Raw genomic sequence first — 57,671 nt, 5'->3', positions numbered from 1 at the left:
TCGCAACTCATTTAGACGCTTGTCGCAAGCAGTTAAAGGAATATTGGGATTTTCACGATGCCTTGCTTAACAATCAGTTCAACGTTTACATCACGGACATAAATAAAATTTGGCTAAAAAGGAACAACGTAAACAAGGAGAGAATCCCCGGTGATCTTGCGATAAACTTTAAACGAACCTTACAAGCTGAAATAGAACTGATCAACCCCGATATCATTATAGTCTATGGCAAGAAGTCGGCTATGGCATACGATGACTTAAACATTCCGTTTAATGGCGTACTGAAAGCTTTCCCACACCCATCAAAAAGCGCCAATGGCACATGGAAGAAGTTGTTTCAAATAACTTACCCAGGCATTGAAAAAAGCTGTACGGCACAGAATAAGGTAGCTTATATGATAGAACAAACTCTAATATCAGCTTAACGATTTCTTATGAAGCATTCTTTGTAGCCGCACTTCGTGCTATCTCTACAAAGATCCTCTCCTCTATTCGCAGGCGGTTCGCAGACTCGTATTTTTTTATATATTAGTAATATGTTAGAAGAGTTATTTACAGCTTATGGCTGCACTATTACACGGGTTGGCACAGGTAATGAAACTATCGCATGTTATAGAATAAGATGCAAATCCATAAATCTTGATACATCGTTTAATTGGTATACGAATGATAATCCAATTGGAAAGACATTGAAAGGAACCTTACACGGCTTACTCGCCGTGCTTTTTAATGGAAGTACCTTTGATCAGTATGAGGTTTATGATGAAACAAAACTACAAGCTTTCATAAGAAGTCACTATGTTGTGCTTACACCTGATGAAAAATTGAACAGTGTGTTAGAATATATTCAAAGTCTTACCACTTTCGACGGACAGACAGTAGTATTAAAGAGGCCAACAGAGATTATAATTGCTAAAATGTATTTCTATAACGTTAATGAATGGAGTTTTTATTTAAGTAGTACTATAGAGCAAGGTTATGTATCAGAGCGTACGATTTCAAGCCCTAGTCCAGATCCGACAACAATAAAAAGTCACAGGTTGACAGTAAAAGGCTTAAGTCAACTTATTAAAATTAATGCAAGTAAGAAGTCGAAAGTCTGCTTTATCGCGATGGCGTTTGTAAGTGATATGTTTGAGGTATTGGAAGATGCTATTAAACCAGCTTTGACAAATACCGGCTTTAATCACTATGTAGTCAGTGAAGAGCATGTTGATTCAGATAAGACTTTAAATGATGCGATAATAGCTGGAATAAAGAAGGCACGGTTCACGATCGCTGACTTTACTTACCATCGTGGCGGTGTTTATTTCGAAGCGGGATACGCTCTGGGTAGAGGTCAAAAAGTGATTTACACATGCAGGGAAGACGAAATGAGTAAGGCGCACTTCGATATAAGGAACTATCAGCATATAGTTTGGTCTAATGCAAGCGACTTCAAACAGAAACTCATTAACAAAATAGAAGCTTTCATTAAAGAATAACATAATAGGGTATTATTGTTATATTAGGGCATTAAACCGCATCACATTAAACCATAATTTAATGCCAGAATTAAAACGATACAGACTGTTTGCTAGCCATGCATGGCACCGATCTGAAGAGTACCTTAGAGTGTTTGAGTTTCTTGACAACGCCAATAACTTTATCTATGCAAATTATAGCGTTCCAGTAGATAGGGCTTTTGATAATATGACGAATTCCCAACTGGAGGAACAGATTAGAAACCAAATTCGCCCTGTTCAATGTGTAATTATACTTGGTGGATTATATGTATCTTATAGTTCATGGATACAATTTGAAATTGATTTTGCAAAAAGCCTATCAAAGCCTATTATAGGTATAATACCAAGAGGAGCGCAAAGAATGCCAACAGCAGTACAGAATGCTGCAAATATCGTTGTCGGATGGAATACAAGCTCAATCGTAAATGCAATCAGAGACTATTCGTTATAAGGTTATTTCAGAGGATTTACCTGAGTTGTATGATGCAGCTAATACTGCATCATTAAGAGCCCAAAAAGGTCATTTAACAATTATCAAAGGATATATTGTTTTATTGGTCATTGGTTCAATCCTTACGATGTATTCGGAGAAAATCGATAATGCGCCAAGCTATGCTATCTTTCTTTTTTTAGGTAGCTTGTGTTTGACAATCCTTCAAGCGTATAAAAGATTTGATAAGATATGGTACAATGGAAGAGCCGTTGCTGAGTCTATAAAGACAAGATCTTGGCGGTATATGATGAAAGCTGAACCTTATAAAGACCAAGGGAATAATGAATTAGTAAACTCATCATTTAGGTCGGAACTAAAGGAAATTCTTCGAGAAAATTCAAGTCTCGGGTCACACTTAGATACAGGAGGCGAACTTAGAGAATCGGTTACTCCAAAGATGATTCTTATTAGGTCCCTCGATTTGGAAAGTAGAAAAGAAATTTATAGAAACGAAAGAATTGATGACCAGCGGAAATGGTATGCTATTAAGGCAGTCAAAAACAAACGTGCTGGGAACTCGTGGTTTGTTACATTGGTTGTTGTTCATGTGATGATAATTTGCTTCTTAGTTGTTAAGATTTCTCACCCTCATATACTTTTACCCGCTGATACTTTTATTGTTATAGCCGCCTCAATCGTAACATGGACACAAGTAAAAAGATATCACGACCTGTCAACATCTTACACCCTTACCGCGCGAGAAATAGGTATTATTAAGGGGGATAGCGAATCTGTTAGAACTGAAGACGGCTTTTCAGATTTTGTTAAAGATGCAGAGAATGCCTTTTCAAGGGAGCATACACAGTGGTATGCGAGAAAAGATACTTGAATCAAGCATAATATCAAGTTAAAACTTAAATTACATGGCTAAAAGACCTACAACCAGTTCAACAACCAATAAAAGTGAATCCAAAGAACTAATAATAAATTCTAAAGCTCCTTTAGTTTTCATTAGCCACGACACAAGAGATGGTGATTTAGCAGAAGAGTTTAGTAACCTCCTAAGAAATGCCAGTGCAGGGGCATTAAAATCCTTTCGCTCCTCGGATAGAAAAGGCACACAAGGTATAGAATATGGGGAAGAATGGTATCCTGCAATTATGGATAAAATCGATGAGGCATCTGATGTAGTTTGTTTACTTACCAAACATAGTGTTGATCGGCCATGGATACTTTATGAGGCTGGTGTAGCAAAAGGGAAATTAGATAAAAAGGTACTTGGAATTGCTCTCGGCATTCCATTAAGAGTAGCCGTTTCGGGGCCATTTGCCCAATTTCAGAATAATGATGGAGATGTTGAGTCTGTAACAAACTTAGTCATGACATTAGTAAAGAAAGTGCCTGGGCTAGATCCGGACCAAACGCAGGTAAAAACGCTTGTTCAAGGATTTGTAGTTCGATGCATTGAAATTATTGATAATCAGAATAGTGGTGTTGCCGCTGAATCTGTTGAAGAAAACGCTGTTGCAAAACTCTTTGAGGAAGTAAAAATTATGTTTGATGCATTACCCTCTCGAATCGAAAATAGAGTTGACCCAAACTTTAACAGAAGAAGACGGAGGGTTCATCCTATGATGGTGGAAGAGATGTTACATATGGGAAAAGAATCAAAAGATCCACTTTTGGGTTTCCTTATGATGGTGAGTTTATTTAGAGAAGATTTTCCTTGGCTATATGAAGTAGGATTGGATACTTACAGGACTTTAAAATCGTTTAAAACATCAATCCAAACGAAAAGAGCCATTTCTACTTTTGAAAGTGCGTTAGAGATGGCAGGGCATCCACTAATGCGCGAATTTCTGGATAGATCGGAAGATAGTTTATTTTTATTCAAAGAAATGAGGCATGTAACTCGACATTATTTGGAGCGTTTCATAAATCATAATGATCATACTGACGATAAGGATAGAAATGATTAAAATTTTATTTAAGATTTATATTTAATATTATATATGAAGCCTAGACTATTTATCGGCTCTTCAACAGAAAATCTTGAAATTGCTAATGCATTACAAGTAAATCTGGAATACGATGCAATTGTAACGGTATGGAATCAAGGAGTTTTTAATATATCATCTAATGCCTTAAATGATCTTATGGAAGCTTTAGATAGCTTTGATTTTGCCATATTTATATTTCAGCCCGATGACATTACTACAATTAGAAACAATAAATATCAGACGGTCAGGGATAATATAATTTTTGAGTTAGGTTTGTTTCTTGGTCGGCTTGGCAAAGAGAAAGTCTTTTATCTAACAGATAGGGAAACGACAAATCTACATTTACCGACTGATTTAATAGGGCTCTCTCCAGGAACATATGATAGCAAAAGGGAGGATAATAATTTACAGGCTGCTTTAGGGCCATTTTGTTTTGAGGTTAGAAAGAAACTAAAAGCTTTTCTCGTCGAAAGCTTAATTGACTTTAAAGATGAGACTATGAAGGCAAAGAAGTTAGCGGCTGAGCGACCAGATCTATGGGAATTTGATTTAGCTATAGAATTACTTGATTCTAAGCTTAAACCGATCAAAGAAAGTTATTCTGAATTGGAAAAAGGTCTCCTGGTTAGACGTTTAAAAAGTATTAGTAATTCTGCCCTTTCGAAGTTTTACGAAGATTCCTTAACATCTTTTATTGCATTAAACGACCAGTTTATGCGAACTATAAATGAGCTGAAAAACTCTTTCGGTCCTCTTGGGGTAGCCGGCAATGCGCTTGAGATCAAGAATACTGTTCAGCGATTAGTGCTTTTGTGTAAAGAGCTTTTATCGTGGGAATATGAGGTTTATTCAATTAGTCCGTCAGATGAGCTTATGGAGGTAAAAACTTATATGCAAGGATGGAGCAGTTTCCTTGTTGATCATATTTACAATATTGGGCCAATGTTAAAATCATCAATTGATTCGGTCCGGTTAGGTGAAAGCGACAATATAGAAATCAATTTAACAATAGACGCACCAAGCACATTATCAAAACCATTAGAGATATTCCAAAGATATCTTGCTATATATGGTTCTCTAGATTAAATATTCTCATCACAAGTTTAGGCTAAGAGGAAGAATGGCACAAACTAATAACCGAACTAATAAGCTTAATCCAAGAAAATAACATACCCCTATAAAAGGGAAATTCTCTGTTTTGTTGGATTGCTGTGACGACCCGATAGCTCAGTCGGTAGAGCTTGCGTCATAACGAAACCCCATTAATAATTGTTGTTGCCTGCCTTTTAGGCTGATCTCTTAAAGGCTTAGATAGGTGAAGAATGAATTACTATGCAAAGTTACACTTATAGCTTCTGTAGCGTGCAAGAGCTTCCGGCATAAACCCACAGGGCTTCTGCACCACCCATTTATTCCTTTTCCATCTTGCACTTGGTTGCTACAAGTGTGGAGTGGTATCGTAATTCATTCACTCACTAAATCAAACACATTATGGGACAGAAACAGAATAAGAGCTATCTTTATGGAGCTCAAAATGCGCCAAGAATGCGCCAAATGCTTACCAAAACACCTATTATACGAACCGGAAAGTAATTAAACAGATTAATAGCCTACGGGCTGTGATACAAGCAAACAACAGTTAACAATATCAGAAAACTGCGTTTGGAGCTTACAGAGGCGCTTTAGCCATAAAAAAAGTCTCTTAGTATGACTAAGAGACTTTGAGGTTGTGGTATCAGCTGGGATCGAACCAGCGACACAAGGATTTTCAGTCCTTTGCTCTACCGACTGAGCTATGATACCTTCGTTTGGGGAGTGCAAATGTAGCTTTTTTTTTATGTTTGAAAAGTTTTTTTTGAAAAAAGTTTAAAAATATTCTCTGGAGAATACTTGCCGGTTTTTGAAATTAAACAATTCGGCAGTTAATCAGTTACTTAGCTTTAAAGATATTTTTCAATCCTAAAACATTTTTCTCTTTCAACAATTCAATTAACTTTGAATAAAATACTATGCACGCATAATGATTGCACAAGTTATATTTATTATCATTTTAGGGGTTGCCGTTTACCTGTTTGCCAAAAACGTAGCTAAAATAAGGCGTAATATTTTGCTGGGAAAAGATACTGACCGATCTGACCAGTCCTCCGAGCGCTGGAAAGTGATGGCAAAGGTAGCTCTTGGACAAACCAAGATGGTAAAACGTCCGCTGGCTGCCGTCCTGCACTTTTTTGTTTATGTAGGTTTTGTGATCATTAATCTTGAGGTGCTCGAAATCATGATTGATGGTGTTTTCGGCTCTCATCGTATATTTTCTCATCCCCTGGGTGGTTTATATGATTTACTAATAGGCGCTTTTGAAGTGCTGGCGTTGTTGGTGCTTACCGCATGTATCGTTTTCCTGTGCCGACGTAACATTGTTCATTTAAAACGCTTTACAGGTGTGGAGATGACCAAATGGCCAAAGTCTGATGCCAATTATATACTCATCACGGAAATTTTGTTGATGAGTGCTTTTTTAACTATGAACGCGGCCGATTATAAACTGCAGTTATTACATTTTAGTCATTATGTTAAAGCCGGCAGTTTTCCGGTAAGTTCGCTGATAGCTCCCATATTGCCCGATAACGCTGCCACTTTGGAAATTGTTGAACGGGTATGCTGGTGGTTTCACATTATAGGGATATTGGCATTTTTAAATTATTTGCCTTATTCCAAGCATTTTCATATCCTGTTGGCTTTCCCCAATACTTACTATTCTAACTTAAATAATAAGGGGAAATTTACCAATATGGCATCAGTTACCAATGAGGTAAAAGCTATGCTCGATCCCTCTTTTGTGCCTGAGAGTACAGGTGAACCTGCACGTTTCGGCGCTAAAGACGTTACAGATTTGAGCTGGAAAAACCTGATGGAAGCTTATACCTGTACAGAGTGCGGCAGATGTACTTCGGTATGTCCCGCTAATATTACGGGCAAGCTGCTGTCGCCCCGGAAAATTATGATGGATACGCGCGACAGGCTTACCGAAGTAGGTAATAACCTGGATAAGCACGGAAAAGACCATGATGATGGTAAAGCTTTATTGGATAGCTACATTACCCGTGAAGAGCTTTGGGCTTGTACCACCTGTAATGCCTGCGCTGATGCCTGTCCGGTAAATATTAATCCCTTGGAAATCATTACCGAAATGCGCCGTTATATTGTAATGGAAGAGTCGCAAGCGCCGGCCAGCCTCAACAATATGTTTGGCAATGTAGAAAATAATGGAGCTCCATGGAAATATAGCCAGGCTGATAGGTTTAATTGGGCTGATAATGAGTAAGCAGACTGCTTATAATGACTAATGATATGTTACAGGATATAGCAACTACCGAATCAAAATATAAACTATTTATAGAAAAAGTGGCAGCATCAAAACTGGTATGGGCGTTAAAAAGCAAAAATGGCTGGGCCAACTCTCATTCTAATGACAGCGAAGATGTTGATGTAATTCCATTTTGGTCGGACAGAGCTTATGCTAAGCTTTGTGCCAGGGATGATTGGAAGGGTTATTTGCCCGTTGAAATTCCATTGGCAGAGTTTTTAGAAAGTTGGTGTATAGAGATGGCTGATAATGAAGTTTTAGCCGGTATTAATTGGGATGTCAATATGTTTGGAAAGGAAAGTACTGCTTTAAACGTAGCGCTTGATATTCTTGAACAGCTAAATGCCATTAACTCAGCAATTAGCTTTAAAAATTATAATAGTATAAACGAATTTATAACAGAGATCAGTGAATCGCTTGATTAGCTGAGGAAAATCATAAATAATGGATCAAAAAATACCTACCATGGCCGATATGGCTGCGCAAGGACAAGAACCCGAGATATTGTTCTGGGTTGGTTGTGCCGGTAGTTTTGACGAAAGAGCACAAAAGATAACCCGTGACATTTGTAAAATACTGCAACACGTGGGTATTAATTATGCGGTTTTAGGAACAGAGGAAAGCTGTACCGGTGATCCGGCCAAACGTGCTGGTAACGAGTTTTTATTTCAGATGCTGGCCATGACCAATATACAGGTACTTGATGGCTACAACATCAAAAAAATAGTAACCGGCTGCCCGCATTGTTTCAATACCATCAAAAATGAATATCCGGGTTTAGGCGGCAATTACGAGGTGATCCATCATTCACAATTAATACAACAATTGATTGATGAAGGTAAACTTCGTGCTGAAGGTGGAGAAAGTTTCAAAGGTAAAAGGATTAGTTTTCATGATCCGTGCTATCTGGGCCGGGGTAATAATGTTTATGAAGCGCCACGTGCAGCCCTTGAGATTTTAGATACCGAATTGGTGGAACTCAAACGCTGCAAGTCAAATGGCTTATGTTGCGGTGCTGGTGGCGGCCAAATGTTTAAAGAACCGGAGCCCGGCAAAAAAGAGATTAACATGGAGCGTATGGTAGACATCCTGGAGGCAAAATCCCAGATCGTAGCTGCCGCCTGTCCGTTTTGTATGACCATGCTTACCGATGGTGTAAAACATCATGATAAGGAACAAGAGATACAAGTGTTGGACATAGCAGAGATTACTGTTCGGGCAAATGGTTTATAATATGTCTGGCATAAAAATATATTGCCTGTGTTTTCTGCTTTTTATGGTATCTGCCAATATTAACGCCAGGGATAAAGTAGCTTGTAATAGCTGTCAGCAAAGCAAAAGTATTGAGGATATACTTATAGGTAAAGTATTCAATCTAATTGAAATTAAACGGCTAAACGTCGAATTAAAAAAATATAAGGCCTCAGCTTCTGTCATGATAACTGCCAAGCCAACTTCTGATAGTCCTTATTATGAAGTAACAGTTGGGTATGATGGCCCTGTAAGATTTGAAAGCCGGTACTTTTTCAGGATAAAAAAAGATAGAATAAATCAAAGTAATATTGAGCCTTACATAGAGGTTATGGATATTGCCGAGGCTGATTATGTACCTTTACTTCAATACAGGAAAAAAAGCAACAAATAATTATAAGGCTTTTGCCTTAAAGTAGTTCAGCGCGTTTTTCAAACTATCCAAACGAGCCGAACTCATGTTCCTGACAGGCAGTTCTAACACTGTCGACATAGAGTCGATATCCCCCTTCGGGTCTTCATAAGTTTGAACGATAATATCATCAGCATTGGTGCTTAATTCCAGGGTGCCTGCTTTATCGTCTCCTTGGTATTGTACCTGATTTAAACGGTGTAAATTAAAGGAAAAATACTCCTGCCTACCATGTTGATAAGTTTTTCTGAGGCGCAGAAAATAGTCGTTAGTAAGGGTCAGTTCCCATTTTTTTAATTTAACATCAGGCGGCGGATTGTATGATTCCGTGAGGCACTTATTGCTCCAGCTAAGCCATTCCTGATCGTCTGTTTGTGGCCTGAAGCTATAATTTACCCATCCTGTCAATAAAATGAGGGTAAATACTAAAATCTTTTTTGTTTGCGGCTGAAGTGATTTTTTCATGACAACAAAATGTAACCCGAAGTTAATAAATTGATATTTTTGTAAATGGAATTTTCTCAACACTCAAGAGTTTGGATATATCAGTCAGACAAAAAATTAACTGATTCTGAAGTGGAACAAATACAGCAGGAATTGGATGATTTTACCATCGGATGGACGGCCCACAACAACCAGTTAAAAGCGCGTGCAGAGATCAGGTATAACCGCTTTCTGATTCTAATAGTTGATGAAAGCCAGGCGGGCGCCAGCGGATGCTCCATCGATAAATCGGTTCATTTTATGAAGCACCTGGAGCAGCATTTCCATATCAATCTGTTCGACAGATTTAACCTCGCTTACCGGGAAGGGGAGGAAGTGCTATCGTTACCACGCCATGCTTTTGAAGACCTTTTGAAACAGGGGAAGATAAATACCGAAACCATTGTTTATAATAACATGGTACAAAATATAAGTGAACTGGAAAGCAAATGGGAGGTGCCTTTTAAAAATAGCTGGCATATACAATTATTCAGGGACCTTGTTATTCAATAGCCTATTGTTAAAGTTGGGTTGTTTACATAAATTTAGTGATGGAACAATATGATAACCGTGTAGACATTTATATTAACCAATCCGCTGAATTTGCAAAACCAATACTGGAATATATCCGGGAAGTAGTTCATGAGGCATCACCTCTAATCACCGAGACTATAAAATGGAGTATGCCTTTTTTTGATTATAAGGGGCCCGTGTGTCAAATGGCTGCCTTTAAACAGCACTGTGCCTTTGGTTTCTGGAGATGGTCGCTTATAAGCGGTGATTTAAAGGATAGCAATGATACTTCCGCGGGTAGCTTTGGTCGCATTACAGATATCGCTGATCTGTCGTCAAAGGAAATACTAATCGCTTATGTATTACAGGGGATCGAACTAAACGAAAAAGGCATAAAAAATGCTAGCCCGAAAAAAGCTCCTGCCGAAAAAACTGAATTAGTGATCCCTGATTATTTTATTGATTTTTTAGCTGCTCATCCTAAAGCGGTACAGGTATTTTATGATTTTAGTTATTCCCAAAAAAAGGAATATGTAGAATGGATAACCGAAGCCAAAACAGAAGCTACCCGGCAAAAGAGACTGGAAACAGCCGCAGAGTGGATGAACGAAGGTAAATCAAGAAATTGGAAATATAAGTAGGATTAAAAGTGGGTTTACATGGTTTACACTTTTTATGGTTTATATTGACTTATTTTATTGAATATCAGGAAATTAGATTGATTGTCTTGCAAAATAATGTAAACCCACTTTTTGTCATTTCAGGTCTCTTTCAGGTTTAAGTTAACCCATAAAATTGATCAACTTGAAATTTCAACGGGAGGCACCTACGGAGCCAAAGAACGTGCTTTTTTAGAGCTATAAACAGGTGGCCCCGCTGGGGCCGGCAATGCTTATACTATAATTAGTATACCCGGCCTGCCATTCGGCCTCAGAGAGGCCTCCTGTTTATAGATAAAATTTAAAGAAATGGTGGACTCCAGCGGAGTCTCCTAATCGTGAACTTGCTTTCCGAGTGCTGTTTAGTTCACATTTAGATTTTGTGGGTTAACTTAAACTTTCAGGAGACTCTGAGGTTGCTTCTGAGATCTAACTTTATACCTAAGGGGCCTCTGTGAGAGACCCTTAGGGGACTGAATATAAAAATATGTCATTACAGCAATGACATATGATGGTTTAAGCATTCCAAACCTTTACCAACACAAGCGTCATAAAGCGCAAAGTATTCCTTATATTTAAAAGGAGGGGCTTAAAAATCCAGCGGACCCAGCCTGCGCATGTTTTTCATGATCAGGTACTGCCTGTGCCTCAAATAACGGGTAGGGTTGGTGGCCGACCATCTGAGCGGGCTCGGGAATATAACCGCTATGGCCGCGGCTTCATGTTTGGTAAGGTCAAATGCCGATTTGTGAAAATAAGCCTGCGAGGCGGCTTCTATGCCATAAATACCGTCACCCATTTCAATCTCATTGAGGTAAACCTCCATGATGCGTTTTTTGCTCCAGAAAGTTTCTATCAATACGGTAAAATAAGCTTCAATACCTTTACGCAGTAAGGAACGACCATCCCATAAAAAAACATTCTTGGCTACCTGTTGGGATATAGTACTGCCGCCGATGAGCTTTTTACTGTGCGCATTTTTTTCAATCGCTTTTTCAATGGCCTGGAAATCGAAACCATGATGTTCCAGGAAGGTTTGATCTTCGGCGGCTACAGCTGCCCGTTTCATATTGTCGGAGATATCATCAAAATCTTTCCATTGTTTGTCTATCTTCCAGTCTTTACCGGCAGCTTTGCGCTGAAAGCCACGTTCTATCATGAGCCAGGTAAAGGGAGGGTTTACAAAACGGTATAAAAGCACACCAAACAAGCTTAGCCCTACAAAAAGTAAAAAGGCAAGTTTTATAACTCTAAATAAAAGCCGGGCAATTCCATTGTTTTTAAGTTTTGAAAACCAGGACTTTGATTTTGACCTTTTTTTTGACGATGAGGCAGGGGTGCGTTTCACAATTGATAATAAATGCTATAAAACAAAGAGGGCGTTTTGCATTGGCAAAACACCCTCTAAAATTCTACAATTAAGTTCAAAATCCGAAATCAAAACTCGGAATTCCGAAATATAAATTACTCAGCTACTACTGAGAAAGGAACCTGTACTTTTACTTCTTTGTGCAGGTTTACGTTTGCGATGTAATCACCAACAAACTTAGGCTCCTGATCAAAAGTAATACGACGACGGTCAACTTCAAAGCCTTCTTTTTTCAATGCATCAGCAATTTGAATAGTGTTGATGGCACCGAAAATTTTACCGCTTTCACCGGCTTTAGCGCCAATGTTAAGTTTAACGCCTTCTAAACGGGCAGCTATCGCATCAGCATCCTTGCGGATTTTTTCTTGTTTAAACTGAGCTTGTTTCAAGTTTTCAGCTAAAACTTTGCGAGCGCTTACAGTAGCTAATATGGCGTAGCCTTTTGGTAAAAGGTAGTTACGGCCATAACCTGGTTTAACGTTTACAACATCGTCTTTATCACCTAGGTTTTTTACATCTTGTTTTAAAATAACTTCCATTTTCTGAATCTCCTATTATTTTAATGAATCTGTAACGTAAGGTAATAAACCAATATGGCGTGCGCGTTTAACGGCTTGAGCCACTTTACGCTGGAATTTTAATGAAGTACCAGTTAAACGACGTGGTAATACTTTACCCTGATCATTAATGAACTTTAATAAAAAGTTAGCGTCTTTGTAATCAATATACTTAATACCATTCTTTTTGAAACGGCAGTATTTTTTACGGTTATCCTCCACTTTTGGAGCGGTAACGTATTTAATTTGTTCGTTAGCCATTAGTTTGTTTCCTCCACTTTAGCTGCTGGTTTCTTGTTAAAAGCACCGCTGCGTTTTTTGTCATTGTAAGCAATGGCATGTTTGTCCAAAGCAATGGTCAGGAAACGCAAAACACGCTCATCGCGCCTTAACTCTACCTCCAATTTGTTAATTAATTCACCTGGAGCCTTAAATTCAGTTAAGTGATAGTACCCTGTAGTCTTTTTCTGAATAGGGTACGCTAATTTTCTCAAACCCCAATTATCCTCCTGGACAATTTCGGCTCCGCCATCAGTTAAGATTTTGCTAAATTTGGCAATGCCTTCTTTAGCAGTTTCTTCTGATAACAACGGGGTTAGAACGATCACGATTTCGTACTGTTGCATTATTATACTTTGATTTTTAATTAATTACCCGCTATTACGGGGCTGCAAATGTAAAGAGAATTATTGATTTTTCAAATAGTTTTCTCTGTATATTTACCGCACTAAAACACATTTTTTAAACCTTATCTATTTGTTGATGAAAACATTGTTATTAACACTTATATGTGCCTGCTTTATCCAGGTATCACTTGCGCAATCGCCAGGGCCAGTTGAAAGAAAACTTACCGACTCTTTATGTAAGGCTATTTCCAAACTTGATTTATCAAAAATCCAAGATGGAAAGGCTGCCAAAGCGGCCTTTATGGAGTGTTTTATGCAACAATCAGCTATGTTTATTGACCTGGCCGAAGAGCGCCATGTGTCTATGGAGGATGATAATGCCATGCACCAAATTGGAACTGATATTGGTAAAAACCTATTTAAACAAAAGTGTGATGGTTTTTTAAAGCTGGCTGTTAAAATGGCTGACAAGGAAAACAACACTGAAAGTGAAAGCGTAAATTATACGGAAGGTAGCTTTAAACGAATAGATAATAAAGGTTTTAATTATATGGTTATAACAGATAACTCAAAAAGTGAAAAATCATTTATCTGGTTAAGGCAATTTCCCGGATCTGAAAGCTTTATGAATAGCGTTACACCATATGTGGGCAAAAAAGTAAATATAAAATGGCAGGAGATGGAGGTGTATTTGCCACAGGCGAAAGGATATTATAAAGTAAAAGAAATTTTGGCTGTTGATATTTTATAGATAACAGTTACCAAACTTAATTTACGAAGCTTATCTTTATCGCAGTAGTTAAAACGTAAATTATTTCTTATGGAATTTGTAGACCTTAAATATCAAGATGCAGTATTGCCGGCCTATAATAACATCACGATGTTAGCTCCCGGCGAAGACGATGAGTTTGAAAGTGATTGGAACGATGAGGATGATGATCTGGATAATCAGTTGGATGATCTGCATGAAATTCAGGTAGATGATGATCTGAACGAACCAGACCCCGAAGATGATTACCCACAACCCGATGATGACGATGAATAAGGCAAAATAGTTTAATTACATAATCGTTTCATCGATACTTTAACTTCAGGCATTTTCTTGCTAACTTCGTAGCTGTGGATAATTTTATTGTGTCGGCTCGTAAATACCGCCCGGCTACTTTTGAAACTGTTGTTGGTCAGCAACATATAACCAACACACTTAAAAACGCTATTAGAAATAATCAGCTGGCTCAGGCATTTTTATTCTGCGGGCCGCGTGGTGTGGGTAAAACTACCTGCGCGCGTATCCTGGCCAAAACTATCAACTGTACCAATTTACAACCCAACGGCGAAGCCTGCGGTGAGTGTGCCTCCTGCAAAGCGTTTGAGAATGGTAACTCTTTTAACGTACATGAGCTGGATGCTGCGTCAAACAATTCGGTTGATGATATCAGGAGCCTGATAGACCAGGTACGTATACCACCACAGGCAGCACGGTATAAAGTTTATATTATTGATGAGGTGCACATGCTATCGCAGGCGGCATTCAATGCTTTCCTGAAAACGCTGGAAGAGCCACCGCATTACGCCATATTTATATTGGCCACTACCGAGAAGCATAAAATATTGCCTACCATACTTTCGCGCTGTCAGATATTTGATTTTAACCGTATCCGGGTTGATGATATGGCTGCACACCTGGCATCGATAGCTGGCAAAGAAAATATCAGCTATGAGCCCGATGGTTTACATATCATAGCGCAAAAAGCTGATGGTGGTTTGCGTGACGCCCTTTCCATGTTTGATCAGATTGTTAGCTTTTCGGGTGGTAAGGTTACTTACCGCTCGGTAATTGATAACCTGAATATACTTGATTACGATTACTATTTTAACATCACTGACAGTCTGCTACAGGAAGATACAGGTAAAGTGCTGTTGTTTTTTGACGAGATATTATCACGGGGATTTGATGGGGCTCACTTTATAGCCGGTTTGTGCGAGCATTTTCGCAACCTGCTGGTAAGTAAAGACCAATCAACCTTGAAACTGCTTGAAGTAAGCGAAGGGATTAAAAATAAGTACCTGCAGCAATCGCAAAGCAGCCCGGTATCGTTTTTACTTTCGGCTATGAATATTGCCAACCAATGCGATATCAATTATAAGCTGAGTAAAAACCAGCGACTCCAGGTTGAGCTCGCATTGCTCAAAATGTGCCACTTGCCCTCGGCATTTAATATGGTGGCTTCGCCGCTTACTGCAACATCCGCCGCCGACGGGTCATTAAAAAAAAAACCTGATACCTCAGCAGTAGCAGCGCCGATACCGACTAATAAGATTAATAATGAGGCTTCGGTATTGAGCGATGCTCCCTTGTCTTATAATACAACCAAACCGCAAAGTGTTGAAAATAAGCAGGCAGCGGAAGTAAAAGAGCAAGCACCTGCCGAGAAGCCTAAAATATTTATACCCTCGCCAAGTCTGGGTTCGTTATCCATAAAAATACCCTCGCTTACAGATACCGGTAAGACTGTTGAAGAGGAGGCAGAGGAGGAAGATCCTTATTTAAAAGGAAACGATCGTGTTGATTTTACTATGGATAACTTTTTACAGTGCTGGAGCGACTTTGCCGCTAAAATTAAGGCCGATGGTAAAAAGAACCTGGTAACTATTTTTATAGCTAATGCTCCAAGGATGCTTAAACCCTACGAGTTTGAGATAGTGGTAGGCACCAAACTGCAGGAAAACTTATTTAAAGAAGAAAGACCTGCTTTGCACAACTATCTGCGGGGGCGGTTAAAAAACTTTACTATTGAGGTGAATGCCCGTGTTGATGAACAAGAGGTGGTGAGAAAACCATATACGGCTATAGAAAAATTCCAGTACCTGGCTGCCCGTAATCCCCAATTGGTTGACCTGCGTAACCGCTTTAATCTTGATTTTGATTAGGAGGTTAGTTCTCAGTTTTGAGTGATGAGTTAGCTATGAAAAGCTCAAAGCTCATCACTCAAAACTGAAAAACTTATTTTAAGAATTCAGTGTCATTTTTGGGATAGCCCTCTTCATCCAGATCGTCACGATCATCTTCAGGAGTGTGTGCTAATGCAGAATCTGCAGGGTCAACCTCTACAATATCGCCCTCATCAATGTGCATGCCAAGATCGTCAACATCCGTTTCAAGCGATCTTTTACCGGCATATTCCTCATCTGTATTATCATATGGATTGGCTTCGTCATAAGTTGAGTTCATGTCGTTGCCATTTTTAACAGAGGTATTATACGGATCGGGATGGTCATAATCCGGATCGTCGCTTTTTACATCATATTCAAAGCTGTTGTCCTTAGGGTTGTATTTAAGATCCTCTTTGTCAATAGTTTCGCCTAATTCGTCTTTTAATGTTCTGTCCCGATCGGCGCTGTTATCATTTAAAGCGTCATCGTCTTCATAATCATCATCAAATCCGGGGTTTATATTTTGATTGCTCATCGGTTTTTGCTTTGATTAAATATACCAAAAAACCTTGCCAAAATTCAAAAAGAGTAATTAATAATATATCTGTTTGCGGTAAGATGTTACACCTCCAATACCTACTTTTATTCCCAGGATAAATTGTGTAAATATATCGTTATGACGCCCGGCCTTGTATCCGTCAAGATTATCATCCATTACCCTGTTGTATTGATAACCCAGATCTATCTTAATGCCGGGATCATTGTATTGGTTAAATAACTTTATTTCATAACCTATTCTCAGCGGTATATAAGGTATCTGACTGTTAGTATCACCCGGAGGCTGTACACCTGCCGGCAGCGTATTATCGCCACCTCTTTTTACATGGTTCACCAGGTATCCAATACCGGTTGAAACGTAAAAGCCTTTAAACGCATTAGCTACAGGGCTTTGGGAGTAATCTATCACTTCGCCGGCCTGCAACTGTACCCGTAAAGCAAATGCCCAGAAATGGTTTTCAAATGTACGGCCATATCCCAAATTCGGATCACCGGCTTTAAGGCTGCCAAATTGCCCTTCAAAAACATAGTTTACAAACGGGCCATGGTTATACGTGAAATTAAATTGGGCCGAAGGCGTGTATTTTAAAGCCTTGGTTACATCTGTGCTGATAGGATAATTGATACCAACGGCGGTGCCTACATCATACTGTGCGTAGTCATAACCTAATTGTGCTTTCGCTAAAAATGCGCTGGTACATAAAATAACCGTGAATGCTGTTCTTAATATCAGTTTTGTCATAAATAGACATTAGGGGGCTATTAATTGGCAATCTGTTTATCTACCAACGTTTAATTTTATGAAAATAGTATCTGCCTCTGCAAACACAAGAAACCTGCCATAACAAACATTCGGGCCCAAATAAATCAAATTTCATTTATTATTAATGAAAATGGTAAAGTCTATTTAATATATTTGAAGCCATTAAAATAAAAAACAACAACATCAGGTATGTCAAAAATTAAAGTAGAAAATCCGGTAGTTGAACTGGATGGCGATGAAATGACCCGAATTATCTGGAAATTTATCAAAGACAGATTGATAATTCCTTATCTGGATCTTGATATCAAATATTATGATCTGGGTATCGAGTATCGTGATGAAACTAATGATCAGGTGACCGTTGATGCCGCTAATGCTATCTTAAAATATGGTGTAGGTATTAAATGTGCCACTATTACACCTGATGAGGCCCGTGTAGAAGAGTTTGGCTTGAAACAAATGTGGAAATCGCCAAACGGAACTATCCGTAACATTTTAGATGGTACTGTTTTCCGCGAGCCTATTGTAATGGCCAACGTACCACGCTTGGTTCCTAACTGGACTGCTCCTATATGTATTGGCCGTCATGCCTTTGGCGATCAATACCGCGCTACTGATTTCCTTACTAAAGGAAAAGGAAAGCTTACTGTAACTTTTACTCCCGAAGATGGTGGTGCCGAGCAATCATACGAAGTGTATAATTTTAAGGGCGATGGTGTTGCTTTAACCATGTACAACACGGATGAATCCATAAAAGGATTTGCACACGCTTGTTTTAACCAGGCGCTTATGAAAGGCTGGCCTTTATACTTATCAACTAAAAACACCATCCTGAAAAAATATGATGGTCGTTTTAAAGATATTTTTGAAGAGATATATCAACAGGATTACAAACAAAAATTTGCAGAAGCCGGTATTACCTACGAACACCGCCTGATTGATGACATGGTTGCATCTGCGTTAAAGTGGAATGGTAACTTTGTTTGGGCTTGTAAAAATTATGATGGCGACGTACAGTCAGATACCGTAGCGCAAGGTTTTGGTTCATTAGGTTTAATGACTTCTACTTTAGTTACACCAGATGGTTCAGTTATGGAAGCCGAAGCAGCACATGGTACGGTAACACGTCACTATCGTGAGCACCAGGCTGGCCGTCCAACATCTACAAATCCAATCGCGTCTATCTTTGCATGGACACGTGGTTTAGAGTTCCGTGGCATATTGGATAAAAACGATGAGCTGGTAAACTTCTGCAAAACTTTAGAGCAGGTTTGTATAGAAACTGTTGAAAGCGGAAAAATGACTAAAGATTTAGCCATCACAATAAAACCAAAAGTAGAGCATGGTACAGATTACCTGTACACCGAAGAGTTTTTAGAAGCTATAAACGAAAATTTAAAAGCCAAATTAGGTAAATAAGTTATAGCGCAAACTATACAAAAGCCCGCCCTTAAAAAGCGGGTTTTTTTGTGCCCCCAAGTTTTTGGTAAAAAAAGCTGAATCGGTTTATCTGTTTCTTTTTTAACTCCTAACTTAGCGCTATAAAAACAAAACCGATGTCAACATTATATCCATTAAAATTTAAAACTATCTATAAAGACAAGATCTGGGGCGGTCAAAAGATCAAAACCTATCTGCATAAAGATTTTGGTACTTTGCCTAACTGCGGCGAAACCTGGGAAATATCAGGCGTAAAATCTGATGTGTCTGTAGTTGCCAATGGAGAACTGGCAGGCGAATCACTGGCTGATTTGTTGGAGAAATATCAAAGCGAGCTGGTAGGCCAAAAGGTTTACGCGCATTTTGGTAATATATTCCCTTTACTGGTAAAGTTTATTGATGCCAACGAAGATTTGTCTATCCAGGTGCACCCGAATGATGAACTGGCCAAAAAATGCCATAATTCATTTGGAAAAACCGAGATGTGGTACGTAATTGAAGCCGATCCGGGTTCAACTCTGATAGCAGGTTTTAATCAGGAACTTAACGAGCAGCTTTACCTGGATAAATTTAACAGTGGGCACCTTACCGATATTTTGAATAAGGAAGATGTAACGGCAGGCGATGTGTTCTTTTTACCGGCTGGCCGGGTACACACCATTGGCAAAGGTTTGTTGATAGCCGAAATTCAACAAACATCGGATATTACCTACCGTATATACGATTTTGACCGGGTTGATGATAAGGGTAACAAACGGGAGCTACATACCGAAGAGGCACTCGCCGCTATCGATTATAAGCACTATCCGGAATATAAAACCAGTTATCAGCCTAAAAAAGATGAAACCGTAAAACTGGTTACTTGTCCTTATTTTACAACTAACCTGCTCGATTTTACGCATAGCACTTCTAAAGATTACTCAACCCTTGATTCATTTGTGATTCATGTGTGTGTAGAGGGAGCCTACTCCATCAAATTCAAGGGGGAAGTATATGAAGTGAAAATGGGTGAATGTATCCTGCTACCTAAAAGCATTGATCAGGTTGAGTTGGAAACAACTGGTAGCTTTAAAATATTGGAAAGTTATATTGAATAATATACTTAAATTAGTACAGGTAGTGTAAAACAGTACCTGTACTAACTTTTCTACTGCCTCGCTATTCCTTGCAGGTTTTTGAAGATCTCCTGAAGGCGCTGAACGTCTACCGGCTTAAAAATGTAACCCGAAACAGAAGGAATATTTTTCGCACGGTCAATGTCGTGTGAGTCAATGGAAGAACTGAGTATATAAACGGAGATTTTTTTCCCCAGTTGTGATTTTATTTCCTCAAATTCTTTCATGAATTCCCAGCCATCCATTACGGGCATACTGAGGTCAAGAAATATAATATCAGGTAAATTAAGAGCATTACCCGGATTTTTTAAATGGGCAATTGCGTCGCTACCATTTTCAAAATGGGTAACCTGATTGCTCAGGTCTTTGATACTGAGTAGTTTTTTAAATCCGTAAGCGTAAATTTTGTTATTATCAATAATACAGGCATTAACCAGAGGAGCGGGTACAATCATTTATCAGTTTAAATTAGACCAGTTTAATGGTAAATTTAGTGCCAATATTTACTGTACTTTCCACTTTAATGGTACCACCAAGTGCTTCTATCTGGTTACGGGTAATAAATAAGCCTATGCCTTTAGCGTCGGGGTTTTGATGAAATGTCTTGTACATGCCAAATACCTTATCGCCATACCGGTCAAGATCTATTCCTATCCCATTATCTTCAAATATGAGATAAATATGATTCCGCTCTTTCAAAGTATGGCATTTGATAAGAGGTTGTCTATCCGGATGACTGTATTTTAAAGCATTAGTAAGCAAATTTTGCAAAATGCTCTCCATGTAAGCCGGTATATAGCTTATTTGAGGAGATTGGCTAAAGTCATATTCAATACGGGCGTTAACTGCTTCTATATTGCTTTTTATAGCAGACTGAATATTGTTGAAAATGGCCTCAAAGTTAATGATACTCCGTTCATTGGTGATTTCAGTTTGTATCTTAACAATCTCGTTCAGGTGTTCAATTGTAGCATTTAAGCTGCTGCTGATCGATTTGATATGCGCGAAGATCTCGGTACGGTCTTCTTCCAATTCTGTTTCTTCGTACAGGTTCACCATGAACTGTAAATTACCGGTATGTGATCGCAGATTATGTGATACAATGTACGCGAAATTTTGCAGGCGCCTGTTTTGATCGGTTAGTAAATTGAGTGATGATTCCAGGCTGAGGCCTTTGCGTTTGTTGCTGTCAATATCTTGTAAAATGCCCCTTATCGTAACACAGCGGCCATATTCGTTGATGATGGGAACGCCTTTAGCCCTTACCCAGATCACATGGTTTTTGGCAGTTCTGAACAATAATTCCAGATCATAAGGCTGGCAAAATTCCAATGCGTTATTAATGGCGTTTTGTATAACAGGACGATAGGGCGGTTCAAAAAAACTTACTGCTTCTTCAATGCTGAGCTTTATTTCAGATTGTAATTCAAAAATATCGTATATCTGTTTGGATAACGTTAAATTGAGAGAAGCGGCATCAATTTCCCAGCTGCCCAATTTAGCAATCCTGATAGTATCACCATAATGCTGGTCATTGCGTGCAGCCCTCAGTTCAGCCTGCTTATACTGGTTGATATTGATAATAGACCCGTAGATGATCTGCCCGTTTCTATCATGCTGCCTTTTGATGGTACTTTCAAACCAGTGATATCCAGATGATTTGGTGAGTAACCTTATTTGGATTGGCTTAGCAGGGGTTGTGCCTTGATCACTTAGGGCATTCAGAAAAACGGCTTTGTCCTGATGATATAAAAGATGGTCAAAAAATATGTGATTGGAGCATTCAATTTCGTTGGTTTCATACCCCAAAATACTGTAAAAACCTGCCGACCATTTAATGGCCCTGGTATTAATGTTATATTCCCAAATGCCTGCATTAATATTATCAATTATTTGAGCAAGATGCAGCCTGCTGTCATCAGAAAACTTATCCTCAGAAAAACTCATATAAATTAATACCTACTCATTTTTTTGGTAACGACACGCTCTGTATAAGAAAATTATGTGCCATAATTTAAAATCAAGAAAATTACAACCATAGGTTGTGGGTGTTTTTTCTGATCTGTAATCATTAAAGTTTAAATCACCGGACTTCAAATATAATATTTGAAATTATATAAACAACTCTAATACTGATGATTAACAAATAAAATTTATTGTATTAAAATATAACTGTTTAGGTAGATTCATAACTCAAAATAATTGATTTGGCTATGGTTTTCATCTGTTTTGCCTCCATTTAATTGTAAAAGATGCAACAACCATAATTTGAGCTATGATTTTTTTAAAAAGAGACAATAATTGTATTGTGAAAGAAAAAAAGAGGGTTAAAACCTAATGTTTTTAAAACGAATGTCCTGTTTTTAATTCGTTTTTTACGTTAACCGGAGATTAAGAATGTGTAATGATTAATTCGGCAAGGGCATTGGAGGCTATCCATTTAGCGGCTTTGTGATCTTGTTTGGAAATATTTTGGGCTGTTTGTATAGCGACTGCTTTTAAAATTTCGTTTCTTTTCCCGATCTGTCTGAGGGCCCAGTTCACCGCTTTTTTTACAAAGTTCCGGTTATCCCACGCTTCACGTTCAATAATGGGCATTATTGCTATAAACGACTCATTGGTAGCTGTTTTGCTATGTACCGCATATTCGGCCATGAGCACAAAACCTGCCCGTTTAATAAATTCCGCTTTATTGGAGCTGAATTCAAGAGCCTTGCTCATGGCAAAAGGGGTACGATCAAACAGATTACCGCATACCTGGTCGCATAGATCCCAGGAATTGAAATCTTTAGTCCAATTATCCATCTGTTCCTCCGTAACCAGTGCCGGGTCGTCAATTAAGGATGCCAGCATACGGGCTTCATGCAAACCTGTATCCCAAAGATCAAGTGCCAGCTGATGGTTTTTTTTGATGGTTTTGGCCAGTTTTCGCAATTCCGGCAGGCGAACACCAATGGCATGAGTAGCGTCAATACTATAGCGTTGCATGCCAGCCAGATAACCGGCATCAGCTTTCTGTTTTAAAAACTCAACGATCTCATTAACTTTCATTGATCAATGGTTGGGTTGCATATAAATCAATATACTATCAAATATAAAAAATCACCAAGCAAAAAAGCCGGGCAATTTGCCCGGCTCAAATTAAAACAGCGCTAATAGTTAATAGAACATTTTGAATATCGTATTACCTTTAATTAAAGGTTTCCTCTTATTTCCTGTTCGCGTTCGATGGCCTCAAACAAGGCCTTAAAATTGCCCGCACCGAATGATTTGGCCCCTTTACGCTGTATGATCTCAAAGAAGAGGGTTGGTCTGTCTTCAACAGGTTTGGTGAAAATTTGCAGCAGGTAACCTTCATCGTCACGATCAACCAGGATACCCAGTTTTTTCAAGGGCTCCAGATCCTCGTCAATATGGCCCACACGATCTGTTAATTCATCGTAATAAGTAGTAGGCACAGTCAGAAACTCAACACCACGGCTCTGCAAATCGGTTACGGTTGCCACAATATTGTCGGTAGCCAGGGCAAGGTGTTGTACGCCTTCATCCTCATAAAATTCGAGATATTCCTCAATCTGCGATTTCTTTTTACCTTCGGCCGGTTCATTGATGGGGAATTTTACATAGCCATTTCCATTGCTCATCACCTTGCTCATGAGGGCAGAGTATTCGGTACTGATCATTTTATCGTCAAAGGTGAGGATGTTTTTGAAGCCCATCACATCTTCATAAAAATTCACCCATTTGTCCATCTTATGCCAGCCCACATTGCCCACGCAATGGTCAATGTGCAGAAGGCCCGCGGTAGGTGGATTATAGTTGTTCTCCAGCTTTTGATAGCCTGGTAAAAACAAGCCATTGTAGTTTTTACGCTCGATAAACATATGAACGGTTTCGCCATAAAGCATGATACCGCTGGTGCGAACCTCGCCGTGTTCATCGGTAAAGGTTTGCGGCTGTTGGTAGGGTTCAGCGCCGCGTTTGGTAGTTTGTTCAAAGGCGTCATAGGCATCATCCACCCAAAGGGCTAGCACTTTTACACCATCGCCATGTTTTTTAATATGCTCGGCAATGGGATGTTCAGAGTGCAGGGGAGTGGTTAATACTATCCTGATTTTACCTTGTTGTAATACGTATGATGCCTTGTCGCGTACCCCTGTTTCGGGGCCGGAATAGCCCAGGTTTTGAAAGCCGAAGGCCGTTTTATAATAATGGGCGGCCTGTTTGGCATTACCCACATAAAACTCCACATGATCGGTACCATTAAGCGGTAAAAAATCTGTAGTGCTTGGTTTTTTATCTAAAGTTTGTGTTTGCATGGTGTTTAATTATTGAGTTAGTGAATTATTGAGTGCTTTAGGCTTTCAGTTTTTTGCTTTAGGCTTCAATCTCACATTTGCCAGCTCTTGTAATAATTTTCGTCTTCAATTTTTATAGCGTCTTCGGTCAGCATCAGCGGGCGGAAGGGGTCTATCATTACCGCCAGTTCATCGGTTGATTCCTTGCCGATTGATTTTTCTACCGAACCTGGGTGTGGCCCATGAGGAATACCACCAGGATGCAGCGTGATTTGCCCTTTTACTACACTTTTACGGCTCATAAAGTCGCCATCTACATAGTATAAAACCTCATCGCTATCTACATTGCTGTGATTGTATGGCGCTGGGATCGACAGTGGATGGTAATCAAACTTACGGGGCACAAAGGAGCATATTACAAAATTGTTGCCCTCAAAAGTCTGGTGTACTGGTGGTGGTTGGTGCAGGCGACCGGTTATTGGTTCAAAATCATGTATGGATAAGGCCCAGGGATAATGAAAACCGTCCCATCCAATAAAATCAAAAGGATGGGTGCCATATATATACGGATATATTAAGCCCTGTTTTTTAATCAGGATCTTAAAGTCACCTTTTTCATCATACGTTTTCAGATCGGTAGGACGCTTTATATCACGCTCGCAATAAGGCGAATGCTCCATCAATTGCCCGTACTGGTTACGGTAACGCTTAGGTGGCCTGATCGGGCTAAAGCTTTCTACAATGAACAGCCGGTTATCGGGAGTGTCAAATTCCAGCTGATAGATAGTGCCGCGAGGGATCACCAGGTAATCGCCATATACAAATTTGATATTACCGAAGCCCGTTTTTAGTGTACCTGAGCCTTCATGTATAAAAACGACCTCATCGGCCTGACTATTTTTGTAAAAATAGTCCGTCATGGATTTTCGCGGAGCCGCCAGTGAAATATGCAGATCGCTGTTTACCAGCACCGGTTTACGGCTTTGCAGGTAATCGTCCTCGGGTTTTACATTAAAGCCGATCAGACTGGTATGTTTCAGGTGTTTTTCACGGGCTATTTTGGGCTCCACACTGTATGGCTCACCCAGGGTTTTTACAATAGTAGGCGGGTAGGCATGATATACCAGCGAGTAAAGGCTCGAAAAGCCTTCTGTTGATACCAACTCTTCGGCATATAACGAACCATCGGGTTTGCGGAATTGTGTATGCCGCTTATGCGGGATAGCTCCTAAGGTATGATATAAAGGCATGATGTTTTAATTGGTTAACAATAAAACGTTTAAAATATCAGGATAGTTTTTTGGAGAACAAGGAATAAGGGTTTTGGGATTATTGGACTGTGGGATTCCTGGATTAAAAGCAGGAACGGGTATTAGTCCTCTAGTCTTTATTCCAAAAGTCTTTTAGTATTGGGCCAGCACAATTTTGGCCAACATAGCGTCCCTGAACGATGATGCATCGCTCATGCTGGTGAGGCCCAGTGAAAACAGAAAATGTTTTTGTACGCTTAACATGGTCACCACGAAATTAGAAGTAATATTTTTAATATGCAAGCATAATATTTTAACCAGGCATGAGGTAAAATGTTTAGTTTTGGCCCAACCAATTACCGGTTATGATAAAAACGAAAGCTATATGGTTAGGAATAGCCATCTGGATCATAATTACCGTAGTGTTTTCAAAATTTGATGCGCCTGCAGACGGATTCTCTTCTATTGGGTTTCCCTTGCATTTTTATACCTATTTTGAAGGTAAATCAGCCTCTGGTAGTTCTATAGATCATGGAATCATTTTAACTTACCTTTTAGTAGATTTTATTGCATTAATAGTTTTTATTGTATTGCTCCATGTTATTTTATCAGGCAGACGAAAGCCAATTAAAATTCACTTATAAACACATCGCCCTATGAAATTAGTATCCTATAAAACCGAAGACCGTGAGCATTTAGGTATTTTTATAAACAAGCATATCTACAACCTGAATTCCTGCGACAAACTGATCCCCGACAATATGAACGAGTTTTTGTGGGGGGGCGATGAGCTGATGGATCATGCCAGGCGCGTTCATGAGGCCATTAGTTCGGGAAAAATGGAGGCTAAGGAGGAATTGTTTTTTGAGCTGCTAGCCCCCGTAACCCACCCAACCTCATGCCGCGATGGTTATGCCTTCAGGCAGCATGTTGCCGCCGCACGCCGCAACCGTAAGGTGGATATGATACCCGAATTTGACCAATATCCAATATTTTATTTTACCAATCATAATGCCATACAGGGCCCCGGCGAAATTGAGTGCATGCCCGACCATTTTAATAAGCTCGATTTTGAGCTGGAGGTAGCCGTGGTGCTCAACAAAAAGGGCCGTAATATTAAAGCCGCCGATGCAGATAGCTTTATTGCCGGCTATATGATCATGAACGATATGAGTGCCCGTACCCTGCAAATGGAAGAGATGCTGCTGAATCTGGGCCCGGCAAAGGGCAAGGACTTTTCGACTGTTATTGGTCCCTGGCTGGTAACTCCTGATGAATTGGTGTCATATAAAACAGCGCCTAAACCAGGTCACACCGGTAATAACTACAACCTGCAAATGACTTGCGCCGTGAACGGTAAACAAGTGTCGGCGGGTAATATGGCCGATATGGACTGGACCTTTGCCGAGATCATTGAACGCTGTGCCTATGGCTGCGATGTGTTGCCTGGCGATGTGATAGGCTCTGGCACGGTTGGTACAGGTTGTTTCCTGGAACTTAACGGCACCGGCCTGCTTAATGATGCCAATTATAAACCTCAATGGCTGCAAGCCGGCGACCTGGTTGAAATGGAAATCACCGGTTTAGGTATGCTAGGCAATATCATCAAAAAGGTCGACAGCGATTTTTCGATATTGGGGTTGAAGAAATAAGTTAAATACCGATGCTATCACTCAAAGTAAGCGAGCTTTCTATTTTTCAACTACAAAATTATTTGAACCATGCCGTTGCACCGCGCCCAATTTGCCTGGCCAGCACGGTTGATAAGGATGGGAATGTAAACCTGAGTCCATTCAGTTTTTTTAATGTATTCAGTACCAATCCGCCAGTTTGTGTGTTTTCTCCATCTCGAAGTGTGCGGGATAATATCACTAAACATACCCTGCAGAATATTTTAGAAGTTCCTGAATGTGTGATCAATATTGTTGACTATGATATAGTACAGCAGGTTTCCCTTTCGAGCGTGATGTATCCAAAAGGGGTGAATGAGTTTATAAAATCGGGATTAACCCCTGTAGCATCCGAACTGGTTAAACCGCCCCGTGTAGCCGAAGCCCCTGTACAACTGGAATGTGTGGTGAACCAGGTAATTTCCCTTGGCGATACCCCCGGTGCCGGTAATCTGGTCCTGGCCGAGATCAAACTCATCCATATCAAAGACCATGTTTTAGATGCCGAGGGTAAAATCGACCAGGCTAAAATGGACCTGGTTGCTCGTCTCGGCGGTGATTGGTATTGCCGCATAACCCAGGATAACTTGTTTAAGGTAGCTAAGCCTAATGCCAAAATAGGCATAGGCGTTGATAGCCTGCCACATGCCATACGTAACTCCCTGGTGCTTACCGGCAACAACCTGGGGCAATTGGGTAACCTGGAAGCCCTGCCGGCCGATGATGCCATCGAAGTATATAAGCAAGATCCCGCTATCAAAGAATTATTAGACGCCACCATAGGCGATAACCAAACCCGCGAGCTGCAACTACACTTGAAAGCCAAACAACTGCTAGATGAGGACAGGGTAGAAGAAGCGTTGATGGTGTTGCTCATGGATTAAAAAAGAATCAAGATATTAGAGTCAAGAATCAAGACAAGAATAAAACTTTGAAGTTTCTCTTTATTCTTGACTCTTACCGCTTGATTCTATGCTCAAAACGCGTAATCATTACCTTTAATGTGATAATCGGCAGGGATGTGATTTTTCTCGAAGAGATCGTATCCTGGTTGCAGGGTTTTCCAGAACGGCATATAGGGTTGTTGAGCAAAAATGCCCATGTAGTTTTTAGTCATCCGGAAGGGATATATATCCAGGTTGATCTTTTGCTGACCGCTTTCAAAAGCCTTGTAAATCAATGTGTAAATTTCCTCTATCCGCGGATCCGTCATGGCATAACAGCCGATAGACGCGCAGTGCCCATGAATCATCACTGCGTCGCCGGTATAGCCTTTGAGCTGCTCTACCTTGTTGGGATAGCCTATATTGATGGCCAGGTGATAGTTACTCGCCGGATTAAGTTGTTTAGGTTCAACGGTATAAAAACCTTCGGGGCTTTTGCCATCTCCCGAACGGGTTTTGGTTCCCAAACCGCCGGAGTAGTAGCAAATATCATAGGTTTTAAACAGGATATATTTCGGCCCCGCTTTTAGCCACACTTCCAACGCATCCTGGTATTTGAATATGCGAATGTAAACGGCTGATCCTGCTTTCAGACCTTTATTTTTCAATTCTTTTTGCAACCTGGGCCATACAATGGTGCGTACATCGCTGGCGCGTTTGCTATCGGGTAATTCGGTTTTGGGGCTGGTTACTGTTAATAATGACAACAACAGCAATTGCAATAATTTAGGCATCTGGTTTAATCGGTTTTAATAAGAGTAAATATAACTATATTTATAGTTACGTAGGGCTACCGAAAAAATTGTCCCACCTGTATTTTAACATTTTGATGCCCTGAAAACTTTTTAAACCTTAAATTTTAACACTTTTCGGTCCGAAATGGAGTGAAAATCGATCGAAAACTGTTCGAAAAACCTCATTTTAACACTTTTTAACAAATTTTAACACAGTTTTAATAGGTTTTAAAAACTTTAAAAAGTATTAATTTTTTGATTATCAAATAACTATATACAAAATGGCTGGTTTTTGACCTTATTTTGTCTTGAACAAAACAGCCCGCTTTCCTGATAAAAAGGAAAGCGGGCTGGTAGTTGATATAAATATACGGAAAGTTATTGGAAGTTTTGGTGGCGAAGATTGGCATATAGTCCGCAGCAGAAGAAGTCGCTTACTGCAGTGATGGGCGGGTGAGTCGAACGTTTTGTCATCCCAATAACATGGTGTTTTCTCTTGGCTCCTGATTCCCGATTCTTGCTTTTTTAGCCCTTCTCCATTCACCGGATAAACCCACACTTTTACCGATTTCCTACACGCTGTTCACCTATATCACCTTGCCCCGCGTGGTATACCACTGTACCTTTAGGGTATAATATTAATACTTAAAGCGATGAACAACAATATAGAAACTACCATTACCCCCAATAATAGCAAAGCTGCTGCCGGGGTAATTTTATTGATCATTGGTGGTATACTATTGATCAGAGAATTTGATCTTTTCCTTTTCCCCGACTGGCTGTTTAGCTGGCCCATGTGGATAGTGGCCTGGGGTGTATATATGGGTGCCAAGTACAATTTCCGCAAAGCATCCTGGATACTGATCACCCTAGTGGGCTTGGCCTTTTTGCTCAGTGAGAATATAGCCGATGCCGACCGTATTATTTGGCCGGTAGCTATTATGGGTTTTGGTGCCTGGATAGCCTTTAAACCACGCAAGCACAAAGAAGAGTTTTATTTTGAAAAGCCAAAGGATACTTTTCATTTCGATAAAACAACCGAACCTGAAGTCTGATTTTTCATTTTAATAGTTTGTAGTCAATTCATGAGGGAGTACCGGTTTGCGGGCTCCCTTTTGTTGTGGATGTTTTTAGTATCAAGTGGTTAGTATCAAGTATCACGACACTTTTACTTGTACCTGTTTGTAATCACCAGTGTAGGAAAGATTGTTTTTGGGGCTAAAGCCAGTAAATACTGCTATTATCCGCCCCATAAATGGGACGGCAATGAATAAAAAAAATTGGCTTTATCTTTCATTGCCGTTGGTTTTAACCAACGGGCTACAAAGTATCAATTATTGGCTTTAGCCTAACCCTGCATCCAGCCTTTATTTTATTTCTTCCCAACACTGGTGATTACAAACGAGCCCAAATTCCCCCTTAAAATTCTTGATACTTGATACTAACCACTTGATACTATTCCCCTCGCCAACTTTTTCACCGACAAAACTTACCTTTCTACCGATTTCTTTAAATATATCGCCAGTTTTTGTTTGGCACATGTATAATGTTACCTTAGTTTTGGATATGATTTAATTTGCACACAAATGAACAACGATATAGAACATACAACCAACCCCAATAAAGGAAAAGCGATGGCTGGGGTTATACTACTTGCTGTAGGAGGAGTGCTGCTCCTAAAGCAATTTGCCGATTTTTTCATTCCCGATTGGATATTCAGCTGGCCCATGGGGCTTATAGTGGCAGGTCTTTATTTTGGAGCTAAACATAATTTCAGAAAAGCAACCTGGAGTATCACGATCGTTTTAGGCATCATTTTTTTATTAAACGATAATATTGACGACGCTAGTCGTGTAGTATGGCCAATAGGTATCATTGGTTTTGGTATATGGCTTATTTTAAGACGCGGCAGACATAATGAGTGGGAAAGAAACATCAAAGATGGTAAATGGAGCAAACAAGACGGTAAATGGAGTAAACAACCCGCCAATTTTGATTTTGGTAAAAACGACCCCGAAACTGATTATGCTATAAAAGATGGCGACGATGTACCACCCAAAGATCCCAACAGCCCACCGTTTGGCTACCATAATGGTGACGATTACCTGGATGCGGTTTCAATTTTTGGCGGGGTTAACAAAACCATACTATCCAAAAACTTTAAAGGCGGCGAAATAGTGAACATTTTTGGCGGTGCCGAACTTGACTTTACACAGGCCGATATCAGCGGTAGGGTTTATATAGATATTACCCAGGTATTCGGCGGTACCAAGATCATTGTACCATCCAACTGGCAAGTGGTATCGGATCTGGCAGCTGTTTTTGCCGGAGTTGATGATAAACGCATCCGCAGCACCGCATCACCCAATAACGATAAGATACTGGTACTTAAAGGAACCTCCATTTTTGCCGGGGTTGATATACGCAGCTATTAATTACGAGAGTCAAGATATTAGAATCAAGAGCCAAGAAAGTAAACAGAAGAACATGGCTAAAGAAATCAAGGAAAGCCTTTTATCTTGATTCCTGGCTCTTGATTCTTGACTCTAATTAATTATAAAACAAAGATAATGAACTGGTACGTAGCAAAATTAGTTTTCAGGGTGATCAGTGGTGCAGGCGATCACCAGGCGCAGTTTGATGAGCAGTTACGCCTTATCAGTGCCGATAATGAACTGAGCGCCTTTGAAAAAGCAAACAAAATTGGTCATGCCAATCAGGATAGTTTTAAAAACATCGAAAAACAAACCGTTAAATGGCAGTTTATTGATGTGGCCGAGCTAAACCAGATAGGTGAGCTGGCCGATGGCGCCGAACTTTACTATAATATACATGAAACACCAGATGCCGACCTGTACATTGCCTGGGCGCACCACAAATCGGCATTATTGGGGGTGAGAAACTAAGTAAAAGAATCAAGAGACAAGAGTCAGGAATCAAGAAAAACACAATAAAAAACATGGTTAAAAGAATTAAATCAGGAATACAGGACGAGCACTTTACGTGTGACTTGTCTGCATTTCCCCGTCTTGATTCTTGTCTCTTGATTCCTGTCTCTCACTTTAAAAAAATATAAGTTTTGGCACTACCCTCTATATCAGCTTCAAAATTATACGGCGCATTTATTGTTTGCGGCCTGGTTTGGGCCGGCCTGCAAACTTATATTGTGCATAGTTTTGGCTTTTACTGGTTCACAGCCTCAACGGATGGCTTGCTGAGTGCTATACTGCTTTCGGGTGCCTGCTGGCTTATCAACAATAACCTGCGTTACTACCAGCCCGGTAAGGGCAGTTATATCAACCTGTTTATATGGTGCGTGGCACTTACCGGTATTTGTACCCTGGGCTGCCGCTATCTGCTGCCGCTCATTAATACTGATAAGGTGTTTGTTACCTTTGTACAGCAATCCTTAACTATCCGCTTTTTTACCGACTTTCTGGCTATCGGCTGGATGGCCATGATCAGCTTGCTCTGGTATTCGCAGCTCGATCAGAAAGAAACACAGAAACGTAAAACCGAAGCTGAGCAACTGGCTCGTGATGCCGAACTGTATAATCTGCGCCAGCAATTACAACCGCACTTTTTGTTTAACAGCCTCAACTCCATCAATGCGCTTATCGGTTTTAAACCCGATGAAGCCCGTACGATGATCCATCAGCTGTCTGACTTTTTACGGGGCACACTGAAAAAGGACGATCAGCAACAGGTTCCGCTTAGTGAAGAACTGGCGCACCTGAATCTGTACCTGGAGATTGAAAAAGTACGTTTTGGGCACCGCCTGCAAACCGAAATAAGCTGCGACGATAAATGCGGCAGCGCGGTGATGCCTTCAATGTTGCTACAGCCTCTGGTGGAGAACGCCATAAAATTTGGCTTGTATGATACCATAGGCGAAGTAACCGTAAGTATCCGCAGCGAAATGGAAGATAATTATTTAGTGCTGATGGTTCAAAATCCCTATGATCCGCAAACCTCGCGCCCGCAAAAAGGCACCGGTTTTGGCTTGCGCGGGGTACAACGCCGTTTATATTTGCTTTTTGCCCGTAACGATTTGATGGAAACTCATGGAAATGATAATATATTTACAACCATTATAAAAATACCACAGTTATGAGGCGAGCCTTAATTATTGATGATGAACCTTTAGCACGAATGGTTGTTAAGGAATATCTGCAAAATTTTAGTGAAATTGAATTGATACAGGAGTGCAATGATGGGTTTGAAGGTTTAAAAGCCATACAACAGCACCAACCCGATCTGATTTTTCTGGATGTGCAGATGCCTAAAATAAACGGTTTTGAAATGCTGGAACTGGTGGAGCAACCGCCTGCCGTTATATTCACTACCGCTTTTGATGAGTACGCTATTAAAGCTTTTGAGGCCCACGCTGTTGATTACCTGTTAAAACCCTTTAGTAAAGATCGTTTTACAAAGGCTATCGAAAAATTCCTGGCTACCGCGCCTGAAAAACATGCGCCAAAACAAACCGAAGAGCTGCTGGAAACCGCCGCCACACAATCGCCAGCACAAAATGAGCGTATTGTGGTAAAAACGGGTACCAAAGTTAAAATTATCCCTGTGGCCGATGTAGAGTACCTGCAGGCCGATGATGATTATGTAAGCGTGTTTACCAAAGAAGGATCATATCTGAAAAACAAGACGATGAACTTTTTTGAAAAAACGCTGGATGCACGCCAGTTCGTGCGTGTACACCGCTCCTACATTATAGCCATACAGCAAATTACCCGTATAGATCCGTATGAAAAAGATGCACACCTGGCCATACTGAAGTCGGGCGCCAAAATACCGGTAAGCAAAACCGGCTACGTAAAGTTGAAACAAGTGCTGGGTATATAAAACAGGATTAAAGGATTTTTATAAGATTAACAAGATTTTTGTAGAGACGCATCATTACATGCGTCTCTTTTGTTGTGTCATTAAGTCCCATCCGTCAGGGTGACACCCGGCTAAAAGAGTTAAAGCTTCGTGCGATTCCTTCCCTCGGGAAGGTAATAGCACATGAAAAGGCATAAGGAAAGAATAATACTAAAAAAGGAGCTCCGTCGAAGGGTAGAGCACAGAGGCCAATTCACCATGCTTCGACGGAGCTCCAGCATGACACCCTTTGGGGATAGCTGCCACTTGATGGGCTATTACTCTTGCGAAGGGGCAAATGTCATTAAGTTAAGGTTAAAGGCTATTCCGCAGGAGTAAAACCTTTGTAGTAAACAAGGTATAAGTATTTAGCATACCGTAGGTATGCAACCTGAGTGCAGTACCTACGGCACTAACGAGAATTGGCTTTTTTACTACAAAGCTTTTATCCCTATGGGGTTTGAAAAATTTCTTAACTTAATGATATTGGCGGATAACACCTGCTTATATAAAAAAGATTGCTACAGGGTACGCAGCAATCTCTACATAATTATTTTTCTCTCACCGAAAGGGTTGAACAGATTCTGCAAAATTAAATCTCCGGTTCCTGCTGACTCAGGCAGTGAAAACTACCCAGGCCCCAGATAATATCGGTGGAATCAATACCAATCACCTGGTGATCAGGGAAGCATTGTTGTAAAATATCGCAGGCCTTATCATCGTTTACCGAGCGATACGTGGGTACAATAACCGCCGAGTTGGCAATATAAAAATTAGCGTATGATGCCGGCAGACGTGTATCCTCATAGATCACGGCCTCGGGCATAGGCAGCTCTACAATGTTAAGCTGTTTGCCGTTGAGCAGGCGCATGGTTTTTAGGGTCTCGAGGTTTTCCTGCAGCAGGTGATAGTTCTCGTCGTTCTTATCTTCTTCCACCACGGTAACTACCGTATCCTCATTTACAAAGCGGGTAATATCATCAATATGGCCATCGGTGTCATCGCCAACAATACCGTCGCCCAGCCACAAGATCTGCTCGGTGCCATAGTAGTTATGCAGATAGGCTTCTATCTGGTCCTGGCTTAACAGCGGGTTGCGGTTTTTGTTGAGCAGGCAGGCGGTGGTGGTTAGTATGGTACCTTTGCCGTTAAAGTCAACAGAACCACCTTCCATCACAATACCGGGGTTAAATACGGGCAAACCAAAATGCTCACCGATTTTGGTAGGTATCACATCGTCCAGGTCAAACGGCGGATATTTACCACCCCAGGCGTTGTAACCCCAGTCGATAATGGCTTTTTGTTTGGTATTGGGATTGATCACAAATGCAGGACCGTGATCGCGGCACCAGGCATCGTTAGTACCAAAAGCAAACAGCTCAACTCTGGTCATATCAACACCGGCGTGCTGCAGCTGAAAAATTACGGCGGCTTTCATGACTTCATCAACCACATTGATGCGTACCAACTCGTTACGGGTTAAAATTTTGATAAACTCGATGTACGAAGGATAAATAGTATCCAACTTACCCGGCCACGAAGCTTCCTTATGTGGCCAGCTCAACCAAGTGGCTGTGTGCTTTGCCCATTCAGCAGGGAAGAAAAATCCCTGCGAAGCAGGTGTTTGTATAGTTGAAATGTTTTGGCTCATATTGGTTAAAAGCAAAATTGTTAGTCTGCCTCTATGTCATTGCGAGGAGGAACGACGAAGCAATCTCGTAGCTATTCTTATCCGTGAGAACGCGAGGAGATTGCCACGCTATCGCTCGCAATGACATATTTTATATTGGAAATTTAATCCTCGTCTAAAAGTCTTTTGGTTATAGGTTGATATGAATCGATCCTTCTGTCTCTTAGGAACGGCCAGTGGCTTCTGTAATAATCAGATTTATCCAGGTCAAGCTCTTGTACCACCACTTCTTCCTGGTCATGTGAGGTTTGGTGAATGATAGCGCCAAACGGATTGGCGAAAAACGAACCGCCCCAGAATTTTACGCCGGCTTCTTCGCCTACACGATTTACGCTTACCACGTGTACACCGTTGGCCACCGCGTGCGAGCGCTGTATGGTTTGCCAGGCGTTGTATTGCTCCACATTGGTGGCTTCATCCTGCGAAGTTGCCCAGCCAATAGCGGTTGGATAAAATAAGATATCGGCACCCATTAAAGCGGTAATGCGGGCAGCTTCGGGATACCATTGGTCCCAGCAAATAAGCACGCCTAGTTTACCATATTTGGTTTTAAATACTTTGTAACCCAGATCGCCGGGGGTAAAGTAAAATTTTTCGTAAAAACCCGGATCGTCAGGGATATGCATTTTACGGTATTTGCCTAAGTAACTACCATCGGCATCCAATACAGCGGTGGTATTGTGATAAACACCTTGCGCGCGTTTTTCAAATAATGAGGCAATGATTACCACATTCAGTTCGGCGGCTACTTTCTGCAACTCGTCGGTTGATGGGCCAGGGATGCTTTCGGCTAGTTTAAAGTTGTCGTAATCTTCCACGTCGCAAAAATAAAGCGAGGTGAAAAGTTCCTGTAAACAAACTATTTGCGCTCCTTTTGCAGCGGCTTCCCTTACTTTAACAATAGCCTTTTGCAGGTTCTGCTGTTTATCAGCAGTGCAGCTCATCTGTACCAGGCCAACTTTTACTTTACTCATACTCATAAAATTTGCGCAAAAATAACAATTGCTATGATGATTTGCACTCAATTAATTAATGATTACACACGGTTGATGATCAGTGTTTTTGCACAATTGTGAAACCATAAGTATATAAACTGCGTTGTTGAACCAATGTTGCCGCCATTAAAAAAAAATTAATGTGTGCAATCAAATAATTAGCTTTGCAGCCAATGACAGAAGACGAAATACCAGCGCCAAAAACATTTAAGCAGCAACTGTGGAATGTTACTAAAACTGTATTAAAAATAGCTGTTACCACAGCGCTGCTCATCTGGGTATTTAGTAAGGTACCTATTCAACTGGTCAAATACCGTTTGCTGCACGCCAATTACTGGTGGATGGCAGCGGCCGTTGTTTGTTATTTTTGTTCGATGGTGGTATCATCATGGCGCTTGCTGAGCTTCTTCCGGTCCATAGGCTTAAAGTTAAACCCTAAATATAATTTACGACTGTATTTCCTGGGGCTGTTTTATAATGTACTGCTGCCCGGTGGTATCGGCGGCGACGGCTACAAGATCTTTATCCTGAACAAAGCGCATAAAGTTCCCGGTAAAAAATTGTTCTGGGCCATTATGTTTGATAGGCTCAGCGGACTTTGGGCCATTGGCCTGATCACGGTTGGACTGATATTTCTGATTCCGCAGATAGATATCCATAAGGCCCTCCCGGTAAGTATCTTCCTGGGCGGCTCAGCGGTTTATTATTTTGTGGCCTACATGTTTTTCAGGGAGTATACCAAATACTTTTTCGAGGCACATCTAAAAGCCCTGGTATTGCAGGGTTTCCAGCTGCTGGCCATCATCTGCGTGATGTTTGGGCAGGATTTCACTGGTAAATTTTCGCCATATCTGTTATCGTTCCTGATTTCGGCGCTGGCATCTATTATACCTATTACAGCCGGTGGGGCAGGAGCGAGGGAAGCCATATTTACCAAGCTATCTGATTATTTCCCGATGGATAAAGGGCTCTCCGTTTTCTTGCCATCATCATTTTACCTCATATCTCTTTTGGTAGCCTTATTTGGGCTATACTATGTGATCCGCCCAAGCCGTTTGGATAAGGGTCTGAAAAAATATGACGATGAGGTGGCTGAAACAAGCACAGATCCGGGCGGGGAATAACGAAAATAAAGTGTGTGAGTACACCTAAATTTCTAAATTTGCGTTTCCTATTATAAACACACTACAACGTAAATGAGCCATTTTAATGATTTTAACAATCCGCAGGTTGCGGCCTTGCCCGGTCATTTAAAACAATTTATAGTCGACCAGCACTACGAACATTACACACCTATTGACCATGCCGTTTGGCGCTATGTAATGCGCCAGAATTACAGCTATCTCAAAGATGTTGCCTACTATCCTTATATACCTGGCTTAACCAAAGCAGGGCTTACCATTGAACGCATCCCCGATTTGCAGGAAATGAATGACGCACTGGCCAAAATAGGCTGGGGCGCCGTTACCGTGGATGGTTTTATACCGCCTGCCGCTTTTATGGAGTACCAGGCTTACAGGGTACTGGTTATCGCTGCGGATATACGCCAGCTGAGGCATATTGAATATACCCCAGCGCCTGATATTATCCATGAGTCGGCAGGGCACGCACCTATTATTGCCGATAAGGATTACCACGAATACCTGAGTTATTTTGGTTCGATAGGGGCCAAGGCGATGTTTTCGGCGCAGGACTTTGAGTTGTACGAGGCCATTAGAGCTTTATCTATATTAAAGGAAATGCCCGATGCTGATGACGAGGAGATCAGCAAGGCTGAAGAGTTGGTGGCTTATCGCCAGGAAAATATGGGCGCACCATCTGAAATGGCCCTGCTGAGCCGCCTGCACTGGTGGACGGTAGAATACGGCCTGATCGGTACACTGGAAACGCCTAAAATTTATGGTGCGGGTCTGCTGTCGTCCATCGGCGAAAGTTCCAGTTGTATGAATCCTGGGATTGAAAAACTATGGTATTCTATTGATGCCCTGAATTATAGTTACGATATCACCAAGCCACAGCCGCAGCTGTTTGTAACTCCAACTTTTCAAAATCTGATAGATGTACTGGAAGAGTTTGCCAATACTATGTCTTTCCGTAAGGGCGGGGCGTATGGCTTGACCAAAGCTTTCGAGAGTAAAAACACTTGTACCGCGGTTTACAGCTCTGGCTTACAAGTATCTGGCACCATTACCGAATTTAAAGTTGATGGGCGCGATAATCCATACTTTATCAAAACTAGCGGCCCCACATCGTTAGCAGTAAACAACAAACAATTGCCGGGCCATGGTAAAAACTATCACACCGATGGTTTCAGTTCACCGGTAGGGAAACTGAAGAATATCCATACACCATTGGAGGATCTGACCGAAGAAGAACTCGAAAACATAGGCATCACCAAAGGTAAAACGGCAGAGCTCGACTTTGAAAGCGGTATAAGAGTTAAAGGAACGATAAAAACCATATTAGCCTTCCTGGGCAAAACGCAGCTCATTACATTTGCCGATTGTACAGTTACCGATAAAAAAGGGCACATATTGTTCGACCCATCATGGGGTGTGTACGATATGGCTGTTGGCGAAAGTGTCGTTTCTGTGTTTTGCGGCGCTGCCGATAAAGCTGCTTTTGAAGAGATCGTTTATAAATCAGAAACAGCTACTCATCACGCAGAATATGATCTGCGAACCAGGGAGCTGCATAAGCTTTACCAACAGGTACGCAACCGTCGGCAAACAGGCGGTGATTTTGGCTTCCTGGGTAATGTGTGGTTCATGTTGCAGAAAAACCATCACGACGATTGGCTTTGCGCCCTCGAAATATTGGAATTACTGGAGCATGAAGATGTTGAACCCGCACTGAGAACCGAGATCAGGCAATTTCTGCAACAGAAAGCCAAAGACGAACCCGAACTAAAAAAACTCATCAGTGACGGTTTTTATCTGATTGATCATCCTGTTGAACAAAAATTGGTATTTTAGGCGCGGTTAAACAGCCCCTCCCAACCCTCCCCGGGAGGGAGGGCTTTAAAAAATAAAGTCTCCCCTTCTGGGGGAGATTTAGAGGGGGCTAAGCTTATGAACATTATTATAACAGGCGCCAGCAGCGGCGTGGGATTTGAAGCAGTAATTGAACTGATACTTTCGGGTAACAACAAGGTAATTGCATTGGCCCGCTCGCAAGACAAGCTGGAGCGCCTGCTGGAAATTGCCCACGGACTTAACCCCGACTGCCAGTTATTTGCTCTTAATTTTGATATTGTACATGATGATTATGAGGGCTTGCAACAGTTTATAGCCTCCAATTTTGATAACCGGGTTGATGTATTGATTAACAACGCGGGCATGCTCATCAATAAGCCATTTACACAATTACTGGAAACCGATTTTGTAGAGATGCTGCAAAGCAATTTTATTGGTCACGTACGTATGATACAGGCATTATTGCCGCTGATGCCGGCTGGCTCACATATCCTCAACGTGGGTAGCATGGGTGGTTTCCAGGGCAGCGCCAAATTTCCGGGATTGACAGCCTACTCAGCAAGTAAGGCTGCGTTGCATACGCTAACTGAATGCCTGGCGCAGGAATTGACAGAGCAGGACATTAAAGTTAATTGCCTGGCCTTAGGATCTGCTCAAACGGAAATGCTCGAGAAAGCTTTCCCGGGTTATCAATCGCCGGTAATGGCTTTTGAAATGGGTAAATATATTGCTGATTTCGCGCTTACAGGGCATAAATTCTTTAATGGCAAGGTGTTACCTGTTGCCGCAACAACGCCGTAAATATTCTCCACGTCATTGCTGTAAGGTACGAAGCAATCCCCTATATACAGAGCGGATAATGCAAATCGTATACCCGCTCTTGGCCGCGGGAGAGCAAGTTACTTTTGTCGCCACAAAAGTAACCAAAAAGGCTTCAGCAGAAATGCTTCTTTACGCTCCTTGCTTTACCCTGCAAACCAGACAGAACCACGGACTGCAATTATTTTGCCCTACTTCATTCACTCATTTCCCACGCTTCAGCAAAAACTTGCTATGTCCCTACAACCGCGCAAGCCACCATCGTTCTGTCTGCTTTCGTCCGAAGCTTATCTGCTGACGGGAGGAAAAAAGATTTATACAACTATTTTTGTCATGCTGAACGGAGTGAAGCATCTATTGCGCGATATGCATGTTTACGAGTAGATCCTTCGTTCCTCAGGATGACAAATTTGTTAGATTGTATGGGAATAAATCGAGGTAATCCCAAAGTCCCCAAACCCCGAAAACCCCAAAGTCCCAAAATCTCAAATCTCATATCTCACATCTCACATCAAAATCCTATCTTTGCCCATGCAAGAAAAAATCCTCATTCTTGACTTTGGCTCGCAATTCACTCAACTCATCGCGCGCCGCGTCAGGGAGCTCAATATTTACTGTGAGATCCACCCCTTCAATCATTATCCCGAAATTGACAGCACTGTAAAAGGAATTATCCTTTCTGGTAGTCCTTATTCTGTAAGGCAGGAAGATGCACCTCATTTTGATTTCGCGCAGTTCCATACTACTCGTCCTATTTTAGGGGTTTGTTATGGTGCACAGTACGTGGCCCATTTTCATGGTGGCGAAGTATTAGCTTCAAGCACCCGCGAATATGGTCGTGCTAATCTGGATTATATTAACAAGGAAAATCCACTGTTTAAAAATATCCCCGAGAATTCACAGGTATGGATGTCGCATGGCGATACCATTGCCCGCATCGGCGATAATTTTGAGATCATTGCCAGTACCGATAGCGTAAAGGTGGCGGCTTACCAGGTAACCGGTACCCAAACTTATGGTATCCAGTTTCACCCGGAGGTAACCCACAGTATTGATGGCAAGCAATTGCTGGAGAATTTTTTGGTCGACATTTGCGGTTGCAAACAAGACTGGACACCAGATTCGTTCATCGAAACTACCATTGCAGCCCTGCGCGAAAAGCTGGGTGATGATAAAGTAGTACTAGGTTTATCAGGCGGTGTGGATTCATCGGTAGCGGCGGTTTTATTGCACCATGCTATCGGCAAAAACCTGCATTGCATATTTGTAGATAACGGCCTGCTGCGCAAGGACGAGTACGAACAAGTGCTCGACTCCTACAAGCACATGGGCTTAAACATAAAAGGTATTGACGCCAAGCAACGTTTCTATGACGCGTTGACTGGCCTTAAAGATCCCGAAAAGAAACGTAAAGCCATCGGTCGTGTGTTTATCGAAGTATTTGATGATGCCGCGCATGAGGTTCAGGACGTAAAATGGTTAGGACAAGGAACCATTTATCCCGATGTTATTGAATCGGTTTCGGTAAAAGGTCCATCAGCTACCATCAAATCGCACCATAACGTTGGCGGTTTACCCGATTTTATGAAATTGAAGGTGGTTGAACCGTTGAATACTTTATTTAAAGACGAAGTAAGGCGTGTAGGCAAGGCTTTAAACATCGATCCGAATATTTTAGGTAGGCATCCTTTTCCGGGTCCGGGTCTGGCTATCAGGATTTTAGGTGATGTTACACCAGAAAAAGTAGCTATATTGCAGGAGGCCGATGCGATTTATATCAACAATTTGCGGTCATATGGTGTTTACGATAAGGTTTGGCAGGCCGGTGCTATATTTTTGCCGGTACAATCTGTAGGGGTAATGGGCGATGAACGTACTTATGAGAACGTGATATGCCTGCGTGCTGTAGAATCACTGGATGGGATGACAGCTGATTGGTGCCATTTACCTTATGACCTGCTGGCCAAGATCTCTAACGAGATCATTAATAACGTAAAAGGAATTAACCGGGTAGTATATGATATCAGTTCAAAACCACCTGCTACCATTGAGTGGGAATAAATGGTTATTGTTTTTTAGCGCGGCGCTGATACTGGGTGCATGTTCACCAAAAGTGCGGCCTGTATCAACGCCCGTAAAACAAGTTGAAAAGCCCCAACCCAAGCCTGTAGAAAAACCTCCGGTAAAGCCCGCGGCAAAAGTTTCTGTGATATCTATGATATTGCCCATGGGGCTTGATCATGTAAGGCCGCGTAACTACAGCGGTGCCGGCCTGAGCCAGGCCAACATGAGCATTGAATACTACCAGGGTTTTAAACTGGCTTTAGACTCCCTGGCTGCCCAGGGTGCTAATTTCAAACTGCAACTTTTTGACTCAAAAGATGATGCCTCCGCGGCGCATAGCCTGGCTTATAACCCGCAGATAAGAACAAGCGACCTGGTGGTTGGCCCGGTATACCCGGATGGGATGAAACTGTTTACCTCAACCATGGGTATCCGCACGGCTATTTTGTCGCCATTATCACCTGCCTCGCCTGCTACTATTAAAAATAACAACCTCATTACGGTTATCCCCCCATTGGAATATCATGCTGTAGGTGCGGCGCAATACATCAATGATAAATTAAAACCTAAAAAAATATTCATTCTGCGTTCGGGCTTTAGCCAGGAGAACGATTATGTGGTAAACTTTAAAAAAGCAACCGACAGTTTAAGCAATAAAAAGATTAAAATTGTAAGCGTTATTATCACACGGGGTAAATTGAGCGGTTTGCTGCCACAGCTGTCAAAAACAGAGCGTAATGTGTTTGTGATACCGGCTACAGATCAGGCGTTTTTGGGTGTTACGCTGCGATCATTGGATACTTTAAACAAGAACTATCCCGTGGTACTGTTCGGGCACCCCAGTTGGGAGAAATTCAGCTTTTTAAAGGCCGATATATTGCAGCGTCTTAAAACGCATATTACCTCCAGCGATAAGGTGAATTACAAACAGGAAAGCACGATTGCTTTTTTACGTAACTATCGTAAAGTGTATCATGTGGAACCCACAGATTATGCCATAAAAGGCTTTGATGAAGGGCTGTATTTTGGTAAGCAGCTGTTGGAGGGCAACAAGGATATGTCGGCGATTGATAAAACCGATTTTACAGGTATACACAATGGTTTCCATTTTGTAAAAAAGCCTGGGTTAGGTTGGGTAAATACGCATGTAAATATATTAATGTATAGTAACTTTGAGTTAAAACAGGTAGAATGAAGGCTATAAACCAGCTTAAAACGTTTCAGCGAATATTGGGTGAATACCCTGCCGATACGCCTCTAAGTAAGTTTTTACCCGGCTTCTACAGGCAAAATAAACAAATGGGATCAACCGACAGGCGTATTGCCAACCGGTTGATGTACAATTATTTCCGGATAGGATTAACCCTCCGTAATTTACCGGCCGACGAGCGTTTGTTTGTCGCCGAGTTTTTGTGCAACACGCAAACCAATTCTTTTTTACAAAATTTTAAGCCCGACTGGGCTGCTTGTATCGGTTTTAATATCGACGACAAACTGGCCCTGGTAAAAACGGCACATCCTGATTTTGACCTGGAAGATGTGTTTCCCTGGGTGGCGCAATTATCTCCCGGTATCGATCGTAACGTTTTTTTAAGATCCTTCTTTTCCCAACCCGATCTTTTTATCCGGGTGCGCAATGGTTACGATCACCTGGTTAAGGGCGAGCTGACCAAAGCGCAGATCGTATTTAAAGACGAAGGGAATGGCTGTCTTTCGTTACCAAACGGTACCCGCCTCGAAACCATATTTCCCAAGCAGCACTGGTTTGAGGTGCAGGATTTTTCGTCGCAGCAAACCGGCGATTTTTTCAGGCCGCAACGTTGGGATAGCTGGTGGGATGCCTGCGCGGCTTCGGGCGGTAAATCGCTGTTGCTGCATGAAGATGAGCCCAACATCAAGCTGGTGGTTTCAGATATCCGCGAATCGGTGCTGACCAACCTGGATGAGCGTTTTCACCTGGCTGGTTTAACCAAATATCAGAAAAAAGCGCTTGACCTTACCACCAATGTGGATCAAACACTGCATGATTATGCATTTGATGGCATTATACTGGATGCTCCCTGCAGCGGCTCGGGTACCTGGGGCCGTACGCCCGAAATGATAGCCCAGTTTGATCAGCATAAGATCGAATTTTTCCAGAAGCTGCAAAAAAGTATCGCCCAAAACGTAGTAAAATATCTGAAGCCCGGTAAACCGCTTATTTATATCACCTGCTCGGCCTTTAAAGGCGAGAACGAGGATGTGGTCGATTTTCTGGTGAAAGAGCTTGGCTTAAAGCTGGAAGAAAGCAAAATACTCAAAGGCTATGAGCGCCGGGCCGATACCATGTTTGTGGCCAGGCTGAGCCCGCCAACCTCCTGACATTAAAAAACATGTCATTGCGAGGAGGAACGACGAAGCAATCTCGTAGCGTTTAATATGCAAGCGAGGAGATTGCCACGCTATCGCTCGCAATGACATGGTTTTTATGATCCTACCTGTAACAAACCATGGCATCCGTTCGTCTGTATAAGCAAACAATATACTATGGACATCAACCTGATCAGCATCAATGATTTCAATATAGCCGAGATCGTATCCAATATCATCGAAATTAACAACGCGCAGGATGCGTTGGATATATTGGCCAATTGCGCCTATCAGGATGCCAGGAGGATAGTGATGTACCAAGAAAATATCACCGATAGTTTCTTCGACCTGAAAACAACGCTTGCAGGCGATGTGCTCCAAAAATTTTCTAACTACAATGTTAAATTGGCCATTGTTGGTGATTTTTCAAAGTACAGCAGCCAAAGCCTGCGTGATTTTATTTACGAGAGTAATAAAGCCGGCAGGATCAGTTTTGTATCCACTCGCGACGAAGCTATTGATGCCTTATCAAAAGGAATCAGGGTTTAAGCAACTAAAAAAATGAAAATAAATTTGCGCAATTGATCGGTTGCGCTTATATTTGCAATCAATCGGTTGCAAATAATATGAGACGAGACATTTTTCAAGCTATTGCAGACCCTACGCGGCGGGCAATTTTAGGTTTACTGGCGCTGCAGGCGATGACACCAAATGCTATTGCCGAACACTTTGACAGTAGTCGCCAGGCGGTATCCAAACATATCCAGATCCTGGCGGAATGCGAAGTGATTAAGCAGCAGCAAACCGGCAGAGAAATTTATTACCACTTTAATCCCCAGAAGATGAAAGAAATTGACTTATGGCTCGAGCGTTTCCGCAAGTTGTGGGACGATCGTTTTGATCAGTTAGATAACCTATTAAAAAACCTGTAAAACAAATTCAATATGAGTACAAAAACTGAGATCACCAAAGATCTGGCTAACAAAAAACTACGCGTTATTAGGGAATTTGCCGCCCCTGTTGAAAAAGTATGGAAAGCATGGACAGACGTTAGTCTGCTGGAACAATGGTGGGCACCAAAGCCCTGGAAAGCCGTATCTAAATCATACGATTTTAGTGAAGGCGGTTTCTGGTTGTATTGTATGACCGGGCCCAATGGCGAGGCAGCCTGGTGCCGGGTTAACTTTAAAACGATCACCCCACAGCAAAGCTTTACTTCTACCGCCTTGTTCTGCGACGAAAATGGCGTTATAAACCCTGATTTTCCAGCGATGCACTGGCTGGTTACCTTTAACACGATTGGAGCAGTTACCCAGGTAGTAGCAGAGCTCACGTTTGATAACGAAGCCGATCTGGAAAAAATTGTTGCTATGGGCTTTGAGGCGGGCTATACCATGGCATTGGACAACCTGGACGAGCTATTGGGGGCTTAACTATTATTATCATATTAAAGAAAGGGAGGCTGTCCGGAAGGAGAGTCTCCTTTTATATTTTAATGATAAATAAGGTTCAAAAACGAAGGCTGTCACCCTGAGCTCCGTCGAAGGGTAGAGCGCAGAGGCCTGCCCACCATGCTTCGACGAGGCTCAGCATGACACCCTTTTTAACTACTGCTTCTTGATAAAACTCCCCCTTCAGGGGGCAGGGGGGTTATAGGTGTGTATTACTCCTGAACAGTTTAATAGCTATAGCCAGCAAAATGATCCCGAATGATTTTCGCAGGATGCTCAGGCCAACGGGGCCTAACAATTTTTCGATCCATTTTACATTTTTGAGCACGAAGTATACTACAATGGTATTTAATACAATACCCACCAGAATGTTCTGGGTTTGATATTGTGATTTGAGCGAGAGCAGGGTAGTCATGGTACCCGCACCGGCAATCAGCGGAAAAGCCAGGGGTACTATAGAAGCCGACAGCGGAACTTCCTCTTTAAAAAAATCAACACCAAGCACCATTTCCATCGCGATGATAAATATCACCAGCGAACCGGCTATGGCAAACGAGGCTACATCCAGGCCGATAACAGCCAGTAATTCGTCGCCCACAAAAAGAAACACCACCATTAAAATCAGTACGGCTATGCTGGCTTTTTCCGATTCGATATGCCCCACGCGCTGCCTTACCTGTATAATTACGGGTATGGCGCCAAGAATATCAATAATGGCGAAAAGGATCATGGTAACGGATAGTACTTCCCTGAAAACTAATGGATGCATGGCTGTAGGGTTTATGCTGGTGCAAAAATGCGATTAAAATATAAAGAAAGATAAAAAGAAAATACGATGTGCCGAAATTTATACGGCAAATGTTTGCAAAGGTGGGCATAAAAAAAGATCCTGAGTAATCAGGATCTTTTTTTATAAGAGTAATAACTTGATGAACTTATTCCATAAATTTAGGATTGATCGGGTCTACCGCAGCTTCAACCTTGCCATGTCTTACATGCGAACGTTTGATGCTGTAACCGAAGTAGATCACAAAGCCGATCAGCAACCAAACAATAAGACGGGCCCAGTTTTCCCAACCTTCACTGGCAATCATACACAAGCAGATCAATGCACCTAGCGGGCAAACGATCATATAAAGTGGCGTCTGGAACGGACGAACAATGTTTGGATCAGTTCTGCGCAGGATGAATATACCTATACAAACCAGCACAAATGCAAATAAAGTACCAATACTCACCATATCGCCTACATATTTATCAGGGATAAAACCTGCGAATATAGATACAAACACAAAAAATAACCATTGTGATTTATAAGGTGTGCGGAATTTTGGGTGAAGCTTAGAGAATACTTTTGGGATCAAACCATCGGTGCTCATGGTATAAAACACACGGGTTTGGCCCATCAGCATCACCAGGATTACCGAAGAAAAACCCGCAAGTATAGATACGGTAACAAGGGAAGCTAACCAACCATAACCAGGCATCGCCGTTTTAATAGCGTAGCTTACAGAAGCTTCTTTACCTTGTATCAGGAAATCTTTGTAAGAAACTAAGCCGGTTAATACGTGTGAAAACAGGATGTATAGCGCAGTACAAATAACCAATGATATCAGGATACCTTTTGGCATATCTTTTTGCGGGTTTTTAGCTTCCTGCGCAGCGGTTGATACCGCATCGAAACCAATAAAGGCGAAGAATACTACACTAGCGCCGCGTAACACACCCAACCATCCATGGTTAAAAGTATCGCCATAATCAACAATACCGGTACTCACCTTTACTGTACCTGCATTAGCAGGGATCATATAAGGTGTGTGAAAAGCCGGATTAATGAAATGCCAGCCCAAACCGATAATAAGCAGCACAATAGCTACTTTAACAATTACAATAATGTTGTTTACAATAGCCGACTCGGCCATACCGCGTATCAGCAATAAGGTAAGCAGGAATATAATTAATATAGCCGGCAGGTTAACGATACCCCGGGTACCCAACTCCGCAGCGTACATGCCGGAAGTAGTGTTTGACACTTCGAAGAAGGAGTGTGTCCACTGATAGGGGATATGGAAATTGAAAAATGTAATTAAAAATTCGTTGAAATACTGTGACCAGCCAATGGCTACTGTAGCTGCTCCAAGCGCGTACTCCAGTACCAAATCCCAGCCTATGATCCAGGCTATAAATTCGCCCATGGTAGCGTAAGAGTAGGTATAAGCCGAACCGGCTATCGGTATCATACTGGCAAATTCTGCATAGCATAAACCGGCCAGGGCGCAACCAGCGGCTGCAATAAGGAATGAAATGGTAACAGCCGGACCTGCATGTTCACCGGCTGCCGCTGCTGTACGCACAAAAATACCGGCTCCAATGATAGCACCAATACCCAGTGCTATTAGCGATCCAACACCTAAGGTTCTTTTCAGCGATTTCTCCGTCTCGACAGAGGCAGCCATCAATTGCTGAATAGGCTTCTTAATAAATAACTTCATTTGAAAATAGTAAGATCAGTTTTAAAAAATTAAAAATTCACATTCCCCCAAACGTACTTAAATTTATTGAAATCCTAAAGTGCGGAATGTAACAATGGAATAATGAGGTATTTCCAAATAAAAGTATGCACAATCGAGTAAATCTATAGGTAATCAGATTTTTATAAGGGCTTATATAAGTGTCTCATTTGTAATGGAAGTACGCAAAATGCCGTGTTTGGCTAACACTTTGCTTTTTGGATAAAATTAGAGCTAAACAGGGAGGAATAAAAACCAAAAAATGTTTTTAAAGTTAAATGGATCTGCCTTCTTTTTCCGACTGATTTATTCTTGTTTTGCTTAAAAAGATATGTTAACCGATAAAGTTTTGTTGTCCTTTACCGGTTTCAAAACGCTATAATTTCAAGCGTGGTTTATATCCAGAACGTGATTTCCACTTTCTGAGTGGAATATGATCTTTGTCCAGAATGCTTCGGCCTTCTTATCGGTCGGGAACCAGTTCCGGTTCGGATCAACCAATATAAACAAACCGGCTTCATCGCCCAGGGCCATAAAATTATCCTGTTTCGGTTGTTTGGCATAATAATCCAGACCATATCTGGCTATAAGATCATCGGCACAGACTTGCACGTTTTCGGCAACGATGCCAATTTCACTTACATGGAGGATGGAGTTACCACTAAACGGAGCCTCGGATTGGTTTTGAAGATCGTATCTGCATATCAGCTCCAGCAGATTGCCATTGTTGTCATAAAAATAAAATGAGCGGGCGTTCCAAAGTTTGATGTCCGAAAGATAATTGTCAGTTGTAACGGGGAGTATAGCCACCTTTTCTTTTATCCACGCAAACGCTTCTTCGAGTTTATTGGTAGGGATATCAAACGCGAGATGATAGTTTGGGTTAAGGCTTTCTGTTGAATTGATAAAGATGACCTCGGTTTTGCCTATCAGGAATGAAACCTCCTGATCTGTTTTTTGGTTAGTTTTAATATCGAGTACATGATTGTAAAATTGCTCTGTTGCCGAGAGGTCATTCGTCAGTAAATGAATTTCCTTAATTTTCATAGTAGTGCAGAATAATGTGATGTCTGCTAATTTAAAAATTACACAATACCCAGCGCACTATAAATAAAAACATGGAAATAAAATGATAAAGTATGTAACGGAAAACTAAAGCCAAGTTTAATTATTAGCCTTAAGATTCGGGAAAAAGTAGGCAAGTACATTAAACAGAATAGAGAGTATTACAAAAAGGAGAATCAATTGACCTGTTCGCTTTGTTTTTAATTGAAAAGCGACAAAGAAAGATAATGCGGCATTAAATAATGTGATAGCAATAATGCCCGATAAAAATTCGTGCAAATTATAATCAATGATCATGATTAGCATCACGCCGTGAAAAAGACACTCTGCTATAAAAAATATACATGTACTGTAAAGCATTAAAAGAATAATACTGATATCCTGTTGTACTTTTATGAGGCTTTTTTGAGCTATGATAAGTACCGTAATGCAGATGGCACAAAGTATAGCGCCATTTGTTTTAACAGGTGTAAAGGGTATAAATTCAGGAATATTTAATGGAGACTCGAATAAAATATACCAATTGGCTAAAAATGCAACAAAAGTGATAAGGCTGTATTTAATAATAATCTTGTAAATGGGTTTCATGATTACTAAAATATAAAAAAAAGCCACCCTCGCAGGCGGCTCTTCTCAACACTATTTATTTGAATTAAAGGTTTTTGTCGGTTTTGATTACCACATGTGTATTGATGGATTGCCTGTGCAGCTCCCGTTGTATACGCGGACTGGTTTCAACCAAATGATTCAGGTGCGGCGCGATCACGAGTGAAACGATCGACATCAGTTTGATGAGGATGTTCATGGATGGGCCGGAAGTATCTTTAAACGGATCGCCTACGGTATCACCGGTTACAGATGCTTTATGCGGCTCTGATTTTTTGTAATGGATTTCGCCATTGATCTCTACGCCTTTCTCAAATGATTTTTTGGCATTATCCCATGCGCCGCCAGCGTTGCTCTGGAAAATACCCATCAATACGCCCGATACGGTAACACCGGCCAGTAAGCCACCCAGTACTTCGGGTCCAAAGGCAAAACCAATAATGATTGGAGTGATCAAGGCGATCAAACCTGGGGCAACCATCTCGCGGATAGAGGCTTTGGTTGATATAGCCACGCATTTTTCATACTCGGGTTTGGCTTTGTATTCCATAATGCCCGGTATCTCGCGAAACTGGCGCCTTACTTCCTCCACCATGGCCATAGCTGCACGACCAACGGCCGAGATACATAAAGCCGAGAAGATGAACGGGATCATCCCGCCCACAAATAGGCCAGCTAAAACGTCGGCTTTATAAATATCAATATGCTCGATACCAGCCACACCCACAAATGCCGCAAATAAGGCCAGTGAGGTTAATGCTGCCGAAGCGATAGCGAAACCTTTACCGGTTGCTGCGGTAGTATTACCTACAGCATCCAGGTTGTCTGTACGGTGACGAACTTCTTCGGGCAAGCGGCTCATTTCGGCAATACCCCCGGCGTTATCGGCAATAGGGCCAAATGCGTCGATAGCCAATTGCATGGCTGTAGTAGCCATCATACCTGCTGCAGCGATAGCTACACCATACAAACCCGCGAAATGATAAGAACCATAAATACCCGATGCCAACACCAGGATAGGCAATACGGTTGATTCCATCCCTACGGCCAAACCGCCAATAATATTGGTAGCATGACCGGTTGATGATTGGCGGATAATGCTTAATACCGGGCGTTTACCCATAGCCGTATAATATTCGGTGATGATGGACATTAAAGTGCCTACGATCAAACCAACAACTATCGACATGAAAACTCCGTTTTTGGTGAATATCAGAGCCCCAGCCTTAATACCGCCGTTCACTTCATCCCGAGACATGTGAAATTCTCCGGCCGGTAACATCCATTGTACCACAAAATAGGTGGCTATGGCGGTTAATACGATAGATGCCCAATTGCCTATATTCAGCGCTTTTTGCACACTGTCGGTTTCATTTTTAATTCTTACAAATGACGCACCAACAATAGAGAATATCAAACCTAAACCGGCAATTACCATTGGTAATAGTATAGGAGCAATACCTCCGAAACTATCATGCGATACAATTTCGCGACCCAGTACCATGGTAGCCAACATGGTGGCCACGTACGATCCGAATAAATCGGCGCCCATACCAGCAACGTCGCCCACGTTATCGCCTACGTTATCGGCAATGGTGGCGGGGTTACGTACATCATCTTCGGGGATACCCGCTTCTACCTTTCCTACAAGGTCGGCACCCACATCGGCGGCTTTGGTATAAATACCACCGCCCACACGGGCAAATAAAGCTATAGATTCGGCACCTAATGAAAAACCGGCTAAAACATCAAGCGCTTTGGCCATGGCTTCACCATTAACAGTGCCGCCTGCAACATTAACAACATAATATTGATAAAAAACAATAAACAGGGAGCCTAAGCCAATAATGGCCAAACCGGCTACGCCTAAACCCATTACCGTACCACCGGTAAAGGAAACTTTTAATGCTTTGGCCAAGCTGGTACGCGCTGCCTGTGTAGTGCGCACATTGGCTTTGGTTGCAATACGCATTCCCAAATAGCCTGCAAAAGCCGATAAAAAGGCGCCTATTAAAAATGAAATGGCTATAACCGGGCTTGATGTAGCCACAGTAGTGCCAGACCAGGCCAGTAATAAACCAGCAACTACCACAAAGCCACCCAGCACTTTCCACTCTGCACGTAAAAAGGCCATTGCCCCATCGGCAATGTAACCGGCCAGCTGGGCCATGTCTCCGTCGCCGGCATCTTGTTTGGTAACCCAGGCAGCTTTAACCGCCATAGCGAGAATGCCGACAAGGCCTATCACCGGAATTAAGTAGATCAAGTAATTGTTCAAAAAATCCATATTCACAAATTTGGTTTATAAATGGTAGTTAGGAGCAAGGATTTTGAGAACAAGGAGCAAGGAGAATTTCAAAAGAGATATTTTGCGGTATATCTAAAATCTTTATATTTGATATCCGATCCTCGTTCTAAAAATCATTGCCCCACAAATCCTTAATCCTTAGCCTCTATTAATTGGTGGATGCAAAATAGTAATTTTATTTTCTTTACCAAGAGCCTCCTGATTATAAAGTTTTTTAAATAGTTTAGGACCTTAAAACCCCTTTGAATAACGTATGACAAAAAAAACTGATCAACCAAAAATGAAACATGAACTGAGCCTGCTCGATGGCACCATGCTGGTGGCGGGTTCTATGATAGGTTCGGGTATTTTCATTGTAAGCGCGGATATTATCCGCAACGTAGGCTCAGCCGGCTGGTTGATAGCTATTTGGGTACTCACTGGTTTCATGACCCTCACCGCCGCTTTAAGCTATGGCGAGCTAAGTGGCATGTTCCCCAAAGCAGGCGGTCAGTATGTTTACCTGAAAGAAGCTTATAACAAATTCATTGCTTTTTTATATGGCTGGAGTTTATTTGCAGTAATACAAACAGGAACTATCGCTGCGGTAGGCGTGGCTTTCAGCAAGTTTACTGCTTATATAATGCCGGATTCTTTGAAATTTCTTGTCAGTGAAGATTATATCGTATTAAACGCGGGATCATTTAAAATAAGTTCAGCGCAGTTGGTATCTATCATACTCATTATCTTTTTAACCTTTGTAAATACAAGAGGTGTTAAGGCTGGCAAGCTGATACAAACTACATTTACCCTGACCAAATTGTTAAGTTTATTCGGGCTGATCATTTTTGGTTTTATTATGCTGAAACCAGATGTATGGCATGCCAACTGGACAAATGCCTGGAGTCTGCATAATTTAAATAAGGATGGGAGTATCACCAACCTAACAATGGGTGCGGCTTTAGGTGCTATTGCCGCGGCAATGGTTGGTTCTATATTCAGCAGCGATGCCTGGAATAGCGTAACCTTTATTGCCGGTGAAATGAAAAACCCTAAACGTGATGTGGCCATAAGTCTGGGTTTAGGTACTTTGATTGTGACCATTATCTACGTATCGGCAAATGTGGTGTACACTGGTGTTTTACCATTACATGAGATAGCTACTGCCGAAAAAGACCGCGTGGCTGTTGCCGCATCACATGTGATATTCGGTAACATAGGTACCATCATTATCGCTTTAATGATCATGGTTTCAACCTTTGGCTGTAATAACGGGCTGATATTATCAGGCGCCAGGGTTTACTATACCATGGCTAAAGATGGTCTGTTCTTTAAACAAACAGGTACTTTAAATAAATTTTCTGTTCCGCAATTTGGTTTGTGGTTACAATGTATTGTGGCATCATTACTTTGTTTAAGTGGCCGATATGGCGATTTGTTGGATATGATATCTTTTGTGGTGGTTATATTTTACATATTAACTATTGTAGGTATCTATATTTTACGCAAAAAACTCCCCGATGCTGAACGACCATATAAAGCAGTAGGATATCCTGTTTTACCCGCCATTTATATTTTGATGGGATTGGCATTTTGTGGTTTATTATTTGCCTATAAAAGAGATTACGCCCTGTACGGATTATTAATTGTATTAATAGGTATCCCATTATATTTTATATCGCAGCGGAACGTTAAACATGAGGATGAAACGGTTACTGATAGTTAGTTTATTTTTAATAAGCGGGCAACTTTATGCCCAGGATCTTCAGCAGAAATTATCTAATGCCTTTGGCAGGCTGCAGGCCGATAGCCAGTGTCTTTATGCCTCAGTATCATTAACCGTGCTTGACGCCAAAACCGGCGAGCAGGTATTTACAGCCAATCCCAATATGGGATTGGCTACTGCATCTACCCTCAAAACCATCACCAGTATTACTGCCTTTAATGTTTTAGGGGCCGATTTTAAATACCAGACCCAATTGGGTTATGCCGGAGAAATTACAGCTGAAGGTACCCTGAACGGCGATGTAATTATCAAAGGTGCCGGAGACCCTACCCTGGGCAGCTGGCGGTATGAACAAACCCAGGAGGCCCACGTATTGGCTCTGATGACCGATGCCTTGAAAAAGGCCGGGATAAAAAAAATAAACGGTCGTGTTATTGGCGACGACAGTATTTTCGGCACCCAATCTATCCCCGAGGGATGGATCTGGCAGGATGTGGGCAATTATTATGGCGCGGGCACCTCGGGCCTTTGCTGGCGCGAGAACCAGTTTGATATTAAACTGCGTACCGGCGCGGTAGGTAACCCGGTTGGGATATCACGTACCGTTCCCACAATTCCATACCTCAGTTTTAAAAGCGAACTAATAAATGGCGAAGCGGGCAGCGGCGATAACGCCTATGCTTTTTTGCCTGTTGGCGGCACGGTGATGTATCTGCGTGGCAGCTATGCAATTGATAAGGAGAAGAAAAGTATATCGGTAGCCATGCCGGATGCTGCTTATGATGCTGCCCTGCGTTTATCAGACACATTAAAAAAATTAGGCGTTTTGGTAAGCGGAGGCCCGGAATCGGCTGCTACTTTAGCTGCTAAAGATTTAAAATTGCCCCTCATCACCAAAAACATAACTACCATATTCTCACCACCGCTGAGCAGGATAGTTTATTGGCTCAACCAAAAAAGTATTAACCTGTATGCCGAGCAATTACTCAAAACCATTGCCTGGAAACAGGGCCGCAAACCCACCTCGGCAAACGGCGTAGAAGAGGTTCAAAAATTCTGGAAAGCGCGTGGCATCGACCCAAATAGTATCAATACCTACGATGGCAGCGGTCTTTCGCCCGGCGATAGGGTAACTACCTTAACGCTGGCCAAAATATTACAATCGGCCAAAAAGGAAAGCTGGTTTGCCAACCTTTACGAGAGCCTGCCTGTTTATAATGATATGAAAATGAAAAGCGGCAGCATCAACAGTGTACTTTGCTATGCCGGCTATCAAACACATAATGGTCGGGAGTTATGTTTCTCCATCATGGTGAACAACTTCAATGGATCAAGCCGGGGAATCAAAGAAAAAATGTTCAGGGTATTGGATGTGCTGAAGTAGACAGCCCCCCAAGCCCCTGAAGGGGGAGCTTTTTGATTTGCGGTTTTGTATTATTCTTTATAAAACTTTGTAAGTTTATATATCAATAATAAACCATGAAAAATTTAAGCATAACCGCCATCCTTATAGCATTCACCCTTTTCGCCTGTAAGCCGAAAACTAATCCTGTTGATGAAGTTAAAAGCGTCCGGTTTAAATTTACCGAACTGGGCCGCGAAACCCAGTTCAGGATAACCTGCGATAAATTTGATTATTATTTCCCCGAAGGCAAGGTTAAAAATTTCATCCAGAAAGCATCTGTTGATAGTGTAATGCTGTTATTAACCGATATGAAAAGGACAGATGACGGCTTTCAGCCTGATGTACGCGGGAAAATATATATTAACCATCCTAATAACGCTGTTGACACCTTATGCGTAGGTGTAAAAGTACTCACTTATAAAAGTGCCACATACGAAACGCCACAATCTTTGCTGGCGCTGATACAGAAATAATAACCCCAGATATAAAATAAATATGTCATTGCGAGCGCAGCGTGGCAATCTCATCGCGTTCTCATGAATAAGAATAGCTACGAGATTGCTTCGTCGTTTCTCCTCCTATGTTTGTCAATAATTATACTTGTATGATTTATGAGTGAAAAAGAATGAGAGCACGTTACTCCTAAATAGCTATAGGCATATTGTTTGCGAGATATTGCCTCATTCTTTACACTTTCTTGAGTTTGAACAGAATGTAAGGAATACTGCATAGCGGTATATCCAGGATAGCCAGCAGGAGGAAAAACGAAGGAAGGTTTTCACTTACGAAGTGAACAGTCACAACTATTTTATGGTAAAAAGATTATTAAAACAAGTGGTCGGTATTGATGTAGCTCAAAAAGAGCTTGTCGTATCCTTAGGAAAGATGGACGAAGATGCCCTAAGCCTCATTTATGCGTTTAAGACTTTCTCCAATAACCAAAAGGGATTCACTGCTTTAGTACAATGGGTAGCAAAACAAACAGTAGAAGCCTTTCCGTTACGGTATGTTATGGAAGCTACAGGAGTCTATCATGAATCACTAGCTTATTTCTTAGTAGCCAAAGCCTATCGTGTAAGCATTGTTATGCCTAACAAGATCACCAACTTCTTCAAAACTCTGGAAACTAAAACAATAACGGATAAATCTATGGCAGAAGCCATTGCCTTATTTGGATTAGAAAAAAAGCTTGATGATTGGGTTCAGCCAAAGAAAGTATTCAGAAACCTAAGGCAACTAACCCGTGAGCGGGATCAGTTAACGGTTGAAAGGACTATGCTAAAGAATCAGCTGCATGCAGAGCAAACAGAGGCTGATCCAAGCGAGACCGCCATTGAGCGGATGAAATTCCGCACCAAGGTAATCAATACCCAGCTCAAAGAAATAATGGCAGAAACAAAAGCCATAATTGATGATGATGTAGAAATAAAGCGCACGGTAGAACTGATCACATCTATACCCGGAATAGGCCCGCTAACCGCTGCTGTAGTGATAGCTGAAACCAATGGCTTTGAATTAATAAGTAGTAAAAAACAGCTAACCAGTTATGCCGGCCTGGATGTTAAAGAGAAGGAATCGGGCACATCGGTCAAAGGTAAGTCCAAAATATCTAAAAGAGGAAACCGATATCTGAGAAAGGCGATGTATATGCCAGCTATGGCTGCCATAAGGCATTCAGAGAGGTATAAGGCTGTCTTTGTGAGAATAGTTTCCAGAAACGGCATTAAAATGAAGGCATGTGTAGCCGTGCAGCGAAAATTGCTGGAGATGGCTTATACCATTTATAAAACCAAAACCCCTTATCAAGCGGATTATTTGCAAATTAGGACAACAGAATGAACCGGCATTAAATAATTAGAGCAGCCGCTTTAAAAAAGGGCCGCCCTAAACAGGCTGACATAAAGCCGCCTAAGACTCAAAGATAAAATAAATCCCCTCAATTAATTGCATATCAACACAGAATCTCGCAATGACAT

The 57,671-nt window shown here is 41.4% G+C and carries 59 protein-coding genes and 1 tRNA gene (1 of these 60 running past the window's edge); 38 read left to right on the top strand and 22 right to left on the bottom strand.

Annotation, left to right across the window (positions count from 1 at the left end; translation table 11 throughout):
* From BW976_RS25615 to BW976_RS25590, 6 genes are all read left to right on the top strand, one after another.
* On the top strand, positions 1-425 hold the 3' portion of the coding sequence (locus tag BW976_RS25615; RefSeq protein ID WP_139332423.1) for a uracil-DNA glycosylase family protein. It extends 346 nt beyond the left edge of the window; the window shows 425 of its 771 coding nt (coding positions 347-771); the start codon falls outside the window, past its left edge; its stop codon occupies positions 423-425.
* A 111-nt stretch (positions 426-536) separates the two neighbouring features.
* Positions 537-1,484, top strand: coding sequence for a hypothetical protein (locus BW976_RS25610; RefSeq protein ID WP_076377945.1), 948 nt, complete (start codon positions 537-539; stop codon positions 1,482-1,484).
* Positions 1,485-1,545: 61 nt separating this feature from the next.
* Entirely contained in the window at positions 1,546-1,956 is a 411-nt protein-coding gene (locus tag BW976_RS25605; RefSeq protein ID WP_076377943.1) for a TIR domain-containing protein, read from the top strand.
* Positions 1,931-2,827 (top strand): DUF4231 domain-containing protein, encoded by an 897-nt coding sequence (locus BW976_RS25600; RefSeq protein WP_076377941.1) that lies wholly within the window; start codon positions 1,931-1,933, stop codon positions 2,825-2,827. The genes BW976_RS25605 and BW976_RS25600 overlap by 26 nt, the downstream gene beginning before the upstream one ends.
* Before the next feature lie 34 nt (positions 2,828-2,861).
* Positions 2,862-3,917, top strand: coding sequence for a toll/interleukin-1 receptor domain-containing protein (locus BW976_RS25595; RefSeq protein ID WP_076377939.1), 1,056 nt, complete (start codon positions 2,862-2,864; stop codon positions 3,915-3,917).
* 33 nt (positions 3,918-3,950) lie between these two features.
* Positions 3,951-5,024 (top strand): nucleotide-binding protein, encoded by a 1,074-nt coding sequence (locus tag BW976_RS25590; protein WP_076377937.1) that lies wholly within the window; start codon positions 3,951-3,953, stop codon positions 5,022-5,024.
* A gap of 644 nt (positions 5,025-5,668) precedes the next feature.
* On the opposite strand, the gene BW976_RS25585 is transcribed toward BW976_RS25590, so the two are convergent.
* A tRNA-Phe gene (locus BW976_RS25585) sits at positions 5,669-5,741 on the bottom strand.
* Positions 5,742-5,958: 217 nt separating this feature from the next.
* Here BW976_RS25585 and BW976_RS25580 point away from each other — a divergent pair.
* The 4 genes from BW976_RS25580 to BW976_RS25565 are packed head-to-tail and all read left to right on the top strand — an operon-like array spanning position 5,959 to position 8,947.
* Positions 5,959-7,260: a 4Fe-4S dicluster domain-containing protein gene (locus BW976_RS25580; protein ID WP_076377935.1), complete on the top strand. Its 1,302-nt coding sequence runs from the start codon at positions 5,959-5,961 to the stop codon at positions 7,258-7,260.
* 26 nt (positions 7,261-7,286) lie between these two features.
* Positions 7,287-7,727, top strand: a complete 441-nt coding sequence (locus BW976_RS25575; RefSeq protein WP_076378071.1) for a DUF2750 domain-containing protein — start codon at positions 7,287-7,289, stop codon at positions 7,725-7,727.
* Positions 7,728-7,746: 19 nt separating this feature from the next.
* Positions 7,747-8,535, top strand: coding sequence for a (Fe-S)-binding protein (locus tag BW976_RS25570; RefSeq protein ID WP_076377933.1), 789 nt, complete (start codon positions 7,747-7,749; stop codon positions 8,533-8,535).
* A gap of 1 nt (position 8,536) precedes the next feature.
* A complete protein-coding gene (locus BW976_RS25565) occupies positions 8,537-8,947 on the top strand; it encodes a hypothetical protein (RefSeq protein WP_076377931.1) in 411 nt (136 codons plus the stop codon).
* On the opposite strand, the gene BW976_RS25560 is transcribed toward BW976_RS25565, so the two are convergent.
* Positions 8,948-9,430, bottom strand: coding sequence for a hypothetical protein (locus BW976_RS25560; RefSeq protein WP_076377929.1), 483 nt, complete (start codon positions 9,428-9,430; stop codon positions 8,948-8,950). It abuts the gene before it with no gap.
* 45 nt (positions 9,431-9,475) lie between these two features.
* Between BW976_RS25560 and BW976_RS25555 the strand changes: the two genes are divergently transcribed.
* Positions 9,476-9,961, top strand: a complete 486-nt coding sequence (locus BW976_RS25555; RefSeq protein ID WP_076377927.1) for an ABC transporter ATPase — start codon at positions 9,476-9,478, stop codon at positions 9,959-9,961.
* Between the two features lie 38 nt (positions 9,962-9,999).
* Complete coding sequence (locus BW976_RS25550; protein ID WP_076377925.1) at positions 10,000-10,602, top strand: YdeI/OmpD-associated family protein; 603 nt, start codon at positions 10,000-10,002, stop codon at positions 10,600-10,602.
* Positions 10,603-11,209: 607 nt separating this feature from the next.
* Here BW976_RS25550 and mtgA read toward each other — a convergent pair.
* The 4 genes from mtgA to rpsF all read right to left on the bottom strand — a co-directional run bounded on the left by mtgA (position 11,210) and on the right by rpsF (position 13,172).
* A complete protein-coding gene (mtgA, locus tag BW976_RS25545) occupies positions 11,210-11,890 on the bottom strand; it encodes a monofunctional biosynthetic peptidoglycan transglycosylase (RefSeq protein ID WP_084192360.1) in 681 nt (226 codons plus the stop codon).
* 194 nt (positions 11,891-12,084) lie between these two features.
* The gene (gene rplI / locus BW976_RS25540; RefSeq protein WP_076377921.1) at positions 12,085-12,528 is read right to left on the bottom strand and encodes a 50S ribosomal protein L9; all 444 of its coding nucleotides are present in this window, start codon (positions 12,526-12,528) and stop codon (positions 12,085-12,087) included.
* 15 nt (positions 12,529-12,543) lie between these two features.
* Entirely contained in the window at positions 12,544-12,807 is a 264-nt protein-coding gene (rpsR, locus tag BW976_RS25535) for a 30S ribosomal protein S18 (RefSeq protein WP_022833472.1), read from the bottom strand.
* Positions 12,807-13,172 carry a 30S ribosomal protein S6 gene (rpsF, locus tag BW976_RS25530; RefSeq protein ID WP_076377919.1) on the bottom strand — a complete coding sequence of 122 codons (366 nt, stop codon included), beginning with the start codon at positions 13,170-13,172 and terminating at the stop codon, positions 12,807-12,809. The genes rpsR and rpsF overlap by 1 nt, the downstream gene beginning before the upstream one ends.
* 136 nt (positions 13,173-13,308) lie before the next feature.
* Here rpsF and BW976_RS25525 point away from each other — a divergent pair, with 136 nt between their 5' ends.
* From BW976_RS25525 to BW976_RS25515, 3 genes are all read left to right on the top strand, one after another.
* A complete protein-coding gene (locus BW976_RS25525; protein ID WP_076377917.1) occupies positions 13,309-13,923 on the top strand; it encodes a hypothetical protein in 615 nt (204 codons plus the stop codon).
* A gap of 69 nt (positions 13,924-13,992) precedes the next feature.
* Positions 13,993-14,217: a hypothetical protein gene (locus tag BW976_RS25520; RefSeq protein ID WP_076377915.1), complete on the top strand. Its 225-nt coding sequence runs from the start codon at positions 13,993-13,995 to the stop codon at positions 14,215-14,217.
* 74 nt (positions 14,218-14,291) lie between these two features.
* Positions 14,292-16,103, top strand: coding sequence for a DNA polymerase III subunit gamma/tau (locus BW976_RS25515; protein WP_076377913.1), 1,812 nt, complete (start codon positions 14,292-14,294; stop codon positions 16,101-16,103).
* Between the two features lie 73 nt (positions 16,104-16,176).
* Here the strand turns inward: BW976_RS25515 and BW976_RS25510 are convergent, their stop codons facing one another.
* Together BW976_RS25510 and BW976_RS25505 are read right to left on the bottom strand one after the other, a co-directional pair.
* A complete protein-coding gene (locus tag BW976_RS25510) occupies positions 16,177-16,641 on the bottom strand; it encodes a hypothetical protein (RefSeq protein WP_076377911.1) in 465 nt (154 codons plus the stop codon).
* 57 nt (positions 16,642-16,698) lie between these two features.
* The gene (locus BW976_RS25505; protein ID WP_076377909.1) at positions 16,699-17,406 is read right to left on the bottom strand and encodes a hypothetical protein; all 708 of its coding nucleotides are present in this window, start codon (positions 17,404-17,406) and stop codon (positions 16,699-16,701) included.
* Between the two features lie 210 nt (positions 17,407-17,616).
* Between BW976_RS25505 and BW976_RS25500 the strand changes: the two genes are divergently transcribed.
* Both BW976_RS25500 and BW976_RS25495 read left to right on the top strand, forming a co-directional pair.
* Positions 17,617-18,846 carry an NADP-dependent isocitrate dehydrogenase gene (locus BW976_RS25500; protein ID WP_076377907.1) on the top strand — a complete coding sequence of 410 codons (1,230 nt, stop codon included), beginning with the start codon at positions 17,617-17,619 and terminating at the stop codon, positions 18,844-18,846.
* Positions 18,847-18,983: 137 nt separating this feature from the next.
* Positions 18,984-19,964: a type I phosphomannose isomerase catalytic subunit gene (locus tag BW976_RS25495; protein ID WP_076377905.1), complete on the top strand. Its 981-nt coding sequence runs from the start codon at positions 18,984-18,986 to the stop codon at positions 19,962-19,964.
* 50 nt (positions 19,965-20,014) lie between these two features.
* On the opposite strand, the gene BW976_RS25490 is transcribed toward BW976_RS25495, so the two are convergent.
* The 6 genes from BW976_RS25490 to BW976_RS29575 all read right to left on the bottom strand — a co-directional run bounded on the left by BW976_RS25490 (position 20,015) and on the right by BW976_RS29575 (position 25,833).
* Entirely contained in the window at positions 20,015-20,437 is a 423-nt protein-coding gene (locus BW976_RS25490) for a response regulator (RefSeq protein WP_076377903.1), read from the bottom strand.
* Between the two features lie 13 nt (positions 20,438-20,450).
* Entirely contained in the window at positions 20,451-21,929 is a 1,479-nt protein-coding gene (locus tag BW976_RS25485; protein ID WP_076377901.1) for a PAS domain-containing sensor histidine kinase, read from the bottom strand.
* A 444-nt stretch (positions 21,930-22,373) separates the two neighbouring features.
* Positions 22,374-23,033, bottom strand: coding sequence for a DNA alkylation repair protein (locus BW976_RS25480; RefSeq protein ID WP_076377899.1), 660 nt, complete (start codon positions 23,031-23,033; stop codon positions 22,374-22,376).
* A gap of 143 nt (positions 23,034-23,176) precedes the next feature.
* A complete protein-coding gene (gene hppD, locus BW976_RS25475; RefSeq protein WP_076377897.1) occupies positions 23,177-24,301 on the bottom strand; it encodes a 4-hydroxyphenylpyruvate dioxygenase in 1,125 nt (374 codons plus the stop codon).
* Between the two features lie 71 nt (positions 24,302-24,372).
* Positions 24,373-25,530, bottom strand: coding sequence for a homogentisate 1,2-dioxygenase (locus tag BW976_RS25470; RefSeq protein ID WP_076377895.1), 1,158 nt, complete (start codon positions 25,528-25,530; stop codon positions 24,373-24,375).
* 153 nt (positions 25,531-25,683) lie between these two features.
* Positions 25,684-25,833: a hypothetical protein gene (locus BW976_RS29575; protein WP_175614178.1), complete on the bottom strand. Its 150-nt coding sequence runs from the start codon at positions 25,831-25,833 to the stop codon at positions 25,684-25,686.
* A 62-nt stretch (positions 25,834-25,895) separates the two neighbouring features.
* Between BW976_RS29575 and BW976_RS25465 the strand changes: the two genes are divergently transcribed.
* Genes BW976_RS25465 through BW976_RS25455 form a run of 3 tightly spaced genes read left to right on the top strand, consistent with a single transcriptional unit; the run spans position 25,896 to position 28,084 of the window.
* Positions 25,896-26,174, top strand: a complete 279-nt coding sequence (locus BW976_RS25465; protein ID WP_076377893.1) for a hypothetical protein — start codon at positions 25,896-25,898, stop codon at positions 26,172-26,174.
* Between the two features lie 12 nt (positions 26,175-26,186).
* A complete protein-coding gene (locus BW976_RS25460; protein WP_076377891.1) occupies positions 26,187-27,182 on the top strand; it encodes a fumarylacetoacetate hydrolase family protein in 996 nt (331 codons plus the stop codon).
* Positions 27,183-27,193: 11 nt separating this feature from the next.
* Positions 27,194-28,084: a flavin reductase family protein gene (locus BW976_RS25455; protein WP_076377889.1), complete on the top strand. Its 891-nt coding sequence runs from the start codon at positions 27,194-27,196 to the stop codon at positions 28,082-28,084.
* 92 nt (positions 28,085-28,176) lie between these two features.
* Here BW976_RS25455 and BW976_RS25450 read toward each other — a convergent pair whose 3' ends face one another.
* Positions 28,177-28,878 (bottom strand): L,D-transpeptidase family protein, encoded by a 702-nt coding sequence (locus tag BW976_RS25450; protein WP_076377887.1) that lies wholly within the window; start codon positions 28,876-28,878, stop codon positions 28,177-28,179.
* Positions 28,879-29,531: 653 nt separating this feature from the next.
* On the opposite strand from BW976_RS25450, the gene BW976_RS25440 reads away from it, so the two are divergent.
* From BW976_RS25440 to BW976_RS25420, 5 genes are all read left to right on the top strand, one after another.
* Positions 29,532-29,933, top strand: a complete 402-nt coding sequence (locus tag BW976_RS25440; RefSeq protein WP_076377883.1) for a LiaF transmembrane domain-containing protein — start codon at positions 29,532-29,534, stop codon at positions 29,931-29,933.
* A 531-nt stretch (positions 29,934-30,464) separates the two neighbouring features.
* The gene (locus BW976_RS25435) at positions 30,465-31,313 is read left to right on the top strand and encodes a LiaF transmembrane domain-containing protein (RefSeq protein WP_076377881.1); all 849 of its coding nucleotides are present in this window, start codon (positions 30,465-30,467) and stop codon (positions 31,311-31,313) included.
* 135 nt (positions 31,314-31,448) lie between these two features.
* Positions 31,449-31,784, top strand: a complete 336-nt coding sequence (locus BW976_RS25430) for a DUF4288 domain-containing protein (protein WP_076377879.1) — start codon at positions 31,449-31,451, stop codon at positions 31,782-31,784.
* Between the two features lie 173 nt (positions 31,785-31,957).
* A complete protein-coding gene (locus BW976_RS25425; RefSeq protein WP_221283448.1) occupies positions 31,958-32,992 on the top strand; it encodes a sensor histidine kinase in 1,035 nt (344 codons plus the stop codon).
* The gene (locus BW976_RS25420; RefSeq protein WP_076377877.1) at positions 32,989-33,735 is read left to right on the top strand and encodes a LytR/AlgR family response regulator transcription factor; all 747 of its coding nucleotides are present in this window, start codon (positions 32,989-32,991) and stop codon (positions 33,733-33,735) included. Before BW976_RS25425 ends, BW976_RS25420 begins: the two co-directional genes overlap by 4 nt.
* 610 nt (positions 33,736-34,345) lie before the next feature.
* Here the strand turns inward: BW976_RS25420 and BW976_RS25415 are convergent.
* Together BW976_RS25415 and BW976_RS25410 are read right to left on the bottom strand one after the other, a co-directional pair.
* Entirely contained in the window at positions 34,346-35,404 is a 1,059-nt protein-coding gene (locus tag BW976_RS25415; protein ID WP_076377875.1) for an agmatine deiminase family protein, read from the bottom strand.
* Between the two features lie 143 nt (positions 35,405-35,547).
* Entirely contained in the window at positions 35,548-36,417 is an 870-nt protein-coding gene (locus BW976_RS25410) for a carbon-nitrogen hydrolase (RefSeq protein WP_076377873.1), read from the bottom strand.
* 194 nt (positions 36,418-36,611) lie between these two features.
* On the opposite strand from BW976_RS25410, the gene BW976_RS25405 reads away from it, so the two are divergent.
* The 9 genes from BW976_RS25405 (at position 36,612) to BW976_RS25360 (ending at position 46,078) form a co-directional block, all read left to right on the top strand.
* Complete coding sequence (locus tag BW976_RS25405) at positions 36,612-37,562, top strand: lysylphosphatidylglycerol synthase transmembrane domain-containing protein (protein WP_076377871.1); 951 nt, start codon at positions 36,612-36,614, stop codon at positions 37,560-37,562.
* A 72-nt stretch (positions 37,563-37,634) separates the two neighbouring features.
* Positions 37,635-39,413, top strand: a complete 1,779-nt coding sequence (locus tag BW976_RS25400) for an aromatic amino acid hydroxylase (RefSeq protein ID WP_076377869.1) — start codon at positions 37,635-37,637, stop codon at positions 39,411-39,413.
* 96 nt (positions 39,414-39,509) lie between these two features.
* The gene (locus BW976_RS25395; protein ID WP_076377867.1) at positions 39,510-40,214 is read left to right on the top strand and encodes an SDR family NAD(P)-dependent oxidoreductase; all 705 of its coding nucleotides are present in this window, start codon (positions 39,510-39,512) and stop codon (positions 40,212-40,214) included.
* Positions 40,215-40,763: 549 nt separating this feature from the next.
* Positions 40,764-42,293, top strand: coding sequence for a glutamine-hydrolyzing GMP synthase (guaA, locus tag BW976_RS25390; protein WP_076377865.1), 1,530 nt, complete (start codon positions 40,764-40,766; stop codon positions 42,291-42,293).
* Complete coding sequence (locus BW976_RS25380) at positions 42,250-43,491, top strand: ABC transporter substrate-binding protein (protein ID WP_139332422.1); 1,242 nt, start codon at positions 42,250-42,252, stop codon at positions 43,489-43,491. The genes guaA and BW976_RS25380 overlap by 44 nt, the downstream gene beginning before the upstream one ends.
* Positions 43,488-44,657 (top strand): RsmB/NOP family class I SAM-dependent RNA methyltransferase, encoded by a 1,170-nt coding sequence (locus BW976_RS25375; RefSeq protein WP_076377859.1) that lies wholly within the window; start codon positions 43,488-43,490, stop codon positions 44,655-44,657. Before BW976_RS25380 ends, BW976_RS25375 begins: the two co-directional genes overlap by 4 nt.
* 165 nt (positions 44,658-44,822) lie before the next feature.
* The gene (locus tag BW976_RS25370; protein WP_076377857.1) at positions 44,823-45,194 is read left to right on the top strand and encodes a DUF4180 domain-containing protein; all 372 of its coding nucleotides are present in this window, start codon (positions 44,823-44,825) and stop codon (positions 45,192-45,194) included.
* A gap of 77 nt (positions 45,195-45,271) precedes the next feature.
* Positions 45,272-45,577, top strand: a complete 306-nt coding sequence (locus BW976_RS25365; RefSeq protein WP_076377855.1) for an ArsR/SmtB family transcription factor — start codon at positions 45,272-45,274, stop codon at positions 45,575-45,577.
* A 12-nt stretch (positions 45,578-45,589) separates the two neighbouring features.
* A complete protein-coding gene (locus BW976_RS25360) occupies positions 45,590-46,078 on the top strand; it encodes an SRPBCC family protein (protein WP_076377853.1) in 489 nt (162 codons plus the stop codon).
* A 217-nt stretch (positions 46,079-46,295) separates the two neighbouring features.
* On the opposite strand, the gene BW976_RS25355 is transcribed toward BW976_RS25360, so the two are convergent.
* From BW976_RS25355 to BW976_RS25335, 5 genes are all read right to left on the bottom strand, one after another.
* Positions 46,296-46,865: a MarC family protein gene (locus BW976_RS25355; RefSeq protein WP_076377851.1), complete on the bottom strand. Its 570-nt coding sequence runs from the start codon at positions 46,863-46,865 to the stop codon at positions 46,296-46,298.
* 166 nt (positions 46,866-47,031) lie between these two features.
* Positions 47,032-48,588 carry an amino acid permease gene (locus tag BW976_RS25350; RefSeq protein ID WP_076377849.1) on the bottom strand — a complete coding sequence of 519 codons (1,557 nt, stop codon included), beginning with the start codon at positions 48,586-48,588 and terminating at the stop codon, positions 47,032-47,034.
* A 402-nt stretch (positions 48,589-48,990) separates the two neighbouring features.
* Positions 48,991-49,653, bottom strand: coding sequence for a VOC family protein (locus tag BW976_RS25345; RefSeq protein WP_076377847.1), 663 nt, complete (start codon positions 49,651-49,653; stop codon positions 48,991-48,993).
* Between the two features lie 117 nt (positions 49,654-49,770).
* On the bottom strand, positions 49,771-50,259 hold the full coding sequence (locus BW976_RS25340; RefSeq protein ID WP_076377845.1) for a hypothetical protein: 489 nt from the start codon (positions 50,257-50,259) through the stop codon (positions 49,771-49,773).
* A 64-nt stretch (positions 50,260-50,323) separates the two neighbouring features.
* Positions 50,324-52,564: a sodium-translocating pyrophosphatase gene (locus BW976_RS25335; protein WP_076377843.1), complete on the bottom strand. Its 2,241-nt coding sequence runs from the start codon at positions 52,562-52,564 to the stop codon at positions 50,324-50,326.
* A gap of 274 nt (positions 52,565-52,838) precedes the next feature.
* On the opposite strand from BW976_RS25335, the gene BW976_RS25330 reads away from it, so the two are divergent.
* The 4 genes from BW976_RS25330 to BW976_RS25315 all read left to right on the top strand — a co-directional run bounded on the left by BW976_RS25330 (position 52,839) and on the right by BW976_RS25315 (position 57,534).
* Positions 52,839-54,290 carry an APC family permease gene (locus tag BW976_RS25330; protein WP_076377841.1) on the top strand — a complete coding sequence of 484 codons (1,452 nt, stop codon included), beginning with the start codon at positions 52,839-52,841 and terminating at the stop codon, positions 54,288-54,290.
* Positions 54,268-55,674: a D-alanyl-D-alanine carboxypeptidase/D-alanyl-D-alanine endopeptidase gene (gene dacB / locus BW976_RS25325; protein ID WP_076377839.1), complete on the top strand. Its 1,407-nt coding sequence runs from the start codon at positions 54,268-54,270 to the stop codon at positions 55,672-55,674. Before BW976_RS25330 ends, dacB begins: the two co-directional genes overlap by 23 nt.
* A 95-nt stretch (positions 55,675-55,769) precedes the next feature.
* Entirely contained in the window at positions 55,770-56,168 is a 399-nt protein-coding gene (locus BW976_RS25320; RefSeq protein WP_076377837.1) for a hypothetical protein, read from the top strand.
* Between the two features lie 337 nt (positions 56,169-56,505).
* Positions 56,506-57,534, top strand: a complete 1,029-nt coding sequence (locus tag BW976_RS25315; protein WP_076373383.1) for an IS110 family RNA-guided transposase — start codon at positions 56,506-56,508, stop codon at positions 57,532-57,534.
* The last annotated feature ends 137 nt before the right edge of the window (positions 57,535-57,671 follow it).

Source organism: Mucilaginibacter lappiensis (genome assembly GCF_900155965.1).
Taxonomy (GTDB): Bacteria; Bacteroidota; Bacteroidia; order Sphingobacteriales; family Sphingobacteriaceae; genus Mucilaginibacter; species Mucilaginibacter lappiensis.
This window is presented reverse-complemented; position numbering and strand designations above follow the sequence as displayed.

Bases quoted from the DNA above. Each gene is read 5' to 3' on its own strand.
- BW976_RS25610 (WP_076377945.1), top strand. From the start codon at position 537: ATGTTAGAAGAGTTATTTACAGCTTATGGCTGCACTATTACACGGGTT.
- BW976_RS25605 (WP_076377943.1), top strand. From the start codon at position 1,546: ATGCCAGAATTAAAACGATACAGACTGTTTGCTAGCCATGCATGGCAC.
- BW976_RS25600 (WP_076377941.1), top strand. From the start codon at position 1,931: ATGCAATCAGAGACTATTCGTTATAAGGTTATTTCAGAGGATTTACCT.
- BW976_RS25595 (WP_076377939.1), top strand. From the start codon at position 2,862: ATGGCTAAAAGACCTACAACCAGTTCAACAACCAATAAAAGTGAATCC.
- BW976_RS25590 (WP_076377937.1), top strand. From the start codon at position 3,951: ATGAAGCCTAGACTATTTATCGGCTCTTCAACAGAAAATCTTGAAATT.
- BW976_RS25580 (WP_076377935.1), top strand. From the start codon at position 5,959: ATGATTGCACAAGTTATATTTATTATCATTTTAGGGGTTGCCGTTTAC.
- BW976_RS25575 (WP_076378071.1), top strand. From the start codon at position 7,287: ATGTTACAGGATATAGCAACTACCGAATCAAAATATAAACTATTTATA.
- BW976_RS25570 (WP_076377933.1), top strand. From the start codon at position 7,747: ATGGATCAAAAAATACCTACCATGGCCGATATGGCTGCGCAAGGACAA.
- BW976_RS25565 (WP_076377931.1), top strand. From the start codon at position 8,537: ATGTCTGGCATAAAAATATATTGCCTGTGTTTTCTGCTTTTTATGGTA.
- BW976_RS25560 (WP_076377929.1), bottom strand. From the start codon at position 9,430: ATGAAAAAATCACTTCAGCCGCAAACAAAAAAGATTTTAGTATTTACC.
- BW976_RS25555 (WP_076377927.1), top strand. From the start codon at position 9,476: ATGGAATTTTCTCAACACTCAAGAGTTTGGATATATCAGTCAGACAAA.
- BW976_RS25550 (WP_076377925.1), top strand. From the start codon at position 10,000: ATGGAACAATATGATAACCGTGTAGACATTTATATTAACCAATCCGCT.
- rplI (WP_076377921.1), bottom strand. From the start codon at position 12,528: ATGGAAGTTATTTTAAAACAAGATGTAAAAAACCTAGGTGATAAAGAC.
- rpsR (WP_022833472.1), bottom strand. From the start codon at position 12,807: ATGGCTAACGAACAAATTAAATACGTTACCGCTCCAAAAGTGGAGGAT.
- rpsF (WP_076377919.1), bottom strand. From the start codon at position 13,172: ATGCAACAGTACGAAATCGTGATCGTTCTAACCCCGTTGTTATCAGAA.
- BW976_RS25525 (WP_076377917.1), top strand. From the start codon at position 13,309: ATGAAAACATTGTTATTAACACTTATATGTGCCTGCTTTATCCAGGTA.
- BW976_RS25520 (WP_076377915.1), top strand. From the start codon at position 13,993: ATGGAATTTGTAGACCTTAAATATCAAGATGCAGTATTGCCGGCCTAT.
- BW976_RS25510 (WP_076377911.1), bottom strand. From the start codon at position 16,641: ATGAGCAATCAAAATATAAACCCCGGATTTGATGATGATTATGAAGAC.
- BW976_RS25505 (WP_076377909.1), bottom strand. From the start codon at position 17,406: ATGACAAAACTGATATTAAGAACAGCATTCACGGTTATTTTATGTACC.
- BW976_RS25500 (WP_076377907.1), top strand. From the start codon at position 17,617: ATGTCAAAAATTAAAGTAGAAAATCCGGTAGTTGAACTGGATGGCGAT.
- BW976_RS25495 (WP_076377905.1), top strand. From the start codon at position 18,984: ATGTCAACATTATATCCATTAAAATTTAAAACTATCTATAAAGACAAG.
- BW976_RS25490 (WP_076377903.1), bottom strand. From the start codon at position 20,437: ATGATTGTACCCGCTCCTCTGGTTAATGCCTGTATTATTGATAATAAC.
- BW976_RS25485 (WP_076377901.1), bottom strand. From the start codon at position 21,929: ATGAGTTTTTCTGAGGATAAGTTTTCTGATGACAGCAGGCTGCATCTT.
- BW976_RS25480 (WP_076377899.1), bottom strand. From the start codon at position 23,033: ATGAAAGTTAATGAGATCGTTGAGTTTTTAAAACAGAAAGCTGATGCC.
- hppD (WP_076377897.1), bottom strand. From the start codon at position 24,301: ATGCAAACACAAACTTTAGATAAAAAACCAAGCACTACAGATTTTTTA.
- BW976_RS25470 (WP_076377895.1), bottom strand. From the start codon at position 25,530: ATGCCTTTATATCATACCTTAGGAGCTATCCCGCATAAGCGGCATACA.
- BW976_RS25465 (WP_076377893.1), top strand. From the start codon at position 25,896: ATGATAAAAACGAAAGCTATATGGTTAGGAATAGCCATCTGGATCATA.
- BW976_RS25460 (WP_076377891.1), top strand. From the start codon at position 26,187: ATGAAATTAGTATCCTATAAAACCGAAGACCGTGAGCATTTAGGTATT.
- BW976_RS25455 (WP_076377889.1), top strand. From the start codon at position 27,194: ATGCTATCACTCAAAGTAAGCGAGCTTTCTATTTTTCAACTACAAAAT.
- BW976_RS25450 (WP_076377887.1), bottom strand. From the start codon at position 28,878: ATGCCTAAATTATTGCAATTGCTGTTGTTGTCATTATTAACAGTAACC.
- BW976_RS25440 (WP_076377883.1), top strand. From the start codon at position 29,532: ATGAACAACAATATAGAAACTACCATTACCCCCAATAATAGCAAAGCT.
- BW976_RS25435 (WP_076377881.1), top strand. From the start codon at position 30,465: ATGAACAACGATATAGAACATACAACCAACCCCAATAAAGGAAAAGCG.
- BW976_RS25430 (WP_076377879.1), top strand. From the start codon at position 31,449: ATGAACTGGTACGTAGCAAAATTAGTTTTCAGGGTGATCAGTGGTGCA.
- BW976_RS25420 (WP_076377877.1), top strand. From the start codon at position 32,989: ATGAGGCGAGCCTTAATTATTGATGATGAACCTTTAGCACGAATGGTT.
- BW976_RS25415 (WP_076377875.1), bottom strand. From the start codon at position 35,404: ATGAGCCAAAACATTTCAACTATACAAACACCTGCTTCGCAGGGATTT.
- BW976_RS25410 (WP_076377873.1), bottom strand. From the start codon at position 36,417: ATGAGTAAAGTAAAAGTTGGCCTGGTACAGATGAGCTGCACTGCTGAT.
- BW976_RS25405 (WP_076377871.1), top strand. From the start codon at position 36,612: ATGACAGAAGACGAAATACCAGCGCCAAAAACATTTAAGCAGCAACTG.
- BW976_RS25400 (WP_076377869.1), top strand. From the start codon at position 37,635: ATGAGCCATTTTAATGATTTTAACAATCCGCAGGTTGCGGCCTTGCCC.
- BW976_RS25395 (WP_076377867.1), top strand. From the start codon at position 39,510: ATGAACATTATTATAACAGGCGCCAGCAGCGGCGTGGGATTTGAAGCA.
- guaA (WP_076377865.1), top strand. From the start codon at position 40,764: ATGCAAGAAAAAATCCTCATTCTTGACTTTGGCTCGCAATTCACTCAA.
- BW976_RS25380 (WP_139332422.1), top strand. From the start codon at position 42,250: ATGATATCAGTTCAAAACCACCTGCTACCATTGAGTGGGAATAAATGG.
- BW976_RS25375 (WP_076377859.1), top strand. From the start codon at position 43,488: ATGAAGGCTATAAACCAGCTTAAAACGTTTCAGCGAATATTGGGTGAA.
- BW976_RS25370 (WP_076377857.1), top strand. From the start codon at position 44,823: ATGGACATCAACCTGATCAGCATCAATGATTTCAATATAGCCGAGATC.
- BW976_RS25365 (WP_076377855.1), top strand. From the start codon at position 45,272: ATGAGACGAGACATTTTTCAAGCTATTGCAGACCCTACGCGGCGGGCA.
- BW976_RS25360 (WP_076377853.1), top strand. From the start codon at position 45,590: ATGAGTACAAAAACTGAGATCACCAAAGATCTGGCTAACAAAAAACTA.
- BW976_RS25355 (WP_076377851.1), bottom strand. From the start codon at position 46,865: ATGCATCCATTAGTTTTCAGGGAAGTACTATCCGTTACCATGATCCTT.
- BW976_RS25350 (WP_076377849.1), bottom strand. From the start codon at position 48,588: ATGAAGTTATTTATTAAGAAGCCTATTCAGCAATTGATGGCTGCCTCT.
- BW976_RS25345 (WP_076377847.1), bottom strand. From the start codon at position 49,653: ATGAAAATTAAGGAAATTCATTTACTGACGAATGACCTCTCGGCAACA.
- BW976_RS25340 (WP_076377845.1), bottom strand. From the start codon at position 50,259: ATGAAACCCATTTACAAGATTATTATTAAATACAGCCTTATCACTTTT.
- BW976_RS25335 (WP_076377843.1), bottom strand. From the start codon at position 52,564: ATGGATTTTTTGAACAATTACTTGATCTACTTAATTCCGGTGATAGGC.
- BW976_RS25330 (WP_076377841.1), top strand. From the start codon at position 52,839: ATGACAAAAAAAACTGATCAACCAAAAATGAAACATGAACTGAGCCTG.
- dacB (WP_076377839.1), top strand. From the start codon at position 54,268: ATGAAACGGTTACTGATAGTTAGTTTATTTTTAATAAGCGGGCAACTT.
- BW976_RS25320 (WP_076377837.1), top strand. From the start codon at position 55,770: ATGAAAAATTTAAGCATAACCGCCATCCTTATAGCATTCACCCTTTTC.
- BW976_RS25315 (WP_076373383.1), top strand. From the start codon at position 56,506: ATGGTAAAAAGATTATTAAAACAAGTGGTCGGTATTGATGTAGCTCAA.